Source organism: Parapusillimonas granuli, assembly GCF_013416525.1.
In the GTDB taxonomy this organism is placed as follows: Bacteria; Pseudomonadota; Gammaproteobacteria; order Burkholderiales; family Burkholderiaceae_B; genus Parapusillimonas; species Parapusillimonas granuli.
In genome coordinates this window covers 171,175-228,845 of sequence record NZ_JACCEM010000003.1, presented here as the reverse complement: position 1 = coordinate 228,845, position 57,671 = coordinate 171,175, and the positions used below count along the sequence as shown (strand labels likewise).

The following is a 57,671-nucleotide window of genomic DNA, read 5'->3' as shown; positions in this document are numbered from 1 at the left end:
GACGGCGAAATCCATCCGGGCGAAACCGTCGAGGAAAAAATCTCGCTGTCGGAACGCTTCGGCCTGTGGCTGTCCTTCTATCCCTTCAAGCAGGACGACTACCTGGACATCGTCTATTACTGGCTGGCCGAACACGGCTGCTCGCCCGAAGACATCGAGGCATCCCGCACGGAAGCGCTGCAGTGGGCGCTGGAACGCGGTTCCCGGTCCGGCCGGGTGGCGCGTCAATTCGCCCGGGACTGGGCGGCCCGCCATGTCTGATCCCACGCACGCGCCCGCGCCCGGCGATGCCGCCGGCAAGCCTTTCATCCGCGTCGCGGCGGGCGTCATCCTGAAGCCGGACGGCAGCGTGCTGCTGGGCCGGCGTCCGGCGGACAAGCCCTGGCCGGGCTGGTGGGAGCTCCCCGGCGGCAAGCTGGAGCCGGGCGAGACCGTGCTGGAGGCGCTGGCCCGCGAGCTGAAGGAAGAGCTGGACATCGAGGTCACCGACGCGTCCCCCTGGGTGACCTACACGCACGAATATCCGAAGAACATCGTGCAGCTGGCCTTCTGCCAGGTGCGCGGCTGGGTTGGCGAGCCCAGATGCATGGAGGACCAGCAGCTCGCCTGGGTGGACCCCTCGCGCACGCCCCTGCCGGTCGGCCCGCTGCTGCCCGCCACCGAGCCGCCCTTGCGCTGGCTGCGGCTGCCCGACCGCTACCTGATCACCGCCATCGGCGGCGCCGACGGCCTGGCGGCCTATCTCGCCAGGCTGGAGAAGGCCTTGTCGGCGGGCGTCAGGCTGGTGCAGTTCCGGGAGCCCGCATGGGCGGGCAATGGCGCCGAGGACGCCCACGCGGCCTTCAGGCGGGTCCTGCGGCAATGCCGCCGGCACGGCGCGCGCTGCCTGGTGAACAGCTGCCACCCCGAAAGCTGGTGGGCCGAAGCCGACGGCGTGCACCTGCGGGCCGCCGACGCCCGGCTCCGGGCCGCAGGCGTGCCCGCCTCGGGCGCGGATGCCACCCGCCCGCTGCAATCGGTCGCGCCCGGCCTGCTGGGCGTCTCGGCACACACAGCGGCGGACCTGGATGCCGCGCGCGCCCTCGGCGCCGATTTCGCCGTGCTGGGGCATGTGCTCGACACTCCGTCGCATCCGGGCCAGGCCGGCATGGGCTGGGCTCGCTTCGCCGAACTGGCCCGGGACGCCGGCCTGCCGGTCTTTGCCATCGGCGGCCAGTCCGAGGCCACGCTCGCGGACGCGCGCCGCCATGGCGCGCACGGCATCGCCGGGATCCGGCGGATTTAAAGCGGCGGCGTTTCCGCGCCGGGCTCCTGCACGGGAACCGGCCCCGCCGTCCCGGCCTCGGGGTTCCACCCCCCGCCCAACGCCGCGATCAGCTGCACGCTGGCGGCCAGGCGGCCGGCCACCAGGGCCAGGGCGGAACGTTCGGCGTTCAGGGCCGTGGTCTCGACCTGGACCACGCTGAGATAGTCGATGAGCCCGGCCTGGTACTGGTTCTGCGTGAGCCGCAACGATTCCCTCGCCGCCGCCAGCGCGCGGCCCTGGACCACCTGCTCATGGCCGAGCACCGACAGCTGCACCAGATAGTCCTCCACCTCGCGCAGGGCCGTGAGCGCGGTCTGCCGATAATTCGCGGCCTGGGCGTCATAGGCGGCGCGGGCCTCCCGCAATTGCGCTTCGCGCGCGCCGCCGTCGAAGATGGTCAGCGCCAGCGCCGGGCCCAGCGACCAGAAGCTGGCCGGCGCCGTGAGCCATTGCGCCCACTGGCCGCTGCGGAACCCGCCCTGCGCGGTCAGGGCGAGGTTGGGAAACCAGGCGGCCTGGGCCACGCCGATGCGGGCGTTCGCCTGCGCGGTCCGGCGCTCGGCGGCGATGACGTCCGGCCGCCGCAGCAGCAGTTCCGAAGGCAGTTCGACCGGCACGACCGGCACCCGCGCCGCCACCGTGGTCTCGGGCAGCGAGAATTCCGCCGGTGTCCGGCCGAGCAGGACGGCGATGGCGTTTTCCAGCTGGGCGCGCTGCCGGTCCAGGGCCAGCGCCTGGGCCCGGGCGTTCTCGAGCTGGGCCGTCGAGGTTTCGATGTCGGCCTGGGCCGCGATGCCGGCGTCGTAGCGGTTCCGCGTCAGCGCCAGGGACTGCGTGTAGGCCTGGACGGTCTGTTGCAGCAGGCGGCGTTCGGCATCCGTGACCCGCAGGTCGAAATAAGTCTGCGCCAGGGTGGACTGCATGCTCAGGCGCGTGGCGGCCAGGTCAGCGCCGCCCGCCTGCAGCCCGGCCTCGCCGGCTTCCACCGTGCGGCTTATCCGGCCCCACAGGTCGGGTTCCCAGCTCACGGTGCCGCTCAGGGAATACTGGTTCGAGACACTGGACGAGCCCGACGACGAACCGGCGCTGCCCGTGCCCGAACGGCTGGCGGAACTGGAGGCGCCGACCGTGGGAAAGAAGCCGGCGCGCGCGCCCTGCAACTGCGCCTGCGCCTGCCGGTACTGGGCTTCGGCCTGGGCGATGTTCAGGTTGGCGCTGTTCAGGTCCCGCATCAAGCCCGACAACATCGGGTCGTCGAACAGCAGCCACCAGTCGCCGCGCAGCGGCGCCGATGAGGCCGCCGGAATCCAGCCGGGGTTCACGCCCGCATCGACCACCGCCGCCTGCAGCGCCGAGGACGACTGCTTGTAAGCCTGGCCCAGGTCCATGGCCGGGCGCTGGTAGTCGGGCCCCACGGCGCAGGCCGAAAGCGCCAAGGCCATGCCCGACGCCGCAAGAGCGCGCATGGCACGGAAAGGCGTCGATTTCGGCAGCAATTCTTCTTTCATCATACGTTCCGCAATTCCCCGGGTTCGCCCCCCGCCCGCGCCGCCCGCCGACGCTTGGCCCAGAGGCTTAGCTTGTCCAGGTAAAGGTACACGACCGGCGTCGTATACAGGGTGAGCATCTGGCTGAGTATCAGCCCGCCCACGATGGTCAGGCCGAGAGGCCGGCGCATCTCCACGCCCGCTCCCGAAGCCAGCACCAGGGGCAACGCGCCGAACAGCGCCGATATGGTGGTCATCATGATGGGCCGGAAGCGGACCAGGCAGGCCTGGTAGATGGCTTCCCGCGAGGACATGCCTTCGCGCCTTTCCGCCAGGAGCGCGAAGTCCACCATCATGATGGCGTTCTTCTTGACGATGCCGATCAGGAGAAACACGCCGATCAGGGCGATCAGCGAGAATTCCTCGCCGACCAGCATCAGGGCCAGCAGCGCGCCTATGCCGGCGGACGGCAGCGTGGACAAGATGGTGATCGGATGGATATAGCTTTCATACAGGATGCCCAGCACGATGTACATGGTCAGCAGCGCGGCCAGAATCAGCCAGGGCTGCTGGGCCATGGACTGCTGCAGCGCCTGGGCCGTGCCCTGGAAGCCCGCCTGTATCTGCTGGGTGGGCAGGCCCGTGCGCGCCACGGCGTCTTCCACCGCCCGGGTGGCCTGTTCGAGCGACACCCCAGGCGCCAGGCTGAAGGAAATGGACTCCGACGCGAACAGGCCTTCGTGCCGCACGCTCGTCGGCGCATTGCCGATTTCGAAGCGCGTGAAGGCGGACAGCGGAACGCGGCTGCCGTCCTTGGTCACCACTTCGACCTGCTTGAGCGCTTCGGCGTCCTGGGAATAGCGCGGGTCCACCCCCATCACGACGTGATACTGGTTCAGCGGCCCGTAGATCACCGACACCTGGCGCTGGCTGAAGGAATTGTTGAGCGTCGCGGCGATCATGGACATGTTCACGCCCAGGCGCGTGGCCGCGTCCCGATCTATCACGAGCTCGACCCGCCGGCCCTTGTCTTCGATGTCCGTGTCCACGTCGACGAGCTCCGGCAGGCCCGCCAGCGCCTGCTGCACGCGCGGCAGCCATTCCTTCAGGATCGCCAGCTCGCTGCCCAGCAGGCCGTAATCGTAGGAGCCGCCGGTGTCCTGCCGCCCGCCCATGAAGATGTCCTGCTGCGGCACCAGCGTCAGGCGCGCACCCGGCACGCCCTGCAGGCGGCCGCGCAGGCGGTTCACCACCTGTATGGCGCTGACCTTGCGCTCCTGCAGCGGCTTGAGCTGTATCATCATGAAGCTGGAATTGCTGCCGCCCCGGCCGCTGCCGAAGCCGGTGACGCTCGCGATCGCGGGGTCCTGCAGCAGGATGTTGCGGAAGTGCTCCAGCTTGGGCTTCATGGCCTGGAACGACGTGCCCTGGTCCACCCGGAAGAAACCCAGCAGCTGCCCGGTGTCCTGCTGCGGGAAGAACCCCTTGGGCACGACCGTGTACAAATAGCCGTTCAAGCCTATGGTGGCCACGAGCAGCAGCAGCATGATGCGGCTGTGGCGCAGCGCCCAGCCCAGCGAGGACTTGTATCCGTTCCAGAAGAAATCCCCCATGGACCGCAGCATGCGCCGCAGCAGCCCCTCGCGGCGCTCCCCGGCGCCCCGCCGCAGCAGCCGCGCGCACATCATGGGAGTCACCGTAACGGAGATCAGCAGCGACACCAGAATGGACACCGAAAGCGTGACGGCGAATTCCTTGAACAGGCGGCCGACGAGCCCGCCCATCAGCAGCATGGGAATGAACACCGCCACCAGGGAAAGGCTCATCGCCAGCACGGTGAAGCCGACTTCGCGCGCCCCGCGCATCGCGGCCCGCAAGGGCGGCACGCCTTTTTCCAGGTAGCGCATGATGTTTTCCAGGACCACGATGGCGTCGTCCACCACGAAGCCGGTGGCCACGATGAGCGCCATCAGCGAGATCGTGTTCAGCGTATAGCCGAACAGCAGCATCAGGCTGAAGGTCGTGATCAACGACGCCGGCACGGCGATGGCGGGTATCAGGGCCGCGCGCAGGTCGCCCAGGAACAGCAGGACCACCAGCACGACCAGCACCACGGCGATGATCAGCGTGATCTCGGCCTCGTGCAGCGACGCCCGGATGCTGGGCGTGCGGTCCTGCGCCAGCGTCAGCGACACGTGCGCCGGCAGCATGGACTGGAAGACGGGCAGCTGCGCGCGTATGCTGTCCACCGTCTCGATGATGTTGGCGTCGGCCTGGCGCCGCACCGTCAAGAGCACGGCGGGGCTGTCGTTGAAGAAGCCCGTGTTGAACAGGTTCTCGATCGAGTCCTCGACCGTCGCCACGTCGCGCAGGCGGATGGGCGAGCCGTCGCGCCAGGCGACGATCAGCGGGCGATACTGCTCGGCCCGGGTGAGCTGCCCGCCCGAACTGATCTGCCAATGATGCGTGCCGTCTTCCACCACGCCGTTGGGCCGCATGGTGTTGGCGTTGGACAGCGCCGACCGGACCTCGTCCAGGGCGACGCCCGCGCTCGCCAGCGCCTTGGGGTTCAGGCTCACGCGGATGGCCGGCAAGGAACTGCCGCCCACCTCGACCTCGCCCACGCCGGCCACCTGGGACAGCTTCTGCGCCAGCACGGTGGATGCCAGGTCGTACAGCTCGCCCTGGGTGGCGGTGCGCGAGGTCAGCGCCAGCACCAGGATGGGCGCCGACGAGGGGTTGACCTTGCGATAGGTCGGGTTGTTGCGCAGATTCGACGGCAGCAGGCTGCGCGCGGCGTTGATGGCGGCCTGCACGTCGCGCGCGGCGCTGTTGATGTCGCGCTCCATGTCGAACATCAGGGAAATGCGCGTGGACCCTTCGGTGCTGCGCGAACTCATTTCGGACAGGCCGGCGATGGAGCCCAGCGATTGCTCCAGGGGCGTCGCCACGCTGGACGCCATGGTCTCGGGGCTGGCCCCCGCCATGCTGGCCGTCACCGAGATCATGGGGAAATCCACCTGGGGCAGCGGCGCCACCGGCAGGAAGAAGTAGGCGAGCGCCCCCGACATCACCAGGGCGAGGCAGGACAGCGTCGTCGCCACGGGCCGCATGATGAAGAGGGAGAAGAACCTCATGGCCGCAACCCGCCCGGCGTGCCCGCCTGCAAGCGCCGGCCGCGCCGGGCATGGGCCAGGCGGTCGAACATCAGGTAGATGACCGGCGTGGTGAAGAGCGTGAGCACCTGGCTGCACAGCAGCCCGCCCACCATCACCAGGCCCAGCGGCTGCCGCAGCTCGGCGCCCGAGCCGGTCGCCAGCATCAGCGGGATGGCGCTGAACAGCGCCGCCAGCGTCGTCATCAGGATGGGCCGGAAACGCAGCAGTGCGGCCTCGTGGATGGCGGAGCGCGGGTCCAGCCCGCGCGAGCGTTCCGCGTCGAGGGCGAAGTCGATCATCATGATCGCGTTCTTCTTCACGATCCCGATCAGCAGAATGATGCCGATCACACCGATCATGTCGAGGTCGGAACCGCTGAGCAGCAGCGCCAGCAAGGCCCCGATGGCGGCGGACGGCAGCGTCGACAGGATGGTGACGGGGTGGATGTAGCTTTCATACAGGATGCCCAGCACGATGTACATGGTCGCCACGGCGGCCAGCATCAGCCATAGCGTGCTGGACAGGGACGCCTGGAAGGCGCGGGCCGCGCCCTGGAAGCGCAGGTCGACGGATTCCGGCATGCCCAGCTCCGACTGGGCGCCTCGAATCGCCTCGACCGCGTCCGACAGGGCCGCGCCCGGCGCCAGGTTGAAGGAGATCGTGGTGGCGGGGAACTGGCCCAGGCGGTCTATGGAAAGCAGGGCGCTGTTCTGCTCGATGCGCGCCACGCTGCTGATCGGCACCGGCGCGCCGCTTTCGGTGGGCACGTGGATCTGCGCCAGCGCGGCCGGCGTCTGGCGATATTGCGGCGCGACTTCCAGCACCACCCGGTATTGCGCGGACTGGGTGAATATGGTGGAAATGAGGCGCTGCCCGAAGGCGTCGTACAAAGCCTCGTCTATGGTGGAATTGCTGATGCCCAGGCGCGCGGCGGCGTCGCGGTCGATGACCAGCGTGGTCTCCAGCCCGCCGCCCTGCAAGTCGTCGACCACGTCGCGCAAGGGCGCAAGCCGCCTCAGGGCGTCCACGAAGCGCGGCGTCCAGGCCAGCAGGGTGGCGTGGTCCGGGTGCGACAGCGTCATCTGGTATTGCGTGCGGCTGACCTTGTCGTCCACGGTCAGGTCCTGCACCGGCTGCATGTATACCTGCAGGTCGGGCAGGTCGCGCAACTCGGCGCTCAGGCGCTCGATGATGTCGGCGGCGGTGGCGCCGCGCTGGTCCAGCGGCTTCAGCGCGATTTGCATGCGGCCGGTATTCAGGGTGGCGTTGGTGCCGTCCACGCCGATGAAGGACGTGACCGCCTGCACGTCCGGGTCTTGCAGGATGCGCGCCACCGCCTGCTGCTGCCGCTGCGACATGGACGCGAACGAAACGGTCTGGGGCCCCTGGCTGATGGCCTGGATCAGGCCCGTGTCCTGCTGCGGGAAAAACCCCTTGGGCACGGCGACGTACAGCAAGCCGGTGAACAGCAGCGTGGCCAGGGCGAACCACAAGGTGATGAGCTGGTGCCCCAGCACCCAGCGCAGCCCGCGGTCGTAGCTGCGCGTCAGGCCGTCCATCCATTGCCCCGCCTTGCGCTGGAAGCGGCCGTAGTCCATTTCGGACTCGGGCTTGAGCATGCGCGCGCACATCATGGGCGTCAGGGTCAGAGAGATGACCAGCGACAGCAGGATCGCCACCGCCAGGGTGATGGCGAACTCGCGGAACAGGCGGCCGATGACGTCGCTCATGAACAGCAGCGGAATCAGCACCGCGATCAGCGAGAAGGTCAGCGACACCAGCGTGAAGCCGATCTGCGAGGCGCCCTTGAGCGCGGCCGCCAGGGCGCTCTCGCCCTCTTCGATGTGCCGCGCGATGTTTTCGATCATGACGATGGCGTCGTCCACGACGAAGCCCGTGGCGATCGTGAGGGCCATCAGCGTCAGGTTGTTGATGCTGAAGCCGGCCAGGTACATGATGCCGAAGGTGCCCACCAAAGAAAGCGGCACGACCACGCTGGGGATGAAGGTGGCGCGCCAGCTGCGCAGGAAGACGAAGGTGACGAGCACCACCAGCGCCACGGCCAGCATCAGCTCCACCTGCACGTGATGGATGGATTCGCGTATGGTCTCCGTGCGGTCGGCCGCGACGGAGATGTCCACGCCCGTGGGCAGCGATTGCTGCAGCGAAGGCAGCAGCTGCTTGACCCGGTCCACGACCTCGATCACGTTGGCGCCCGGCTGGCGCTGCACGTTCAGCAAGATGGCCGGCGTCGACCCCAGCCAGGCCGCCTGGCGGATGTTTTCCGCGCCCTGCCGCGCCTCGGCCACGTCGCGCAGCCGCAAGGGCGCGCCGTCCTGGTAGGCGACGATCAGCGACTCATAGTCCTCGATGGACTTCAGCTGGTCGTTGGCGTTGATGGTGGTGGACCTTTCCGGCCCGTCCAGATTGCCCTTGGGCTGGTTCACGTTGGCGCCGACGACGGCCGAGCGCAAGCTGGAAAGCGTCAGGCCGCGCGCCGCCAGCGTGCCCGGATTGGCCTGTATGCGCACGGCCGGGCGCTGGCCGCCGGCAATGCTGACCAGCCCGACGCCCGAGATCTGCGAGAGCTTCTGCGCCACGCGGATGTCGATCAGGTCGCGCACCTGGTGCAGCGGCAGGGTCGGCGACGTCACCGCCAGGCTGATCACCGGCGTATCGGCCGGATTGACCTTGTTGTAGATGGGCGGAGCCGGCAGGTCGTTGGGCAGCAGGCTGGATGCCGCGTTGATGGCCGCCTGCACCTCTTGTTCCGCCACGTCCAGCGGCAGGTCCAGGTCGAACTGCAGGGTGATGACGGACGAGCCGCCCGAGCTCGAGGACATCATCTGCGTCATGCCGGACATGCGGCCGAACTGGCGCTCCAGCGGGGAAGTCACCAGCGCGGTGACGACGTCCGGGCTCGCGCCCGGATACAGGGTGCTGACCTGTATGGTCGGGTAATCGACTTGCGGCAGCGCCGACACCGGCAGCAGGCGGTAGGCCAGCAGGCCGGAGATCAGCAAGGCGACCATGGCCAGGGTGGTGGCCACGGGGCGCAGGATGAATAAACGGGACAGGTTCACGGACGGTTCCTGCCCGCAGGCGGCGCGCTGCCTCGCGCCGGGCCGCCCGCCGGCCTTTCGCCGGCCGCGGGTGCCGGCCTGCCGGCGCCCGGCTCGCTGATTTCGACGGCCGCGCCGTCGCGCAAGCGGTCCGTGCCTTCGGTAACCACCTTCTGGCCGGCCGACAGGCCCGACAGGACCTCGGTGCGCCGGCCGTCGACCCGGCCGACCGAGATCGCCTGGATGCGCGATTTGTTCTGCTCGTCGATCACATAGACGAAAGAGCCGATGGAGCCGTGCTGGACGGCCGCGGTCGGCAATACCAAGGCCTGGCGGGTCTCGACCTTCAGGCGGACGTTGACGAATTGATTGGGGAACAGCGCTTCGTCCTCATTGGCGAAGCGCGCCTTCATCTTGACCGTGCCGGTCGCGACGTCGATTTGATTGTCCAGGGACATGAGTTCGCCGTCGGCGAGCTTGCGGATGTCGTCGCGGTCGTAGAGCTCGACCGCCAGGGTGTTGCCGCCGCGCAGCTGGGCCAGGACGTCCGGCAGCTGCGCCTGCGGCAGCGTGAACAATACGGAAATCGGCTGCGTCTGGGTGATGACGACGATGCCGTCCGTGCTGGATGCATTGACGATATTCCCTTCGTCGACCTTGCGCAGCCCCAGCCGGCCCGATATGGGCGCGACGATGTCGGTGTATTCCAGCTGCAGGCGCGCGTCGTCCACCGCCGCCTGGTCGGACGTCCGGGCGCCGATCAGCTGCTGCACCAGGGCCTCCTGGGCATCGACCTGCTGCCGCGCGATTGAATTCTGCTTGTACAGCAGCTGATAGCGCTGCAGGTCCTTCTGGGCGTTCTTCAGCTGCGCTTCGTTCTGCTTCTGCTGCCCCAGCGCCTGATCGAGCCGGATCTGGTAGTTGCGCGGATCGATGCGGGCCAGGATGTCGCCCTTCTGGACTTTCTGGCCATCCTGGAATTCGAGCTTGAGCAGTTCGCCGTCCACGCGGCTGCGCACCGTGACCGTGTTGAATGCCGTCACCGTTCCGATGGCCTTGAGGATGTAGTCGATCTTGCCTTGTTCGACCACCGCCGCCTTCACGGGGACGGAAGCGCCGGACATGGGCCCGCCGAAACGCCGGAAACCGCTGGTGGATTTGCCCTGATTGGCGCTCCAGAACCAGTACCCCGCCGCCACCAGCGATACCAAGACCAGAACCCAGGGCCAGCGCCGCGGTTTGCGAGTGGGAAGATCGGAAACAGGATCCGACATGCAGTGATCTCCGGAGTCGAACGAAACAGGCGCTATTTTCGCCTATTGGCAGCGCCGCGGACGCCGAAAAGATCAATTTGAAATGGAACGCAACAACTGTGTATGAAGATCAGATATTGCAGCGGGCGAGCTTGAAGGGGACGTCGGAGGTGACCGGCTGGGGCTTGAGCTCGCGGTCCTGGGCGGCGAAGCGCACCCAGATCACATATTTGTTGGCGCTCATTTCGGGAAAGATGTTGAGCGCGGCGTCGACCCAGACGCGCAGCAGCTGGAAAACCTTGCCGCCCAGCATTTCCTGGTAGGCTCCCTGGCGGGCGACGACGTCGACCACGTCGCCGGAATCGCGCAGGAGGCGCAGGATGAGCGCCAACCCGTTGTACAAGGGCATGAAAGGGGTGATCCAGCGCTTCAGATCGACGGACCGCTGTTCCGGCGGCTTGAGCTGCCAGGAAAAATAAGAGGGCATGTCCACCTGGGACGAGCCCCCGGGAACCGCGATGCGGCCGCGCAAGCTGGCCAGCCATTCATTGTCGCGCAGTTCCTGGCCGATGCGGCCCTGGGCCCCGAGTTCGGACGATGCGCCCTGGATCTGGGCCAGCATGGCGTCCAGCGTATCGGGGTCGACGCCCGGGTGCTGCCGCAGCGCGCTGAGCGCCACGCGCTGCCGTTCGAGGTCCTGCAGGACGGAGCCTCTCAAGTCGGTGCGGTCACAGATGTCGAGCAGATCGAACAGGGTGGCGACCGATATCTGGTGGTGATGGACGTCGGCGCCTTTTGCGAAAAAAAACAGCCTGTCGAACAGATGCTCGACTCTTAATAGAGACCTCACGCGTTCGTTGCAAGGATATTCATAAAGAATCACGCGACCAAAAACCTTTTCATTGACTAGTGTGCCGTCTGGTTAATTCGAACACTCAACCCAGGCGCCGTGCTTGCCACGCCGCGTTGCGAATCGCCGCGGAAAGCAAAGAAAAGCGGCCGCTGCGCCTACCTTGGCGGATCAGCTGGCCTGCCGGGCCAGCTTGCACCAGTTCTCGTGCAAGGACCGCGTGCGGGCGACGAGCTGTTCGACGCTGGTATGGGCATCGTTGAGCACTATGTCGTCAGCAACGGCCAGACGCTCGCGGCGTGTGGCCTGTGCTGACATGATACGCGTAATAATTCCCTCCGTCAGCCCGCTGCGGGCGTGTACGCGATGGATCTGGGTGGCCTCGTCGCAGTCGACGACGCATATGCGATCCAGGCGGTTGCGCCACTGGCCGGACTCGACCAGCAGGGGGACCACCACCACCAGATAACACCCTTGCGCTTCTTCCGCGCGCTGCTGAACCACCGACTTTATCATCGGGTGAATAATGGATTCAAGTTGTTGCCGCGCCTGGGGGCTGTCGAAGACCAGCTCGCGCATGGCTTGGCGGTCCAGGGCGCCGGTGGGAGCGACGACGTCGGGGCCGAAATGCTGCCGTATGGGTTCCATGGCGGCGCCGCCCGGCGCGGTGAGTTCGTGGGCGATGACGTCGGTGTCGATGACGGCCGCGCCCCATTCCGCCAGAAGATCGGCGACCCGGCTTTTACCCGACCCGATGCCGCCCGTGAGGCCGATTTTGTACATAAGACGCGCCCATGCTATGAAAACCACGAATGTACCGCAGTCCCTTGCATGAAAACAGCCACCCCGCCCGCGGCCAGGCACGGACCGAAAGGATATGCGCCGCGCGGAAGCAGGCGGCGCTGGCGCAGCATGGCGTAGGCGATGCCCAGGCATGATGCGATCAGCAGCACCCAGGCCAGGTCCTGCCAGCCCGTCCAGGCGCCCAGCGCCGCCAGGAGCTTGACGTCGCCCCCGCCCATGGCGGGCCGGCCGCGCAGCCGGTGGAAGCCGTGGGCCAGCACGGACAGGAAGAGAAAGCCGCACGCGGCGCCGGCCAGGGCGTCGTGCAGGGGCAGGCCCAGCCCCGCCCAGGAAGCGAGCAGCCCGAGCCACATGAGCGGCAGCGTCAGGGCATCGGGCAGCAGGGACGTGCGCATGTCTATGCCCGCCAGCAGCAAAAGCATGGCGGCGGCCGGCGCCAGGGCCCAGAACGCAGGACTGAACCCGGCATGGCAATACAGGCCCGCCCAGGCCGCCGCCATGACCAGGCCGCAGCACAGCATGGCCGGCCCGCCATGCCGGCCGGCTTGGCCGGCAACCCCGAAACCCGCGCGCAGGGCCCGCAGCAGGGTCGGGCCGTCTATGTCGTGGCCGCCGTCGACCAGGCGGGCGTAGGCGGCGACGGCCCTGGCGCAGGCGGCCCCCAGGACGAAGCCGGCGGAGCCGGCCGCGATGGCCGGCAGCGCGCATGGGGCGGTGATCATGTCAGAAGCCCTGCCGGGGCCGGCCGGCATGGAAAGCTTTTCGCGCGGAGCGATTAATGCGTAGAATGCTTGTATTTCGTCTTTCGGACTTCGAAACCGCCATGTCCAGCCCCCTTCGACCACGCACTGTTTACTTGAAACCCCTGGGCGCCATGCTGCTTGCCGTCGGCCTGGCGGGCTGCGCGCAGCAGAGCCGCCCGGGCTATTACGACGTCCCCCGCGAAAGCACGCTTTCCGACGCCCAGAACCAGGCCCAGGGCCGTAGCGGCGCGCGGGCGCCGTCCCAGATACAGCTGGGCTTCGGACGCCAGGAAGCGCAGCAGGCCCAGCCGGAAGCCGCCCAGGAACGCGCCGCGGCGGCCAAAGCCAGGCCGCTGACCGAAGCCAAGACCTTTCTGGGCACCGTGCCCTGCCCGCCCGGCAATACCGGGTGCACGGCGGCGCGCATCACCCTGACGCTCGCCCCCGGCGGCGAATGGCGCGCGCGAACCACCTTGCTGGGCACGCCCGAACAAAAACCCATGGCTCAGCAGGGCTGCTGGGACGTCACCGGCACGGACCCGCTGCGCATCGTGCTGATGCTGAAGAACAACCAGGCCGGCAAGGCCAGCCTGAGCTTCGTCAACGACAACGTATTGCGTATTCTTACGCTGGACGACGTGCAACCGCTGGTGGAACACCGCCTGACTCGCCAGCCCGATATCGACGGCATCGCCGAGTTGCCGGGCGAACCGCTGAACTGCAGCCTGCCGGGCGCCGCGCAGCCTAGCTGAGCCGCCCGTTGGACAATACGCGGTGCGCCAGTTCGACCGCGTTCCTGACTTGCATTTTCTGGAAAATGCGCGCGCGGTGGGCTTCGATGGTGCGTTGTGAAACGCCCAGTTCGGCCGCGATGATCTTGTTGGGTTTGCCGCGCGCCACGTACTGCATGACGTCGCGCTCGCGCGGTGTCAGCACTGAGAACGGTGAAGAATGCTCGGGCTGGTGGGGTGGCACCATGGTGGTCTCCTGATGTAATTATCATTTCGGAGGCCATTCTGGCATAGTTGCAAGGGCAAATCTCCTGTCACTTCTTACAGATTTCCAGGTTGTCGATCAGCCGGGTGCTGCCCAGCTTGGCGGCGGCCAGAACGACCAGCGGCTCGCCCTCTGCGACCTCGTCGGCGGTGGGCGCCAGCAGGTCGCGCTGGCGGCGCAAGGAAATGTAGTCGACGTCCCAGCCGCGGCCCGCCAGGCGGTTCCTGGCCTCGGCTTCGAGCGCGGCGATGTCCGCGTTCCCCGCCAGTATGCCGTCGCGGACGGCCAGCAGGCAGGCGTACAGCTGGGGCGCCTCGGCCCGTTCGGCCGGCTGCAGATACATATTGCGCGACGACAGGGCCAGGCCGTCGGCGTCGCGCACGGTTTCATGCGCCAGGATGCGCACCGGCAGCTGGAACTGGCGGCACATGTTGCGGACCACCATCAGCTGCTGGTAGTCCTTCTTCCCGAAAACGGCCACGCTGGGCTGCACGCAGGAAAACAGCTTCATGACCACGGTGCTGACGCCGTCGAAGAAGCCGGGCCGGAACTCGCCTTCCAGGATGCCGCCAAGGTCGGCGGGCGGCTGGATGCGGAAATTCTGCGGCTCGGGATACATTTCCTTTTCGTTCGGGGCGAACAGCACATAGACGTCGCGCTCGCGTTCGAGCTTTTCGATGTCCGCCGCGAGCGTGCGCGGGTATTTGTCGAAGTCTTCGTTCGGGCCGAATTGCAGGCGATTGACGAATATGCTGGCGACCACCGGGTCGCCGTGCTGGCGCGCCATCTTCATCAGAGAAAGATGCGCCTGATGCAGGTTGCCCATGGTGGGCACGAAGGCGACACGCAACTGCCCGCGCAACTGGTCGCGCAACTCTTCAATGGTGTGAACGACTTTCACGAAAATCTCCGATCTGGATGGCCGGCAACTGTTTCAGGTGTCGGCCCTTGTATAGGATAAGCGTACGTAAATGGGTGCGTAAGGCTCGGCCTGCGTGATTTCGAGCAGGGATTCACGGGCCAGTTCCAGCATGGCCAGGAAATGCACGACCACGACCGGCGCGCCGTCGCCTCGCTGGATGCGTTCGATGAACAGTTCCGTGAACTCCATATAGCGGACGTCGCTCAGGCGGCGCAGGATCTGGCTCATGTGGTCGCGCACCGACAGCTGCTCGCGGGTGATGCGGTGGTGGGCGTTCAGGCGCGCCCGGCGCATGATGTCCAGCCAGGCGCTGCGCAGGTCTTCGGGGCTGACGTCAGGCAGGGCTTGTTCGACGGCGAGATCCATCAGCGCGTGCGAACGCTGGAAATCGCGGCCCAGCTGCGGCAGGGCGTCCAGCTTCTGGGCGGCGAGCTTCATTTGTTCGTATTCGAGCAGGCGCCTGACCAGTTCGGCGCGCGGGTCGTCGGGCTCTTCGCCGGTGTCGGTCTTCTTGACCGGCAGCAGCATGCGCGACTTGATCTCGATGAGCATCGCCGCCATCAGCAGGTATTCGCCCGCCAGCTCCAGGTTGTGCTTGCGGATCTGATCGACGTAGGATAGATACTGCCGGGTGACTTCCGCCATGGGGATGTCCAGCACGTTGAAATTCTGCTTGCGGATGAGGTAGAGCAGCAGGTCCAGCGGCCCTTCGAAGGTCTCCAGGAAGACTTCGAGGGCGTCCGGCGGAATGTAGAGATCCTGCGGTATGGTGAACAGGGGTTCGCCGTACAGGCGCGCCAACGCCACGCTGTCGACGACGTCGGGCGTGCTGTCCACGGGCGGATCGACGAGCGCGTTCAATTCGACGGCGGAGCCCCGCGTGGCGGACATGCGGAAACGTCAGTCCGTTTGATAGACATAGGGCTTTTGCGGGACCCGGGCGGCCCGATAGCCTTCCTGGCATTCCGGGTCGATCTGCTTGTCCCACAGGCGGCTGCGCCCTTCGCGCTGGCGCGCCTCGGTGTCAGGATGTTCCGCCTTGTACTTTTTGATGAACTGAGTGATTTCCGACTCGTAATTCTTTGCCATAATGCGTCTTTGCCACGCGAAAAATTGACCGATAAAAGTGAAGTTTACTTCACTCCCGCGCAATAAAAGCTATTTGATGCCGACCGACACACCCGCAGCACCCGAACCCCCGCTTTCCGGCCACGAAAAACAAGCCGTGCGGATGATTCCGTTCATCGTGGGGTGCGCGCTGTTCATGCAGATGCTGGACTCCACGGTCGTCGCCACCGCCCTTCCCGCCATGGCCGAGGCGCTGGACACCAGCGTGGTGCGCATGAACGTGGCCATCACCAGCTATCTGCTGGCCGTGGCGGTGTTCGTGCCGGTCAGCGGCTGGGCCGCCGACCGCTTCGGGTCCAGGCGGGTGTTCCTGGCGGCCGTCGCCCTGTTCACGCTCAGCTCCGTCACCTGTGCGCTGTCGGCGTCCCTGGCGCAGCTGATCGTCTCGCGGGTGGTGCAGGGGCTGGCCGGCGCCATGATGGTGCCCGTGGGCCGCATCATCCTGCTTCGGAAAATCCCCAAGAAGGATTTGCTCAAGGCCATGTCCTTTCTTTCCATGCCCGCGCTGTTCGGCCCCATCATCGGCCCGCCGCTGGGCGGTTTCCTGGTCACGTATTTTTCGTGGCACTGGATCTTCCTGATCAACGTGCCGGTCGGCATCGCGGGCATTTTCCTGATCCTGCACTACATCCGCGACGATTACCCGGCGCTTCCCCAGAAGCTCGACTGGCCCGGCTTCCTGCTCAGCGCCATCAGCATCGCCGCCCTGGTGTCGGGCTTCGAGGCCGTCGGCCACCAGGCGCTGCCGCCGCTGCAGCTGCTCACGCTGATCGCGGTCGGCATCGCCTGCGCCTTCCTGTACGTGCGCCATGCGCGCCGCAGCGAGCATCCCATCATAGACTTGTCCCTGCTGCGCACGCCGACGTTCGCCATTTCCACCCTGGGCGGCAATCTGTGCCGCTTCGCGGTGGGCGCGACGCCTTTCCTGCTGGCCATCATGCTGCAAGTCGGCTTCGGCCTGACGCCGTTCGCCGCGGGCATGATCACCTTCACCAGCGCCGGCGGCGCGCTATTGATGAAGCTGGCGGCCGCGCCGGTCATCGACCGCATGGGCTTCAAGCGCGTGCTGGTCGTCAATGCCCTGCTGACCGGCCTTTTCGTGGCCTTGTGCGCGCTGTTCCGGGCCGACACGCCCGTCTGGCTCATGGCGCTGGTCCTGGTCATCGGCGGGTTCTTCCGGTCGCTGCAGTTCACCGCCGTCAACACCCTGGCCTACGCCGACCTGGGCGCCGCGCAGATGAGCCGCGCCAGCAGCTTCTCGGCGACGGCCCAGCAACTGGGCATCAGCGTCGGCGTGGCCTGCGCGGCCGTGACCCTCAACCTCAGCATGAGCTGGCGCGGCGGCGCGGAACTCGAGCTGATCGACATCGTGTGGGGCTTCATCGTGATCGGCCTGATCACCGCCGGCTCGGCCTTTTCCTTCATGAAGCTGGAACCCGACGCGGGCGCCAACCTGCGCAAGAATCGCTAACGGGCGGTTTGGCTGGAACGCGGCCGACAGTAAACTGAGGCTCGTCGACGCCGAAATTGAAGGCGCATTCCACGGTTTCCGCCCATGAATCTCACCTTCCGCCAAATCGAATGCTTCAGGCACGTCATGCTGCTGGAATCGACCGTCGCCGCCGCCGACGCCTTGCGCATCTCGCAATCGTCGGTCAGCCGCGCCATCACGAAGCTGGAAGAGGAAGTGGGCTTCAATCTGTTCACTCGCGACGGCAACCGCATGAAACCGACCCACGATGCGGATGTGCTCTACCAGGCGGTGGCGCGCACCATCGACGGGCTCACCGAGATCGGCAGAACCGCCAGGGCCATTCAAAGCCGGCGGCTCGGACGCATACGCATCATTTGCCTGCCCGCCCTGCTGGAAACGACGGTGGCCAAGATCGTGGGCGAGTTCGCCCTGCGGCATCCCGATCTGCGCTTCGAAATCGAAATGGGGGGCATGGCGCGCGTCATGGAAGAAGTCGGCAAAGGCCGCTTTGAACTGGGGATAGGCGCTCCGCCGGGCGACAGCCCGGAAGTGCGCAGCGTGGTCCTGGACAAGCGGCCGGTCTGCGCCGTTGCGCCCAAGGACTTGAAGATCGGCCGGGACGGGGTCGTGAGCTGGCCGGAGCTCGCCCGGCATCGGATGATCGTCCTGCTGCCCGGCAGCCCGTTCCGCGAACGGATCGACAGGCAATTCGAAGCGCTGTCGCTGGCGCCGAACTTCGTCATAGAGGCCTGCACGCAGCAAGCGGCGCTGCAACTCGTGCGCGCCGGCGCGGGCGTGTCCCTGGTCGACGCCAAATGCGTCGCGTCGGAAGAGACCAAGAAGGACGTCCAGACCTTGGAGCTCGATGCGCCCATGTTCTGGGAATCCTGCCTGATTTTTCCCCGCCATGAACTGCCCAGCCACGCCATCTCCACGTTCATCCAGTTTTTACGGCGAAGCACCGAATCGTCTATCCGTTATTGACTAGCTCTATGCACGCTTCCCCGGAAGCGCTGTGATGTAATTGCCTCCAATCCGCAGGTGCAGCAGTTCCATCAAGGCGTTACGGCATGCAAGAGACGATACCCATTTCCCTGCCCAGATACCGCTTGGCATTGACGCCCACGCCCGTCGAGCCCTTGCCGAACCTGTCGTCCACCTTCGGCGTCGACTTGTCCGTCAAGCGCGACGACCTCACCGGGTTGGCTTTCGGCGGCAACAAGATACGCCAGCTGGAATACTACTTCGGCGAAGCGAAGACGCAGGGCGCGACCCTCGTTCTCATAACGGGCGCGGTGCAATCGAACTACGTCAGGGCCACCGCCGCCGTCGCCGCGCGCGCCGGCATGCGCTTCCATGCGCAACTGGAAGAGCGGGTCCAGGGCATGGAGACGGAATCCTACCGGAAATCCGGCAACATCCTGCTGAACCTGCTTTATGACGCGAAGATCAGCCACTATCCGGACGGCGATGACGAAGCCGGCGCCGATGCGGCCTTGAGGGACATTGCCGCGGATTACCGGCGGCAAGGCGAAACCCCCTACATCATTCCCCTGACGCCGGACAGCCCTTCGCTGGGTTCCGTCGGATACCTGCACGCGGCGGAAGAGCTGTTGAGCCAATGCCCGTCCGCGGATCACTTCGTGCTGGCTTCCGGCAGCGGGCAAACCCAGGCGGGCCTGCTTTTCGGCCTGCGCATGCTGGGTTCGGACGCGCGCGTGACCGGAATCTGCGTTCGCCGCGCCGCCAACGAGCAGCGCAAGCGCGTGGCCTCGCATTGCCGGGGACTCGCCGAAATACTGCGGGTGGAGTCCCCGGTTTCCAGCGCGGACATCGTCGTGGACGATATTGCCCTGGGGAGCTATGGGCGGGCCGAAGCGCACGTGCTCAACGCCATCGAGCTGGCGGCACGGTCGGACGGCCTCATCCTGGACCCCGTCTACACCGGAAAGGCGTTCGCCGGCCTGCTTGCCTTGCTGGGCGACGGCACGGTCGCCCGGGGCGACAACGTGGTCTTCATCCACACGGGAGGCACGCCCGCGCTATTCGCCTATGGGCCCGAAATACTGAAACACCTGCAGCACGAACACCAATGACCGACCAGCCCCAAGGCAACATCGACGCAGCCCCACGGAGGCGCGCGAACCCAGGAGGAGATCCATCCATGCCAGCCGACCGCAGAAAATTCCTTTTACGCACAGGCCAGGCGCTTGCCGGCGCCGCCGCCCTTTCCATGCTGCCCGCCGGAATGCCGTTCGCGGCAGGCAAGCGCTTCGCAAACCGGACCATGCGCATCGTCGTGCCGCTGGGGCCGGGCGGCACCGCCGACATACTCGCCCGGCTCATCTCGATTCCCCTGGGACAGGCTCTCGACGCAACCGTGGTCGTGGAAAACAGGGTGGGGGCCGGCGGGGTCATCGGCTCGCTCAGCGTGGCGCGGTCCGCGCCGGACGGCCTGACGCTATGCCTGGCAAATGCGAGCTCCCACGCCATTTCGCCGGCCATACAGAAAGAAGCGAAATACGATCCGGTCAAGGATTTTGCGCCGGTGGGCCTCATTGCCGAGGTGCCCATCGTGCTGGTGGCCTCTCCCACGCTGGGGGTTTCCACCCTGGAGGCGCTGACGGCCTTGATGAAAGAAAAGCCAGGGCAGCTCATGTACGGTTCGCCCGGAGTCGGCTCGCTGGGCCATATGCGCGGCGAGCAATTGCAGCAAATGACCGGGACCCGCATGGTCCACGTGCCCTATAAAAGCACCGCCGAGGTTTCCCGGGCCCTGCTCGCCGATGAAATCTCGGTGGCGTTCGACAACCTTCCCGTTTCGCTGCCCCAGATCCGCGCCAAGCGCATCGTCCTGCTCGCCACCACAGGCAAGAGCCGGAACCCTGAATTCCCCTCCATCCCCACGTTCGGGGAACTGGGCTACGATGCCATCAATTCGCCTTCCTGGTTCGGCCTGGTCGCCCCGGCGGGCACCGACGCCGCCGTCATCTCGGACATACACCAGGCGCTCCAGCAGATTCTTCAAGCGCCGGAACTGGCGCGGCGAATCACGGAAATCGGCGGGGAGTTGTCCCTGGGCAGCCCCGCGGCGTTCGGGACGCAAATCGAGCAGGCCTTCAGCAGCGCCAGCCAGGCGGCCAAGGCGCACGCCATCTCGCTGTAGGCCGGCGCAACAGGACAATGAACATGGCTGTAATTTCCCAAATCGAGGCCGTCCACCCGGAGCTCGTCGATATCCGCCGCCGTATCCACGCAAATCCCGAAACCGCCTTCCAGGAGGTGGAAACATCGCAGCTGGTTGCCGGCGAACTGCGCAAATTCGGCATCGAGGTCCACACCAACGTCGGCAGGACGGGCGTGGTGGGCGTGCTCAGGAACGGCTCTTCGACTCGCCGCATCGCCTTGCGCGCCGACATGGACGCCTTGCCCATGACGGAAATGAACACCTTCGCCCACCACTCGAAGAATGCCGGCCGGATGCACGCCTGCGGCCATGACGGGCATACCACGATGCTGCTGGGCGCGGCGCGGCATCTTGCCGAGCACCGCGGCTTCGACGGCACGGTGGTGTTCATTTTCCAGCCCGCGGAAGAAGGCGGCCATGCCGGGGCCCGCGCAATGCTCCGGGACGGCTTGTTGACGCGCTTCCCATTCGACATCATTTTCGGCATACACAACATGCCGGACATCCCCACCGGCCAGTTTTCCATCGTGCCGGGGCCGATGATGGCGTCCAGCAGCCTGTGGGACATATGGGTGCGGGGCCGCGGCGGCCATGCCGCGCAGCCCCAGCTGGCGGTCGACCCCATCGTCATCGCCGCCGAAATGATCCAGGCCCTGCAAAGCGTCGTGTCCCGCAGGCGCGATCCCCTCTCGCCCGCGGTGCTGTCCATCACCCAGGTGCATGCGGGCGAGGCCTACAATGTCCTGCCCGACACCGTGCAGCTTTGCGGCACCGTAAGAACGTTCGACAAGCGCACGCTCGATCAGATCGAAGCCGACATGCGGCGCATCGCGGAAGGGCTGCCTTCTTTATACGGGGCGAGCGGCGAACTCGATTTTCGGCGGGGCTATCCCGCGGTCGTCAATCATGACAAGGCCGCCGCGTTCGCCGCGCAGGCGGTGCGCGACGCGTTCGGCAACGAGGCGCTCGTTCAAGACCCCGTCCCCACCATGGCCGGTGAGGACTTTTCCTACTATCTGGAAGAGGTTCCCGGCGCGTTCATTTTCCTCGGGAACGGCATGGTGGCGCACAAGGACCGCGGCGACGGCTCCGGGTCGCATCAGCTGCACAATCCTCTTTATGATTTCAACGACGCGCTGCTGCCCATCGGCGCAAGCTTCTGGACGCATCTGGTCCGGGCCTATTTGTCGTAGGGGGATGCCCGGGGCCGCTACCCGTTTTCCAGCAGCATGACCAGCTTGCAATCGGGGCGCGTCGCCAGCCGGAAGGTGATCTGCTGGTAAAGCAGGATGCCGTCGGCGGGGTGATTGAATTCCCGCAGGCCGCCTTCCCTGTCCACCACCGTGTGCCGGATCCACCAGTGCGCGAAGACGGCGCTGGACTGCTGCAGTTCGTCCAGCACGGCGCGGACGTCCGGCTCGTCGGCGTGGGTGCCGGCGTCCGCCCGGAATTCCGCGACGACGCGGCTGGCGCGCTGTTCCCAGTCCACGACCAGGCTGCGGGCGGCCGGGTCCAGGAAAATGTAGCGCAGCAGGTTGGGCGATGGGTCGCGGTCCGGCCAGCCGTCGAAGAGATGCAGCAGCGGCTCGTTGCGCGCCAGCACGTTCCAGCACCGGTCCAGGATGTAGGCGGGCGCGGTGATGCTGCGGACGCAGTCGGCCAGCCTGGGCGGCAAGGGCAGGATCTGGTCCGAGCCATGGTCGGGATCGGCGCATTCGGCCAGGCTGAACAGGTAATGGCGTTCGGCGCGGGCCAGGTTGAGCACGGAGGCCAGCCTGCCCAGCACCGCCGCCGAGACCGAGACGTTGCGCCCCTGCTCGATCCAGGTGTACCAGGTGGCGCTGATGCCGCATAGCTGGGCGACTTCTTCCCGGCGCAGCCCCGGCGTGCGGCGCCGGCTGCCCGCCGGCAGGCCCAGGGATTCAGGCGTGACGCGCGCCCGCGCCTGCCGCAGGAAATCGCCCAGTGCCTTGCGCCGTATCTGCATGCCCGAGCCCGGCGCTCATCGCAGCACGCTGGCCAGCGTCCGGCGCACGTCGTCCTCCGCCCGCCCGCTGCGCCGGACGTAGTCGGCGAGCTGGTCTTCCCCGATATTGCCCACATTGAAATACTGCGACTTGGGGTGGCTGAAATAGAAGCCGGAGACGCTGGAGGCGGGATACATGGCGTAGCTGTCGGTCAGGCGCATGCCGATGTCTTCGCAGTTCATGACCCGGAACATTTCCTTCTTGACCACGTGCTCCGGGCAGGCGGGGTAGCCGGGCGCGGGACGGATGCCCTGGTATTTTTCGGCGATGATGTCCTCGTTGCTCAGGGATTCGTCGGGCACGTAGCCCCACAGGTCGCGGCGCACCCGCGCATGCAGGCATTCGGCGAAGCCTTCGGCCAGGCGGTCGGCGATGGCCTTGAGCATGATGCTGGAGTAATCGTCGCCCTCGTCCAGGAAACGCTGGTCGTGCTTTTCGATGCCCAGCCCGCCGGTCACGGCAAACATGCCGATGTAATCGGCCACGCCGCTTTCCTTGGGCGCGATATAGTCGGCCAGGCATTTGTTGTCCACGCCTTCGCGCTTGGCGGTCTGCTGCCGCAGGTTGCGCCAGGTGAACAGGACGTCGGAGCGCGACTCGTCGGCATAGACTTCGATGTCTTCGTGGTTGACGGTGTTGGCCGGGTAGAAGGCGACCATGCCGTTGGCCGTGAGCCAGCGGCCGTCGATGATTTTCTTGAGCATGGCCTGCCCTTCCACGTGGATCTTGCGGGCCTGCTCGCCGACGACCTTGTCGTCGAGAATGGCCGGGAATTGGCCGAACAGGCTCCAGGTCTGGAAGAAAGGCGTCCAGTCCAGGAACTCGACGATTTCCGAGAGATCGTAATTCTTGAAGCTGCGCCGGCCGATGAACTTGGGCCGCGGCGGGGTGTAGGCGGACCAGTCGATGGCCGGGCGGTCCGCGCGAGCCTCGTCCAGGGAAATGAGCGGCGTGGCCTTGCGATTGGCATGCCGCTTGCGCACCAGTTCGTACTCGGCCGCGACTTCTTCCAGGTAAGTGCCGGCCTGGTCCGACATGAGGTTGGTGGCCACGCCCACCGAGCGGCTGGCGTCGGGCACGTAAATGACGGGCCCTTCGTAGTTGGGCGCGATCTTGACCGCGGTGTGGACGCGGCTGGTGGTGGCGCCGCCCACCAGCAAGGGCAGCTTGCGCTCGCGGAAGTAATCGTCGCGCTGCATTTCGGACGCCACGTAGGCCATTTCTTCGAGGCTGGGCGTGATCAGGCCCGACAAGCCCACGATGTCGCAGCCCTCTTCCTTGGCCTTCGCCAGGATTTCGGAACAGGGCACCATGACGCCCATGTTGACGACCTCGAAGTTGTTGCACTCCAGGACGACGGAAACGATGTTCTTGCCGATGTCGTGCACGTCGCCCTTGACGGTCGCGATCACGATCTTGCCCTTGGAGCGGACGTCGCCGCCCGCCGCCGCGATCTGGCGCTTTTCTTCCTCGATGAAGGGAATGAGATGGGCCACCGCCTGTTTCATGACGCGCGCCGACTTCACCACCTGCGGCAGGAACATCTTGCCGGCGCCGAACAGGTCGCCCACCACGTTCATGCCGTCCATCAGCGGGCCTTCGATGACCTGGATGGGCCGCCCGCCGGCCGCGGCGATCTTCCGGCGGACTTCTTCGGTGTCCTCGACGATGTAGGTCGTGATGCCGTGCACCAGCGCGTGCGACAAGCGGCCCTCCACCGGCTGTTCGCGCCAGCTGAGGTCTTCTTCCTTTTTCGCGCCCGAACCCTTGATCGTTTCCGCCAGCTCCACCAGGCGTTCGGTGGGCGTGCGTTCGTCGTCCGGATCCGTCTTGCCCAGGGGCGGGTCGCGATCCAGCACCACGTCCTCGACCATGTCGAGCACCTTCTTGTCGATGTCCTGGTACACGCCGAGCTGGCCGGCGTTGACGATGCCCATCGTCAGGCCTTCGCGGATGGCGTGATAGAGGAAGACGGCGTGTATGGCTTCACGCATCGTCTCGTTGCCGCGGAAGGAGAAGCTGACGTTGGAGATGCCGCCGGACACGCGCGCATGGGGCAGGTTGCGGGTGATCCAGCCGGTGGCTTCGATGAAGTCGACCGCGTAGTGGTTGTGCTCCTCGATGCCGGTGGCGATGGCGAAGACGTTGGGATCGAAGATGATGTCCTCGGGCGGGAAGCCGACCTCGTCCACCAGCAGGCGATAGGCGCGCTCGCAGATTGCCTTGCGCCGCTCCAGGGAGTCCGCCTGGCCCTGTTCGTCGAAGGCCATGACGACGACGGCCGCCCCGTACTTGCGGCACAGGCGCGCGTGTTCCAGGAACGGCTCGACGCCTTCCTTCATGGAGATCGAATTTACGACCGGCTTGCCCTGCACGCAGCGCAGCCCTTCCTCGATGACTTCCCATTTCGAGCTGTCTATCATGATGGGCACGCGCGCGATGTCGGGCTCCGAGGCGATCATGTTCAGGAAGCGGCGCATGCAGGTTGCCGAGTCGAGCATCGCCTCGTCCATGTTGACGTCGATGATCTGGGCGCCGTTCTCGACCTGCTGGCGCGCCACCGACAAGGCCTCGTCGTATTTTTCTTCGCGGATGAGGCGCAGGAACATCTTGCTGCCCGTGACGTTGGCGCGTTCGCCGACGTTCACGAACAACGTTTCTTCGTCTATGTTCAAGGGCTCCAGCCCCGAAAGCCGCGTCTTGACGGGAATGGCCGGCACGACGCGCGAGGGCAGGCCCGCCACCTTGCCGGCGATCGCGCGGATGTGGTCCGGCGTCGTGCCGCAGCAGCCGCCCGCCATGTTGACCAGCCCGGCGCGCGCGAATTCCTCCAGCAGCGACGAGGTGTCGGCAGGGGTTTCGTCGAAGCCGGTTTCCGCCATGGGATTGGGCAGGCCCGCATTGGGATAGACGCAGACGTAGGTGTCGCAGATTTTGGACAGCTCGGCGATGTAGGGGCGCATGAGGGCGGCCCCCAGCGCGCAGTTCAGGCCGATGGTGATGGGCCGCGCATGGCGCACGGAATTCCAGAACGCCTCGACGGTCTGGCCCGACAGGATGCGGCCGGAAGCATCGGTCACGGTGCCCGAGATCATGACGGGCAGCCGCACGCCGCGTTCCTCGAACACGGTTTCCACCGCGAAAATGGCGGCCTTGGCGTTGAGCGTATCGAAGATGGTTTCGATCAGGACGATGTCGATGCCGCCGTCCAGCAAGCCGTTCATCTGCTCGACATAGGCGTCGCGCAGCTGCTCGAACGTCACGTTGCGGGCGCCGGGGTCGTTCACGTCGGGGGAGATGGACGCCGTCTTGGGCTGGGGCCCCAGCGCGCCGGCCACGAAGCGGGGCCGATCCGGCGTGCCGTAGGCGTCGCAGGCGGCGCGCGCCAGCCGCGCCGACTCCAGGTTCATTTCGTAGGCGAGCCCGGCCAGGTCGTAATCGCCCTGGGCGATCGCGGTGGCGCCGAATGTGTTGGTTTCGATGACGTCGGCGCCGGCTTCCAGGTAGGCACGGTGGATCTCGGCGATGACGTCGGGCCGGACCAGCGACAGCAATTCGTTGTTGCCCTTGACGTCCTTGTGGTGTTCGGCGAACCGCTCGCCGCGAAAATCCGCTTCCCCGAGCTTGTATTGCTGAATCATGGTGCCCATGGCGCCATCGAGGATCAGAATGCGCTCCCCAAGCAGGCGCGCGAATTCGGCGCCATGCGTATAGGAAGCGAGTGGATAAGGTAAATTTGGGTGGGACACGGCGCTACCTGGCGATGAACAGAGGCCTCTATTGTACTAGGGCGATATCAAGCAAACGGTCAACCACGCTCCCAAGGCGGGGCGGGCGAAAGTGCGGACTGGATCCAAGCCATGAATGTGCGGACGGGTAGCGTATTGAATTGCTTGTCAGGGACAAATGCCTTGAACCACATTTCCGCAATTGGATAATCCACTAGGACCTCGACAAGCCGGCCTGCCTGGATCTCGGGCGCGCATACATATGCGGGGAGCATGGCCAACCCGTTTCCCTGAATTGCCGAAGCAGCCAGAACAAGCGAGTCGTTAGACAGCATGACGGGTGCGTGCTCAATCCGGATGGGCCCCTTTGGGCCGCGAAACTCCCAGATAATTGTCGACGGCTTTAGAGCGAGTAGGCGATGTGAGTATAAATCGTTCGGACGCGTTGGTTCGCCCATCCTGTGAAGATAATCTGGCGACCCGCACACGATCCGCCGCAAGCGAAACAGAGGGATATCGTGAACGTCTGAGAACGTACCGGTAGATCCACTGAGCACGACATCGAATCCTGCGTTGAGGGGATTTACCGCGCGATCGAGAAGTGTCAAATCTATGCTTATCTGAGGGTAGCTTTGCGCAAACTCGCCAAGAAGCCGCGAAAAATGCAAAGCGGTAATCGCTGGAGGTGCTCCGATCCTGAGATGCCCTCCCGGCGCCTGTTCGGCGCGCTTCATCCCCTGCAAAACGGTTTCGAACTGCGCTACGGCTTGACGAAGATCAGTGATGTGGCGCAGACCCTCCTCCGTCAATCGTACTGAGCGTGTCGAGCGATGCAGCAATTGCTGCTTGATTGTGTGCTCAAGAAAGTTAACCCGTTTCATCACGACTGAAGGAACCACATTCAAGCGCCGTGCCGCCCCTGAGAACCCACCAGCGTCCACTGTTTCTATAAGAGCCTTGATGCATTCTATGGTGTCCATTGGTATTGTCCATCTATCGCGAAATAGAAAAGATACTAGCTCGATTTAGTCTATTGTTCAACAGAAGTCTCCATCGTAGTATTCGTCAGAGCCTACCTCAGCAGAGACATTTAAAGAGCATTTATGACGGACGAGCTGCACGAAGAAATTCGAAAGCAATTGCGCGATAGCGCGGAGCGTTACTTTGGCGACCAAAACGATGGGAGGCCGCTGCGAAGTAACGATGCTGGCCGCTGGCAAGACTACCTTGACTTTGGTTGGCTGTCCCTGAATCTTCCGGAGCATCTGGGCGGCTCAGGACTGTCGCATACTTATACATCGGAGCTTCTTGAGAGTATGGGGTACTGGCTCGCTCGCGAACCTTATCTCTTCAGCGCTGTTTTCCCCGCATACTTAGCGCGATCACTCGAAATACGCTCCATTGCCGCTTCGCTACTCGGATCGGGACGCAGATTGGTGCCGGCATGGCAAGAAAGTGATGCCGACAACACTGCGGGCTGGAGCACGACACTCGTCAAGCAAGTTGACGGTACTCGGACCATATCGGGGCGAAAGGTTTTCGTTCCCGCCTGGGATATGAATAGCGACTTGATCGTTAATGCGTGCGCAGATGGCATGCACTATTTGGTACGAGTGCCGTCGGACGCAGTTGGCGTCCAAGCCATACCGAAACGCATGGCAGACGGATCGACCACGGCAGACATCACGCTACAAAATGTGCCCGTTTCGGAAGCCTTCATTTTGGCTGCCGGCCCACGTGCGCATCATGCAATCGAAGCGGGCGTCCAACTCGCAACGATAGGCATGTCGGCCCAGCTCCATGGCCTTGCACGTGGAGCATTGGCAACGATCGTCTCGTATGTTAACCAGCGCATTCAGTTTGGACAGGCAATTGGACAGTTTCAAGCTGTTAGGCATCGCATTGCTGATATCGCAATCGCGATTGAGCTGGCAGGCGCATCGTGGCGCCACGCGCTAAAAGCCTATGAAACACACGCTGGTAGCGCAGAACTAAGGATGGCCGTTGGAGCGGCAAAGATCGCTTGCTCCGAAACAGCATTGTTGGCGGCGAAGCAGTGTATCCAGCTACACGGAGCGATCGGCTATACGGAAGAAGCCGATCCAGGCCAGTACCTCAAAGTCGCGTTGACCTGGGCAACGCAATTGGGAGGAAGCCTTTGGCATCTCGAACAAGTCGCATCCTCCGAGATTGAAGTCCAACTGGCGTAATGGAGCAGGCTATGCCGGATCAAAATATCATCAACAACGAATCAGACGAAGAATTTCGCATACGTTTTCGGACTTGGCTGGAACAGTACTACCCAGAACACTGGCGCAATCCGCTTACATTACGTCTGCGAGGACAGGCGGAAAAGGAATGGCTGGCCATGCTCTACGAGCATGGCTGGCGGGCGCCGAGCTGGCCAAGGGAACATGGTGGTTTGGGTATGTCTCTGCGGCGCCAGCTGATCTATTACGAGGAGCTAGCCAGACATGGGACAGCCCGGTTCATCGACTTTGGCGGGACGCTACTCGGTCCGACACTGATACGTTTCGGCACTTCTGAACAGAAAAGCAGCCATCTACCAAGAATCCTTCGAGGTGAAACCTTATGGTGCCAAGGATATTCTGAACCAAACGCTGGTTCAGATCTAGCAAATCTCGGCTTGCACGCCGTTCCGGATAACGACGGTTATGTCTTGAATGGATCTAAGATCTGGACGACGCAGGCCGACAGTGCCGACTATATCTTTCTGCTGGCCCGGACCGCTCAAACAGAGAAGAAGCAGGACGGAATCTCGTTCTTCCTGGCCGATATGCGAACACCAGGCATTTCTGTGCAGCCGATTATCAATCTACAGGGTGAAAACGAATTTTCCCAAGTATTCTTCAACGACGTACACATACCAGCACACAACCTGGTTCATCAACTCCACAAAGGTTGGCAAGTCGCGCGATCTCTGCTCGGTGTCGAGCGCATTGTCAACGGCAATCCCCACCTTTCGAGAAAGGCGCTTGCCGCTCTAGATAGGCTGTTGAACGTCACCAATCAGCGAGAGTCATCTGCGGTCAAATTGACGCGCGCGCGACTTGCTTGCGAGCTACACAACGCTCAAGCGCTCTATGAGGAAATTTGTGAAGCTGCAATTCGCGGAGAGGCAACACCCGAACAGTTTTCTATTATGAAGGTTGTCTCGTCCGAGCTTTTTCAATATATCGCAGATGCATTGATTCAATTCGGCCAAGGGTATGCAGGCCAAAAGGAGGCCTTCAGACACGGCAACGAGGAAATCGATCTGCATCAAATCTACATGCTCTCACGGCCTGCCACGATCTACAGCGGGACCAGCGAAATACAACGCAACATAATCGCGCGAGGCATACTTGGATGAAGCCTCACAACACTCTCGAGCACTTCACGGCACCCCGCTCGATCGCGATAATCGGCGCATCCGAAGATCCGACCCGCATTGGTGGACGTCCGCTACGTTATCTGATCGAAGCAAGCTATCCAGGCGCTATTTTTCCAATCAATCCGAAGCATCAGTTCGTGCAAGGCTTGCGCGCATATTCCAGCGTGAGCGAGGTTCCGACGAAAATCGATTGCGCGCTGATCATCCTTCCCGCATTGTCAGTTGTTGATGCCGTAGTTCAGTGCGCCGCCGTAGGCGTCAAGGCGATCATCATCTTTTCCGCTGGATTCGCCGAAACCGGCCCAGAAGGAGCACAAATGCAGGATGAAATCATGGCAATCGCTCGACATGCCAACATGCGCGTCCTGGGCCCGAATTGCCTCGGTCTATTCTGCAAATCAAGCCAAGCGTACCTAACATTTTCAGGCGTCTTCGATGATGTCGTCGGTACAAACGGTGATCTTGGACTGGTCAGCCAAAGCGGCGGATTCGCCGGCGAAATCGTCAAACTGTCGATTCAGAGGGGCCTGCAATTCGGAACCTGGCTTACCACTGGCAACGAAGCAGATGTTGAACTTGGCGAGGCGCTCATTCATCTCGCGCAGGATCCGAACCTACGTGTGATCTGCATCTATATGGAAGGTGCACGGAAGCGTGAATCATTTCTCGCAGGGTTAGCTCTGGCACGCCGTAACGGCAAACGTGTAGTTGCACTGAAAGCCGGCCGTAGCGAAGTTGGTGCTGCTGCAGTCCAATCACATACAGCAGGCATGGCGGGGTCCGACAGGCTTTACAACACACTCTTTGACCAATACAACGCCTATCGCTCGTCCTCCATTGAGGAGATGCTGGATGTTGTATATGCAGCGCGACAGCCCGTCCGAATGCAGGGCAAGCGCTTGGCGATCCTTTCCACTTCAGGCGGCAATGGCGCTCTAGCGGCTGACTACGCTGCCGACCTCGGTTTCTCTCTTGAGCCTCTTGCAGAGAACTTGCAACAACGTATCCGCGCCTTGTCGCCGCATGCCGCGACTGCCAATCCCATTGACCTCACCGCCAAGGCCGCTAGCGACCCATCAATCATCGCCAAGGCACTCGAAGCTTTGATTTCATCCGGGTCATATGACGGCTTTTATGTCTTTGTTGGATTGATTGCCGGCATCCCTGCATTGATCGAGCCGCTGCTCAATGCGCTTAGCCCAATTCCGGGTCGATACCCAGGCGTACCGATAGCTCTATCAATTACTGCACCTGACGCAGTCGTGCGGCGCTATGAGGCGGCAGGTTTCTTGCTCATCCAGGATCCTCGTCGGGCGATCACCGCTTTGCACAGCCTTACAGTTTTCGATAACTGCCCGGTCGGCCTCGACCCAGTGGCCGCGATGCATCGTCCCTCCCAAAAAACCGGCGATCTAATAGCTGGTCGCCGTTATAACGAAGTCGAAAGTAAAGCGTTACTTCAGCAAATCGGCATCCCATTGCTAAAAGAACGAATAGCTGACAACCCAAAAAGCGCAGAACAAATCGCCACTGCGCTCGGTGGTCGAGTGGCTCTTAAGATTGTTTCGCCAGACATTCTTCACAAAACGGATGTTGGCGGCGTACGGTTGCACGTCTCTTGCTCCGACGTGCTGACAAGCATCTCGGAAATGATGCAAGCGGTAAAGCATGCCAAGCCGGAAGCTCAGATCGACGGAGTGTTGATTTCCCCAATGCTGGATGATGCACTGGAGTTTATTGTGGGCGTGCATGTGGACGCTGTTTTCGGTCCGGTCATTATGGTCGGCGCAGGGGGCATCGCAGTGGAAATCACGGACGACGTAGCATGCCAACTCGCGCCTGTCGATACACAGAACGCCCTTGCAATGGTACGCAGCTTGAAATGCGGACGGCTGCTTGACGGGTTTCGAAACCGCCCACGCGCTGATATCAATGCTCTCGTAAACACGATCGTTACGTTGTCTGAGTTTGCCTACGCCAATGCGCAACTTCTCGGATCGATAGAAATCAATCCGCTCGCGGTACTGCCTGAAGGGGAAGGAGTAGTCGCACTCGATGCTCTGATCGAAACCGCTCCTGCACTTCAAGCTCTTACTGATGGCTCAAAATAACCGACTTAGGAAGAAATCAATCAATGAGCATCCAAACTGACGTTGCTGTGGAGATCGCCGACTACGTTGCGACAGTCACCATGGCCAGAAATCCCGTCAATGCCGCTGACCGCGCTTTCCGAAAAAAGCTCATAGAAGTATTCGATGAGCTAGGAGAACGCAAAGACGTTCGCTGCGTCGTGCTTCAATCGTCCGCGAAAGCTTTCAGTGCCGGCGTCGACCTTAAAGATCGGCCTGACCCAGAGCTGTGGGGAGACATCACAGGAACGCACAGACTGACAAGAGAGACCTTCAACGCAGTACGCGAGTGCGTGAAGCCGGTCATCGGCGTAGTGGACGGTCCCGCAATCGGTTTCGGAATGGTCCTCGCAATCTCATGCGACATCATCGTCGCAGCGGAGAACGCATGGTTTTCAATGCCGGAAATCAATGTGGGACTTGCTGGAGGCGTAGCTGCAGTGCAGTCATTCGTTCCGCGCTCCCTAGCCCGCAGGCTCTTATTTACTGGAGCCAGAATCACTGCCAAAGAACTTGCACAATTCGGCGTACTAGAGGCGGTGCCGCCTGAGCGCCTCGACGCCTTTGCCTCCGCACTTGCCAAAGAGCTTGCATCGAAAAGCCCGCCCGCCCTGCGCTATGCAAAGCGATCCGGGAATTTCGCCGAACTTATGACACCCACCGAGGCATATAAGTTCGAGCAACATTACACCACTATGCTGGCTTCATCCATCGATGGGCTAGAGGCCAGACGTGCCATGCTGGAGAAAAGGCCACCGATATTCACCGAAGACTGAATTCGAAGAATTTGGGATATGAACCTAGTTGTTAATTGATCAAAATAGGAGACATCGCATGAAAATCATTCGTCGCCTCAGGGAAGCTTGCCTATTACTCAGCCTGATGGCCGGAGCCACAGCGAGCATGGCGCCTGCAGCCCATAGTGCTAACCTTGACTACCCCACTAGGCCGATACGGCTCGTGGTTCCATATGCGCCAGGAGGAACAACCGACGTTCTGGCTCGGCTCATCGCGACAGAGTTGGGTAACAAGCTCGGAAAGTCCGTCATCGTAGAAAACAAACCTGGTGCCAGCGCTATCATTGGCACAAAAGCCGTAGCGGAGGCTGCACCTGACGGCTATACGTTGTTGCTTGGAGTCAATACCGCTATTTCCTCAAATCCATTGCTGTTCAAAAAGCTTCCCTATCGGGTCGAACAACTACAACCGGTCGCGCTAATTGCAATGACTCCGATGGTCATTTCAGTGACGACAACCGACCCAGCCAACTCGATTGCCGATTTAGTTGCAGCATCAAAAGATAGAAAGGGCGGGCTATCCTTCGCTACGCTTGGCAAGGGATCGTCAGTGCACCTCGTCGCGGAGCTAATAGCGCTCAGAACCGGCATGCAGATTACACCGATACCATATGGTGGCTCTGGACCTGCGCTGACCGCGATCATCTCTGGGCAGGTGGATCTTTATGGTGACGCAATAACTACGTCAATACCGTTGATCAACGCAGGAAAAATCAAGCCAATTGCAATCAGCTCTAAAGAGCGATCAACTCTCTACCCAAACTTGCCGACCTTCGAGGAGTCGGGCGTCACAGGAGGGACAATTCACGTCTGGTTCGGGGTGATGGCACCACGCGGAACTCCTGATCACATCATTACTACTCTGAATAAGGCCGTTAATGACATTCTCGATACCCCTGCCTTCAGTGAGCGGTTAAAGGCCGATGGTTCAATCGTTCGCCAGCTTAGTCCCAAGGGTTTCCAGGATTTTATTGATGGCGAATCCAAAGTATGGGAAAGCGTGATAACCGCTACAAATTTGCAGCTCGATTAATATCCATGACCTCGTGGGAAGGCGCCCGTCAATTGACATACCATATGACCATATCGTGTGGTGGATCATATTAATGTGCAGGGGCACGCATCAATGAATCGTGACATCGTACACCGAGAATTACACGGATCCGCTGTGGTATTGACGTTGGAGGCGCCTTCAAAGCTGAATGCATTATCGCTAAATATACGCGAACAGCTTAAAGAACAACTGCAGCGCGCGCACGCTGACCCACACGTGCGCTGCATTGTTCTCACCGGTGCGAATGGATCCTTTTCAGCTGGCGGGGACATCACAAAAATGGCGGAACAACCTGAACCGTTAGTCGCACGTCAACGTTTAGGAGTGCTCCATGATATTGTCCGACTAATCATTTCAGGCCCTACACCGGTAGTTGCCGCAGTAGAGGGCGTCGCCTATGGCGCGGGACTATCACTTGCCGTAGCGTGCGATTATGTCGTTGCAGCTGAAGAAAGCCGCTTCAGCGCCTCTTTCGGACGCATTGGTTTGGTCGCCGACTGTGGATTGTTGTGGACGTTGCCGCAGCGCGTGGGGCTTGGACTCGCACGGGATTTATTGATGACAGGCCGCCCATTCGGCGTGGCACAGGCACTCGAATGGGGTGTAGTCGATGAGGCGGCACCAAAGGGTGATGCCCTCTCAATCGCGCTCGCTAAAGCTCGGCACTATGAAGCCATAGCCCCGTTGGCCATTGCTGCTGTCAAATCTGCCTTGTATCGCCGCCCAGCGTCCCTGGAAGAAGCACTACACATCGAATCCGACCTGCAAGACTTTCTCCGAAACACCAGGGATCATGTAGCAGCATGCAAAGCCTTTCTAAAAAAGGGCACGGTGCAGTTTGAGGGCAGGTAGGCCCTCTCTAATCGGCTGACATTTAAGCGCCGCCAAAAAACTCTTTGTCCCGCGAACAACGAGACACGCCATATTCGGTTCGCTTAGATAGTCACCCTAGCGCGGCCTGACCCCTCTCGCTGTGATATATTTCGAGCCGTATGAGGTGCTTTCGGAACGCTTCCGCCATGGCGGTGGGAAGCGCTCTGCGAAAGTTAAACGGGAAACAGACGTCGTCCCAGGCATGCCGGCCGCCACCGCGCGCCGCCTGGACACGACCGGACTGTGCTGCCCCCGCAACGGTGCGCATGCCTGCATGCCAGCCCGATACCGGCCTTGGTCGCCCTTTCAATGTTGTCGAATCCGGCATGCGGGGACGCATGTCTTTCAGGGTCTATCATGCCTCTCATCTTGAACCGGCAAGCGCTTGCCGTCCTCTCCTGTTTCCTTCCCTTGTCCAGCGCCATGGCGCAATCCCAGCAGGCCGTCGGCCGGCTGGATTCCATCGTCGTGACCGCCAGCCGCAGCGCCCAGCCGCAGAAGGACGTGCAGGGCGACGTCACCGTCATCGACAAGCGCGAGCTCCAGCGCGCCGGCCAAAGCAGCGTGGCCGAAGTCCTGGCGCGGCACCATGACGTCCAGTTCTACGCCAACGGCGGCCCGCAAACCGTCACCGGCGTATTCCTGCGCGGCGCCAGCCCGGCGCAGACCCTGGTGCTGGTGGACGGCGTACGCGTGAACAGTTCCGTCAGCGGCGCCACGAACTGGGCGGCGATCGACCCGGCTTCCATAGAACGCATCGAGATCCTGCGCGGCTCCGCCAGCGGCCTGTATGGTTCCGACGCCATGGGCGGCGTCATCAACATCATCACGAACCAGGCCCAGGGCGGCGACCGGGCCCCGAGCGCCTGGGCGAACATGGGCATCGGCAGCTACGGCACCGTCAAGTCCAGCGCGGGCGTCTCGGGGGCGCAGGACGGCTGGGACTATTCGATTGCGGGCAACATAGCGCGCAGCGACGGCTTCAACGCGACCGACAAGGACGCCGGTCCCTACACCTACAACCGCGACGCGGACGGCTATGACCTGCACGGATTCCGCGCGGGCCTGGGATACCGCTGGAAGCCCGGCCACCACCTGGGCGTGACCGCGTACAACAGCTACATACGCTCCGACGTGGACGTCGGCGACTATCCGGAAAAGGCCTACGCCCTGACGCGCCAGCAGGTATACACCGTGACCAGCACCAACCGGCTTGCCGACCGCTGGGACAGCATGCTGCGCTTCGGGCTCAGCAAGGAGACGTCCGAGGACCGCAGCTGGAGCACGCGGTTCTCCACGCTGCAACGGTCCTACACGTGGCAGAACGACTTCAAGCTCGCCCCCGACCAGAACCTCAGCGCGCTGCTGGAGCGGCTGGAAGAGCGGGTCAGCCATACCGGCCGCTACACCAGCAGCCAGCGCAACACCAACGCCGCCGGGCTGATCTACCGCGGCGACTTCGGCGCGCACCACCTGCAAGCCAATCTGCGCAACGACAACATCTCTTCTTATGGAAACCAGGCGACGGGCGGGCTGGCCTATGACTTCGACCTGACGGAAAACTGGAAAGTCGGGGTGTCGGGCGGCACGGGTTTCCGCGCGCCCACATTCTCGGACCTGTATTACCCCTACGACGGCGGCCCGTGGGGAAGCTTCCAGGGGAATCCCGATCTCAAGCCCGAAAAATCCCGCAACCTGGAAGCCCGGCTCAGCTATGAAACGGATACGACGCGCCTGGGCCTGACGGTCTTCCAGAACAAGGTGCGCGACCTGATCAACGGCTACGTCTGCGACGCCAATTTCGACTGCACGGCCATGAACACCGAACGCGCGACGATACGCGGCATCACCCTCACGGGGGAACAGGCCTACGGCAACACCACGCTGCGGGCGAGCGCCGATTTCCTGGACCCGCGCAACGACCGGCCGCGCGCCGGCGAATCGGGCAGCCGGCTGGCGCAGCGGGCCCGGCAGGTATACCGCTTCGGCGCCGAACAGCGCTACGGGGCGCTGACGGTCGGCGCCGAATACCAGTTCACCGGCAAGCGGTACAGCGACGTCCAGAACCGGATATTGCTGGGCGGCTACGGGGTGTTCAACATGACGGCCGCCTATGCCTTGAGCAAGAACGTCGAAGTCCAGGCGCGCTGGAACAACGTCTTCGACAAGGAATACAGCACCACCTACGGCTATCGTAATGCGGGTTCCAATTTCTTCGTCAACCTGTCGCTCCGGATGTAGGGCGGCATAGCGCGAACATGGCGAGCCCATACGCTGCGCGGTGCGCCGGCCTGGCGGCGCTTCTTCTGGCATTGGCGGCCCCTGCGCCGCCGGCCGCCGCGGCGCAAGGCGCGGAGAAGACCCGCGCCGTGACGCTCGCCCCGCACATCACCGAGCTCGTGTTCGCCGCCGGCGCGGGCGACCGCATCGTGGCGACGGTCACCGACAGCGACTATCCGCCGCAGGCGCGCCGGATCCCGCGCCTGGGCACCGGCATCCACGTCGACGTCGAGAAAACCGTCGCCGCCCGGCCTGACGTCGTGATCGCCTGGCTGTCCACCGGCGCCGCGCAGACGCTGGCCCCCATGCTGAAGCGGCTGGACATCCCCCTGATCCATTCCCACCCCCGCAAGCTGGAGGACATCGCCGACGAGATCGAGCGTTACGGCCGGCTGTTCGGCACCTCGGCCGCCGCGCGGGAAACGGCGTCCGAACTGCGCCGGCGGATCGCCGCCATGCGCGAACGCCATTCAGGCGCCGCGCCGGTCGCCGTTTTCATCGAGATCGGCGGCTCGCCGCTTTACACCATAGGCGACGACCCGTTGCTGAACGACGTCCTTTCCGCCTGCGGCGCCCGGAACGTGTACGCCGCCGCCGGCATCGCCGCGCCGCAGGTCGACCCCGAGGGTGTGCTGGTGAAGAATCCCGATGCGGTCGTCGTTCCCGCCCGCCCCGCCGGGAACGTCGGCGACAGCTTGCGGCGCTGGCAGGCCCTGCGCCTGCCGGCCGCCCTGCAAGAACATGTGTTCGGCCTGGATCCGGACGCCCTGTTCCGTCCCGGCCCGCGCCTGGTCGACGCCGCCGAGCGGCTGTGCGAATACGTGGAATTGGTACGCCGCTGATGTCGCAGTACACTTGCACAGACTTGGCAATCCGTCCCCCCTATTCGCACCATGACTCAGAACGACACTTTCACTCTCGCGGGCCGCAGTTATTCGTCCCGCCTACTCGTCGGCACCGGCAAGTACAAGGACTTCGAAGAAACCCGCCAGGCCATCGAAGCCAGCGGCACGGAAATCGTCACGGTGGCCATCCGGCGCAGCAACATCGGCCAGAACCCGGGCGAGCCGAATCTGCTCGACTACGTGGCGCCGTCCAAATACACCATACTGCCCAATACCGCCGGCTGCTACACGGCCGACGAAGCCGTGCGCACGCTGCGCCTGGCGCGCGAACTGCTGGACGGGCACGCGCTGGTCAAGCTAGAGGTGCTGGGCAGCGCGGACAATCTCTTCCCCAACATGCCCGAGACCCTGGAAGCGGCCCGCACCCTGGTCAAGGAAGGCTTCCAGGTCATGGTCTACTGCACCGACGATCCGATCCAGTGCCGCATGCTGGAAGACATCGGCTGCATCGCCGTCATGCCGCTGGCGTCGCTGATCGGCTCCGGCATGGGCATACTCAACCCCTGGAACCTGCGCCTGATCATCGACAGCATCAAGGTCCCCGTGCTGGTGGACGCCGGCGTGGGCACGGCGTCGGACGCCGCCGTGGCCATGGAGCTGGGCTGCGATGCCGTGCTGATGAACACCGCCATCGCCGGCGCCCGCAATCCCATTCTCATGGCCAGCGCCATGAAGAAGGCGGTGCAGGCCGGCCGCGAAGCCTTCCTGGCCGGCCGCGTGCCGCGCAAGTTCTACAGCGCGGATCCCAGTTCGCCCGCCGAAGGCCTCTTGACGCCCCGCAAGCGAGACTGACGCATGATTCCCAACACCCTCACCATCGCCGGCGTGGATCCATCGGGCGGCGCGGGGATTCTTGCCGACATCAAGGCCATGAGCGCCCTGGGCGCCTACGGGACGGCCGTCGTCGCCGCCCTGACGGCCCAGAACACGCAGGCCGTGACCGGCATCTCGCCCGTGCCGCCCGACTTCGTCGCCGCCCAGATCGACACGCTGTTCGCCGACGTGCACATAGACGCCGTCAAGATCGGCATGCTGGGCCAGCAGCTCGTGACCCGCAAGGTGGCCGACCGCATGGCCCACTGGAAGCCCGCGCACCTGGTGCTGGATCCGGTCATGATCGCAAAAAGCGGCGACCACCTGCTGGAGCGCGCCGCCGTCGACGAGCTGCGCGCCAGCCTGCTGCCGCAGGCGACCCTGCTCACCCCCAATCTGCCCGAAGCCGGCGTGCTGCTGGACGCCGCCCCCGTGGACAACCTGCGCGACATGCGCCGGGCGGCCGAAAGGCTGCGCCGCCTGCTGAGCGATTCCGGCGAGCGCTGGGTCTACCTGAAGGGCGGCCACCTGCCCGGCAACGACACCATCGACGTGCTGCACGACGGCGACCGCATGATCGAACTGCCCGGCAAGCGCATCGACACGCCCAACACCCATGGCACCGGCTGCACGCTTTCCGCGGCGCTGGCCGCGCTGCTGCCGCGCGTGGGCGACGTGCCCGAAGCGGCCCGGCAGGCGAAGGCCTATCTGGTGCAGGCCATCGCCCGATCGGGCGACTTGCGGGTCGGGTCGGGCCACGGTCCGGTGCAGCATTTCCATGCCTGGTGGCCTGCGCCAAAATAGCCCAAATACGCTATAGTTAGCACGACGCGGCGGGCTTACCATTGGTAAGCCCGCCGCCACAATGAATACACTTCACCGTTTATTTGTAGACACCATGAACGTTACAGCACTATCAGAAATCGAACGGGCTCGATTCAACATGATCGAGCAACAGGTCCGCCCCTGGGACGTGCTCGATGATCGGGTCCTGCAAGCCTTGTTCGACGTTCCCCGCGAACGCTATGTTCCGGCTCCCATGCAGGGGCTGGCTTTTTCCGACGTCGAACTGCCTCTCGTCATCAATTCGGTCGACACGCGCGAAACCATGCTCACCCCCAAGGTCGAAGCGCGCCTGGCGCAGGAATTGCAGCTGAAGCCCACCGACTGCGTGCTCGAGATCGGCACCGGCTCGGGCTACCAGGCCGCGCTGCTGGCCAAGCTGTGCCAGCAGGTCACCAGCATCGAGGTCGACAGCCGCCTGTCCGCGTTCGCCCTGCAGAACCTGCAGCGCAACCAGGTCGGCAACGTCAAGGTCGAAACCGGCGATGCGCACGCGGGCTGGGGCACCACCGAATACGACGCCATCCTGGTCACCGGCTCCGTTCCCGTGGTGCCCGACGCGCTGAAGTACCAGTTGCGCATCGGCGGCCGCCTGGTCGTGGTGGTGGGCCAGCATCCCGTCATGACCGCCTGTCGCATCACGCGCACCAGCGCGGCCAGCTTCGAAACCACGGCGCTCTTCGATACCGTCATCAAACCGCTGCGCGGCGCAACCATATCGAAATTCAAATTCTGAATCTGAATGCCAACGTCCCTGGGCAAGTACTTCGTTTCGTGCATCGCGCTGCTCTGCGCCGGCGTGCTCCCCGTTCACGGCCAGGACCTCCTGCAGGTCTGGCAGCTCGCCCAGGAACGTGATCCCATCTACGCGGCCAGCCGCGCCGGGCGAAACGCCGACCAGGAATTCGTCAACCAGGCCAAGGCCCGGCTGCTTCCCTTCGTGACAGCGGGCGCCGTCGCCGAGACCGAAGACGTGCGCCGGGCCCGCACGCTCGGTGATCGAAGCAGTTCGCGCCGGGCGGAATGGGCGCTGACGCTGACCCAGCCGCTGGTGGACATCGGCGCGTGGGACCAGCTGAAGCGTTCGGAATACATCGCCGGCGCCGCCGACATCGCACAGGCCAGGGCCTATCAGGATCTCATCCTGCGCGTATCGCAAGCCTATTTCGATGTGCTCGCCGCCCAGGATACGCTGCGCGTCCTGCAGGCGCAGAAGGAAGCCGTGCAGACCCAGCTGGATGCCGCCACCCGCGGCTACGAGCTGGGCGGCACCACCATCGCCGACGCCTACGAGGCCCAGTCCAGGCTGGATCTCCTGAAAGCCAGTGAACTCCAGGCCCAGAACCAGCTGCAACTGAGCCAGGATCAACTGGCGCGCATCATCCACGAGCGGCCGGGAACGCTGGCGGAGCTGGCCAACGACACCCCTTTGCCCGCGCCGGAACCCAACCGGCTGGACGCCTGGGTGCTGCAGTCGTCGGCCTCCAGCCTGGCGGTGGCGCAGGCGGCGCTGCAGGCCAAGATCGTCGAAAAGCAGATCGACATCGCCAAGGGCGAGCATTATCCCAGGCTATATCTCGAAGCCCAGACCGGCACCGCCTCGGACCGCGGCCTGGCCGGCAAGGACAGCGGCCCGCGTTCGCTGGACAGTTCGGTGGGCTTGCGCGTCACGATTCCGATTTTCTCCGGCGGCGAGATCTCTTCGGTGGTGCGCGAACAGACTTCCCGCCTGCAGCAAGCGCGCTATGAGCTCGAAAACGCCAAGCGCGAGGCGGTGCAGTCGACGCAGCGGCATTTTTCGGGGGTGACATCGGGCCTGGCCCAGGTCCAGGCGCTGCGTGCCGCCGAGAAATCCAGCCTGTCGTCGCTGCAGGCCAACCAGACGGGCTACGAGGTCGGCGTCCGGATCAACATCGACGTGCTCAATGCGCAGCAACAGCTGTACGAAACGCAGCGCAGCCTGGCCAGGGCGCGCTACGATACGCTGATGAGCAGTCTGCGCCTGAAGGCCAGCACGGGGATACTCACGGAAAACGACATCATGGCCGTCAACCGGCTGCTGACCACGCCCGCCGGCAAGGCCAAGGCGTCCTGAGCGCTTCCAGCGCGGGGGAAGCCCCCGCTCAGCCGCCCGGTGGCTGATCCCCCCCGCGGATCTTCCGCACCAGCGCCGTCGTCGACCGCTGATGCCGAAACGGAATCGCGACCGCCCTGCCTCCCCAGGCCTTGACACTGGCCGTTTCCGGCAGGCTTTCCATATCGTAGTCGCCGCCCTTCACGATGACATCCGGCCGCAAAGCCTCGATCAGCGCCTGGGGCGTGTCCTCGTCGAACGACGTGACCACCGTCACGCTGGCCAGGGCCGCCAGCAGCGCCGCGCGGTCCTCCTCGGTATTGAGCGGGCGGTCGGCGCCCTTGCCCAGGCGGCGCGCCGACGCGTCGGTGTTGACCGCCACGATCAGGCTGGCGCCCAGCTGCGCGGCCTCGTCCAGATAGCTGGCATGGCCGCGGTGCAGGATGTCGAACACACCGTTGGTGAAGATGATGGGTCGCGGCAGCGCGCCGTTCTTCACGGCGGCGACGCATGCATCGCGGGACAGGATCTTGGCTTCGAAACGGACCGTCATACGGCGCGGCGCTCTCAGGCGGGAACCAGGCCCTTGGCGAGCTGCTTGCGGTAGCGGTTCAGGTCCTGCACCGTATTGAAGGTGCTGTCCATCAACAAGGACATATTGTGCAGGATGCGCGTGCTGACCTTGCCTTCCCATTCGTTGTCGAACTGGATTTGATTGTCGAGCCAGTTTTCGAGCCAGCCGGGCGACGGCAGCTTCGACTGCACCGTGTCTTGCGGGTAGAGGTCCTTGTTGACGTGCAGATTGGTGGGGTGCAGGGCCTGCGGCGTTCTGTGTGCCGACGCCATCAGGACGCCGATCTTGGAGAACGCCAGGCGCGCATTGTGGCCGAATTCCTTGCCGCGATGGACCAGGGCGCGCTTCATGTAGCGCAGGTAGGCGCCGGCGTGCCGGGCTTCGTCTTGCGCAATGATCTTGTAGATGGCCTTGATGACGGGCTCGGTGTGCCAATCGGACGCGCGCCGGTACCAGTGGTTCAGGCGGACTTCGCCGCAGAAGTGCAGCATCAGGGTTTCGAGCGCGGGCGCCGGGTCGAATTCAAAGCGGACTTTGTGCAACTCTTCTTCGGTCGGGACGAGCTCGGGCCGGAAACGGCGCAGGTATTCGATCAGGGCCAGCGAGTGTTTCTGCTCTTCGAAGAACCAGACCGACATGAAGGCGCAGAAATCGCTGTCGTCGCGATTGTCGCGCAGGAACATTTCCGTGGCCGGCAATGCCGCCCATTCGGTGATGGCATTCATCTTGATGGTGTAGGCTTGTTCGTCGCTCAGTTTCGCGGGATCGAAGTCCGACCAGGGGATGTCGGTGCCCATGTTCCAGCGCACGGCTTCCATCGATTTGAACAGTTCAGGGTAAAGCATGTGGGGGTCTCTCATAGCGATGATCGGCCGGCCGGGGCGTCAGCCCCGGCGTGGCCTAGTTTTGGGTCAATGCCCATACAGCCAAACCTAGAGCCGCCATGGCGATGACGGACAGCAGCATCAGCAAGCGATTGCTTTGCTCCTGTGCCTTGCGCAGGCGTGTGAGCTCCAAGTTTAACGCAGGGCCGTAGTCGGGCCGGCTCAGGCGGGCGTGAACCAGCCGGGGTATTTCCGGAAGCAGCTGCGACCACTGGGCGGCTTCCTTGTCGAGCTGCTTGCGCAGGCCGGCTAGGCCCACTCGCTCGTGCATCCATTTCTCCAGGTAGGGCTTGGCGGTCTTCCAGAGATCCAGGTTGGGATCGAGTTCGCGGCCCATGCCTTCGACGTTCAACAGCGTTTTCTGCAGCAGGACCAGCTGCGGCTGGATCTCGACGTTGAAGCGGCGGGAAGTCTGGAACAGGCGCAACAGCACCTGGCCCAGCGATATCTCGGACAAGGGGCGGTCGAAATACGGCTCGCAGACCGCGCGCACGGCGCCTTCCAGTTCTTCTTCGCGCGTGTTGGGAGGCACCCATCCGGACTCGATGTGCAGCTGGGCGACTCGGTGGTAGTCGCGCCGGAAGAACGCCAGGAAGTTCTGCGCCAGGTAGTTCTTGTCGAATTCGGACAGCGAGCCGACGATGCCGAAGTCCAGCGCGATGTAGCGGCCCAGCGTTTCCGGGCGGTCGGAAACGAAGATATTGCCGGGGTGCATGTCGGCATGGAAGAAGCCGTCGGTGAAGACTTGCGTGAAGAAGATCTCCACTCCGGCGCGGCCCAGTTCCTTGGTATCGATATTGGCGGCGCGCAGGCGTTCGATCTGGCTGACCGGTATGCCGCTCATGCGCTCCATCGTGAAGACGGTGGTTGCGCAGTATTCCCAGACGACCTCGGGCACCATCAGCAGGTGCTCGCGCCCGGTCTCGGGTGAAAAATTCCGGCGCAGCTGGCTGCAGTTCGAGGCTTCGCGTATCAGGTCCAGCTCGTCGTGCAGGTAGTTGTCAAACTCGGCGACGACCTGGCGCGGCTTCAGGCGCCGGCCGTCCGCGGCCAGGCGTTCGATCAGGACCGCCAGCACGCGCATGAGCGCGAGGTCTTTTTCGATGATGTCGCGCATGCCGGGGCGCAACACCTTCACGGCGACTTCCCGCCCGTCGTGCAGCACGGCGAAATGCACCTGGGCGATGGAGGCCGAGGCCACGGGGTCGACCTCGAAGTGCTTGAACAGAGTATGGGGCGACGCGCCCAGCGCCGCCTCGATGCCGGCGGCGGCCTGGTCCGAGGGAAACGGCGGGACCCGGTCCTGCAGCAGGGCGAGCTCGATCGCGACGTCCAGCGGGATGAGATCCCGGCGGGTGGAAAGAACCTGCCCGAACTTCACGAAAATAGGCCCCAGGGATTCGAGCGCAAGCCGCAAGCGCACGCCGCGGGGCGTCTTGGGCGGGCGGCCGAAGCGCACGATGCGCAGCAGCGTGTAGGCGATGGGATGCTTGATCCCCGACAGCACGAGTTCGTCCAGCCTGTAGCGCAGGGCGACGACGATGATCTTCAGCAGGCGCAGCAGGGTGAACATCAGCGGCCGCCCGTTCTCAGGCCCGGCCCCGCAAGCGGGGACAGGGCGCCCACCCGGGCGTCCAGGCGGTCGAGCCGCTTGCGCATTTCCTGCAGCCGGACCACCCAGTCCTCGTAGGCGGGCCGGGTCGCCATCAGCCCGCTTTCTTCGGTCAGGAATTCGCCGACGTTGCCGGCCAGCCTGGCCGCCGCGAGCTGCATGCCGCCGGCCAGGCCGCGCCCCAGGCCCATCAGGCGCGCGGCCGCGACGTCGCCCACGACGCGCGACAAATCGTCTTCGGCGTCCCAGCGCAAATCGCGGGCCAGGTCGGACACCACCTGGGCGAGCCCGGCGTCGCCCTGCACGTGCATGATGGCGGCGATCGCGGCGGGATCGCGGGAACGCAAAGCCGCTGGAAGCTCCGCAAAGCGGGCGGCCGGTATGGTGAGCACGACGTCGGGCACCACGGCCGGATCCGTCGCCTGCACGTAGCCTTCGGACTGCAGGGCCAAGTCGGTCTTGAAGGCGCCGACGGCGAAGCGCAGCGTTTTTCCCGCGTGCCGGCTCAGCCGTTCGCGCGCCCAGTCTTCCCGCCGCAACAGCATGTTGAGCATGCGCGCGTGCACGGAGGCCGGGTCGGGAAGCAGGGAAAATGGAAACATGTCGAGGTGCACGATAAAACCGGTATGGTTCAGAACTTTGTCAGAGCCCAAGTTTAACGGTTTTATACGCGGCGGACGGTCCGCCGCACCGTGCCCAAGCTGCAACGGCGCCACAAGCCGGTTTCGCGGCGGCGCCCAGGGCCCGTCGAGGTCGACAGGCCCTGGGCCGCCATGCGCGATGGGAGCCGGCCGGCGCCGGACGAACTCTTGCGCGGGGGGACGACCCGCCCGCGCGCCGGGCGTCAGCTGGCGTATTCGACCGGAATCTGCTGGATGCCGGCCAGCAGCCAGCCCGTGCCTTCGCCCTTGTAAAGATTCCAGACCTCTTCGAAGCGGAAGGCTTCGGCGCCCTTGGCTTCGCGCAGCATGCCCGAGTAGCGCACGCTGGCCAGGTGGCCGCCTGACACGGCTTCGATGCCCAGCAGCTCGGCATTCAGCAGCACGACTTCCGTGACGTTGCCTTCTTCGCGCGCAAGGATTTCGGGCTTGATTTCGGCGACCAGGTCGTCGGTCATGTATTCACGCAGGCGGTCCAGGTCGCCGCTGTCCCAGATGGCCTGGATCTGGATGAACTGCGCCTTGGCGTTGGCCAGGAAGGCGGACGTGTCGAAGTCGCCCGGGATGAACCATTTGTCGTCCACCGGAGCGGCGGGCACCGCCGCTGCGGCGACGGCCGCAGGGGCAGCCGCCGCAGCGCCGGTCGCCGCAGCGCCGGCCCCGGCTTGCTGGGCGGGCGCCTGCCCATGGGCTTGGCCGCCGGCGGCCTGGCGGAACAGGTTCTGCGCTCCGCCGGGATTGCCCGCGCCGCCCGCCTGCTGCATGGCGGGGCGCGCCGCGCCCCCGCGCAACCTGCGCACGATGAAGATGACGCCGAAGACCAGCAAGGCGATCAGCAGCAGGCTGGACATCATTTCCAGGAAGGCGCCCGACAGGCCCATGCTGGACAGCAGCGCGGCGATGCCCAGGCCCGCTGCGATCCCGGCGATGGGCCCCAGCCAGCGCGACATGCCGCTCTTGGCCGCCGCACCGGCGGCTGCGCCCGTGGCGGCCGCGCCGGCCGCAGGCGCCGCGGCGCGATTGGTGGTCGTTGCCGCCGGCGGCGTCACGGCCTGGCGCTGCTGGGTAACGTTGGTCGACTGGCGTCCCAGGCTTTTGCCGCCGCCCGCCCTGCGCGCTTCGGCGTCGAAGGACACCGAGAGCATCGCGCCGGCGGATATCGTCAGCATGGCGATGGCAAGCAGCCGAGAAATACGTTTAGACATCTGGTGATCTCCTTGAAGGGGCAGCGAGCCGGCCGGCCCGCCGCCGCTTATTTCTTTATCTGAACACGATGTGGCGGCCGCATAGCGCATGAACGCCACAATACTTACTGGAAGCTGAACATTAGCATAAAGTAAGACATGTGGTGTTAAAAAACGTTCATGTTCCCGCGAAAAAACCTGAAGAAGACATGAACGGCGCCGGGCAGGCATCAAGCCAGGTTGACGCCCTCGTGCAGCGCGACCAGGCCGGCGCTGAGATTGAAATACCGCACCCGCGACAGGCCGGCGTCGGCCAGCATGCCGGCCAGCGTTTCCTGATCTGGATGCATGCGTATCGATTCCGCCAGGTAGCGGTAGCTGGCCTCGTCGCCCGCCACCTTCTTGCCCAGCCAGGGCAGGACGTTGAAGGAATACCAGTCGTAGGCGGGCGACAGGGGCTTGGCGATGCGCGAGAATTCGAGCACGAGCAGCTTGCCGCCCGGTTTCAGCACGCGCCGCATTTCGGCCAGCGCGCGATCCTTGTGGGTCATGTTGCGCAGCCCGAAAGCCACGCTGACCCGGTCGAAATACCCTGACGGAAAGGGCAGCTTTTCGGCGTCGCACACCGCCATGGGCAGCAGCAGGCCGTCGTCCGTCAGGCGGTCGCGCCCGACGCGCAGCATGGAACCGTTGATGTCGGTCAGCCAGACTTCGCCCTGGGGCCCCGCCCGCTTGGCGAATGCGCGTGCCAGGTCGCCCGTGCCGCCGGCGATGTCCAGCACCTTCATGCCCGGCCGGATGCCGGCACGGCCTATGGTGAACGCCTTCCAGACGCGATGCAGCCCGGCCGACATGAGATCGTTCATGAGGTCGTAGCGGCCGGCGACGGAATGAAAGACCTCGGCGACCTTGCTTGCCTTTTCTTGCTCGCTCACCGTCTTGAAGCCGAAATGCGTGCTGGCGCCTGCCTGGCGGCCGGCGTCGGTGCCGGAAGAATCAGGAGTGGAGGAATGGACGTTTTGCATGATTTCCTAATCGTACATCATTCCCGGGTTAAGATTCCCACGACCGGCGGCTTTCACAAACCTGAAATATTTGCGCCATATTATTCATGGGATCCTTCATCACCCAGAATACAAGCCAGCATGAGCACCACCATACTCGTCGTCGAAGACGAACCCGCCATCCAGGAACTGATCTCCGTGAACCTGTCCTTCGCCGGCCACAAGGTGCTGCGGGCGTTCGACGCCGAACAGGCGCAGACGCTGATACGCGCCGAGCTGCCGGACCTCGTCCTGCTGGACTGGATGCTGCCGGGGGCGTCGGGCATCACCCTGGCCAAGACATTGCGCGCCGATGAACGCACCCGCAACGTGCCCGTGATCATGCTGACCGCCAAGGGCGCGGAGCACGACAAGGTGGACGGACTGGAAGCGGGCGCGGACGACTACATCACCAAGCCGTTTTCGCCCAAGGAACTGATCGCCCGCATCAAGGCCGTGCTGCGCCGCCGCGCGCCGCAACTGACCGACGACCTGATCCGGATCGGCACGCTGACGCTGGACCCGGCCACGCACCGGGTGACCGGCGACGGCCGGGCGCTCACCCTGGGGCCGACCGAGTTCCGCCTGCTACACTTTTTCATGACGCACACCGAACGCGTCTTTTCCCGCACGCAGTTGCTCGACCAGGTATGGGGCGACCACGTCTTCGTGGAAGAGCGCACGGTCGACGTGCACATCCGGCGCCTGCGCAAGGCGCTGGAGCCCAGCAAACACGAAAACCACATCGAAACGGTGCGCGGCGCGGGATACCGCTTCACGGCTCAATTACCCCGGAACGCCTGACGCACCTCGCCGAAACGCCAGCCCTGAAGCCTCATCATGATCAAAACCGTAATCTCAATTGCCCTGTGGGGCGTTCTGGGCTGGGCGCTCGGCGCCTGGCTGGGGGCAAGCACCGGCTGGGCGGCGTTCTCGTTCGGGCTGGTCCTGATGATACTGGTCAGCGGCGTGCAGCTGTCGCGGATTTCCGCCTGGGTCAAGGACATCGAAAGCCCGCCGCCGCCGTCGGTGGGCCCCTGGGACGCGATTCTTGCGCCCATCTACCGCAAGCTGCGCCACAACCGGCAGGAAATCGACGCGCTCAAGGAACATGTGAACGGCATCATGCTCGCCGCCGAGGCCCTGCCCGACGGCGCCATCACGCTGGACCACGCCATGCAGCTGACCTGGTGCAACCAGACCGCGAGCGAGCACATCGGGCTGGACCTGGAGAAAGACCGCCATCACAGCATCTTCAACATTCTGCGCGCACCCGAGTTCGCGCGCTACGCCCGGCAGGCCGATTGGCCGGCGCCGGTCCTGCTCCACCTGAACACCGAAGGCCTGCACCGGGCCTTGCTGGTCCAGCTCACCCGCTATGGGCTGGACCAGTATCTGATCGTCACGCGCGACGTCACCCAGGTGGAAAAGCTGGAAACCACGCGCAAGGATTTCGTGGCCAATGTCTCGCACGAATTGCGCACGCCGCTCACCGTCCTGTCGGGCTTCCTGGAGACCCTGCGCGACTTGCCGGAGGATTCGCTCAGCGAGGAGCAGAAGCAGCGTTATCAGTCGCTGATGCTGGAGCAGGCGCAACGCATGCAGGCCATCGTCGCGGACCTTCTGACGCTGTCGACGCTGGAATCGTCGCCCAATACCGAAGGCGAGCCGGTGCGCGTGGCGCAACTGGTGCGCACGGCGCTGGCGCAGGGGCGCATTCTGTCGAACGACCAGCATGTCTTCGTCGAGAACATCGCGGACGACCTCTGTGTCATCGGCGTCGAGACGGAGCTGGCGTCGGCCGTGTCCAATCTGCTTACCAATGCGATACGCTACACGCCGAAGGACGGGACCATCACGGTCAGCTGGTACATCACCGAAAGCGGGCATGCCTGCTACTCCGTCCAGGATACGGGCATCGGCATCGCCTCGCAGGACATTCCCCGGCTCACCGAGCGCTTCTATCGGGTGGACCGCGGCCGTTCGCGGGCAACCGGCGGCACCGGTCTGGGCCTGGCCATCACCAAGCACGTGGCGATGCGGCATAATGCCGAACTGACCATCCACAGTCGGCTCGGCGCGGGCAGCCTGTTCTCGCTGGTCTTTCCGCCGTCGCGAGTGGCGAGGGCGGATGGTTGACGGGACTCGCGGACGGGTCACCAATCGGCGCGACAAGCTAAAATACCCCTCGCCGACCAAGGCCCAAAACCAACACGGAGCCCACGATGACCCGCGCGCGTACCCTTCCCCCCTTCCATCTCGCCTTCCCCGTCCGTGACCTGGCCGAAGCCCGCGCCTTCTACGGCGACCTCCTCGGCTGTCCCGAAGGCCGGTCCTCCGACCAATGGGTGGACTTCGACTTCTACGGCCACCAGATCGTCGCGCACCTGTCGCCCGACGAATGCGGCCAGGCGCGAACCGGCAGCGTGGACGAACACGACGTGCCCGTGCGGCACTTCGGCGCCGTGCTCGACATGGAGGCATGGGAACGGCTGGCCGAAAAGCTCAAAGACGCCGGCACCCGGTTCGTGATCGAACCCTACATACGGTTCAAAGGCCAGCCCGGCGAACAGGCCACCATGTTCTTCCTGGACCCGTCCGGCAACGCGCTCGAGTTCAAGGCCTTCAAGAACCTGGACTCCCTCTTCGCCAAATAGCCGGATTCCACGCCGATGACTAGCAACGCCCTCGGCCGGGAAACCGCCTGGACCATCGTCCCCCAGGGAGACCGCTGCCTGCTGCTGGTGTTCGGCGACGGCATCGACATCGCGACCGGCCGGCGCTGCGGGACGGCGGCGGCGGCCCTGCGCGCGGCGCGCCTACCGGGCGTGAGCGACATCGTGCCCGCCTTCAATTCCGTGGCTGTCCATTACCAGCCCCGCCTGTTCAAAGACGGCGCCACGCTGGACCGCCTCGTCGCCGGCATCGGCGCAACCCTCGAAACCGCGCTTTCCGGCGACAAGCCCGCCGACGACGCCAGGCAGGTGGATATCCCGGTATGCTACGGCGGCGAATACGGCCCCGACCTGGAAGACGTCGCCCGGCACTGCGGCCTGACGCCGCGGGAAGTCATACGGCTGCACAGCGGCACGCCGGCCTACGTCTTCATGCTGGGCTTCGCGCCCGGGGCGCCGTATATCGGCATACACGACCGCAAGCTCGCCATCGGCCGCCGCGACACCCCCCGGACCGTCGTGCCCGCGGGGTCGGTCGCCATCGCCAATCTGCAGACCATGATTTATCCCAACGCTTCGCCGGGCGGCTGGAACCTGATCGGCAGCACGCCTTCGGTGCTGTTCGACGCGGCCAGGGAACCCGCCACGCTGCTCGCCCCGGGGGACACGGTCAGGTTCGTGCCCATCGGCCCCGACGACTATCTTGCCTTGAAGCGCGCGCCGACATGACCATCACCGTACTCAAGCCCGGCATGCTGTCGTCCTTCCAGGACCTGGGGCGGCACGGCTTCCAGCATCTGGGCGTGCCGGTGGGCGGCGCCATGGACGGGCGCGCCCATCGGCTCGCCAACCTGCTGGCCGGCAACGACGAAGACGAGGCCACGCTGGAGGTCACGCTCACCGGGCCCAGCCTGCGCTTCGAGGCGCCGGGCTGCATCGCCATTTGCGGCGCGCAGCTGCATCCTTCCATCAACGATGCGCCCATCCCCAACAACCGCCCCATCGTCGTGCGGGCGGGCGACGTGCTGGCCTTCGGCGCCCGCGCCTCCGGCTTGCGGGCCTACATCGCCTGGCATGGCGGGGTGGACCTGCAGCCGGTGCTGGGCAGCCGCAGCACCTATCTCCGCGGCGGCCTGGGCGGGCACCAGGGCCGGGCGCTCAAGAAGGGGGACGTCTTCGCAATGCGGGCCGATCTCTCCGACCGCGACCTGGACGACCTGTCCGGACGGCTGTGGGAAATCAAGATATATCTGCCGGCCACCCTGGGGGCGCAGCCGCGCACCGCGATCCGCGCCGTGCGCGGCGCCCATGCGGCGCTGTTCACGCCGGCCGCCGTCCGGGAATTCTTTTCAAGCGATTATCGCGTCAGCCCGCACTCCGAACGCATGGGATACCGGCTCGAAGGCCCGACGCTGGCGCTGGCGCATACCGCCCAGCTGCTGTCCGAAGCCACCAGCTTCGGCAGCATACAGGTTCCTCCGGACGGGTCTCCCATCGTGCTGATGGCCGACCGCCAAACCACGGGCGGCTATGCCAAGATCGCCCATGCCGCGTCGGTGGACCTGCCCATCATTGCCCAGAGCATGCCGGGGGACGTCTTGCGTTTCGTTGAAATCAGCCTGGATCAGGCGCGCCGGCTGGACAGCCAGCGGGAAGAAGCCTTCGACGATCTGCAGCTTGCGCTGGCGCCGCTGCGCAAGCTGTTCGGCCGGCATTGACGCCCGGGCCGGCGAGGCCCGCGCCGCCGGCGCCGCCATTGGCTATGCGGCCGCGAGCCGGGCCACCGCCGTGGCGCGGTCGTCGACCACCGTCAGTATCGCCAGGAAACCGCTGATGTCGAATACTTCGTGCACGTGCGGCTGCAGGCTGCACAGCACCAGTTGCCCGGAGTTCTGCTTCAGGCGCTTGGCCAGCATCAGGATGACCCGCATTCCGGCGCTCGAAATGTAGTCCAGGCCGCTGAGGTCCAGCGCGCACAGGCGCTCGCCCCGTTCCACATAGCCCAGCAGGCCGGTTTCAACTTCCGCCGCATTCGCGCTGTTGATCTGGCCGGACGCCGAAATCACCAGAACCTCGCCGATTTTTTCGCTAGAGAGACTCATGAGGTAACCGTTGTGTTGAAAGTAGCTGATTGTAGCGACTTAAGGGGCGAGCACCAAGAAAAGCCTCCGTGAAAGTCCACCATGGCCTTGAACACCTGATTGAGGCCGCGGTAGTCGCGCGGCCACAGGCGCACCCCTTGCGCTTCGAGGAATTCGAGCGGCCGCGCCACGAAGGCCGCCCGCAGGCTGGGGTGCCGTTCGCACTGATCGAGCGCATCGGACAGCGACACCGGCGCCGGGCCGTTGCGCGCGCCCGGGGCAACCGGCCCCGGCTCCGGCGCCGGCGCGCCGTCTTTGGCGCGGAACGGATCGGTGGAATGCCCGGCCTGGCGCAGCTGCTCCGACATCCTTGCCAGGCATTCCGGCCAGTCGCCGGACACCGTCTGCCGGATCAGGCGCATGCTGCGGTACAGGGCGGTTTCTTCGCTGTCCAGGCCCCAGCGCCAGCTGCAGGGGTTGCTGAGCAAGGTCCAGACCGGAACGCCCAGCGCCCCCGCCACATGAGCGGGCGCGCTGTCTATGGTGATGAGCAGGTCCAGCCCCGCGATGATTTCGGCCAGGTCGGCCACGTCGCGCACGCTGCGCCCGCAACGCTCGATGCCGGACGCCCAGGGCGCCGCGTCCAGGGCCGTCTCGTCGTCCCCCCATTGCACGCTGACCCAACGGACGTCGGGGTGGTCCGCGACCAGGCGCTCCAGCAGGCCCAGCGGAATCGACTTGATGTCCCAGGCCAAGCCTCTGCGGTTCGCCGACCAGTTCAGCCCCACGCGCAGGCCGGCTTGCGGGCGCTCCGCGAGATGCGCGCCCGGGCGGCGCGCGGCGGTCAGATAGGCTGCGCCGCGGCTGGGGTCGGAGCACAGGGCGCCCATGCGCATCAGCGACACCCGCGCCTTGGGCGGGTCGGCCAGCGCCTGGTCCGGCGTGACCGGCTCCATGACCATGCCCGGCGCCTGCAGGCGGATCAGGCGATGCAGTTCGGGATTGCACTGTATCCGCACGCGGCTGAATTGCGCGGCCACGGGCGGCACGTAGCGCAACTGCTGGATGATGTCGCCTATGCCCTGCTCGGCCACGATCAGCAGATCGCGCTCGCGCCCCACGGGCGAGACGGACATGATGGTGCGCGAGCGCGGGTCGCGCCGCACCAGCCCCCACGGGCTGTTGGCGTCCCACAGCATGAATTCGCCTTCGCCCGTTTCGGGGCGCCAGACGTCGACGTCCAGGCACCAGGGCTGCCCATTGGAAGGCGGGCCGGCGCAAACATGGAGATCATTCACCAGCCAGTGGAAATGCAGCGGAAACGGCGTCATGGCTGGGGCACTCCTTGCGCCATTCCGGCATCGTCGATCCGCCCCATCAATTCATCGAGCTCATCTTGGGAAAAATCCATGCCCGTGAAGTCGGACGGCGTATACACGGCCGCGGACGATCCGGCGCAGGCCGCCGACAGGCGCCGCACGGCCTGCCGCACGCGGTCCAGCAAGGCGTCCACCGTGGCCGCCTCGTGCCCGGGCGAATGCCGGCATGACAGCACGATGGCGCCCCCGTCCAGCCAGACGTCGAAAGCCAGCACGTGGCGCCGGGAAGCCTGCGGCGCGCGCTCGCTGCCCGGCGCCAGGCGCAGCAGGTCCAGCCCGCGGCTGCCGAACTGGCCGATCTCCCCGACGAAGTTGAAGGACACCGGCGGCTCGGCCCGCAAGTCCGGGTGGCCGCCGTAGCGCAGCAGCCCGTAGCCCATCCCCCCTTCCGGCGTGGCCCTCAGGCGCTCTTTCAGCGTCACGGTCCACGCCGGGACGTCGTCGGACGCCGCCGGCACCACGAAGGGATAACGGGTGGTGAACCAGCCTATGGTGCGCGACAGATCGATGGCCGGGTCGAAAGGCTGGCGCCCATGCCCTTCCAGGTCCAGCAGGCAGGCGCCGCCCGCCCAGGCGGACACCGCCATGCCCACCGCGGCCAGCACCGCCTCGTGCGGCCGCAAGCCGAAAACGGAGGCCATGCCGCCGAGGAATCCGGCGGACTCGTCGGCCGGCAATGCCAGCCTTCTGTCGGCCGCCTCGCCTTCGGTGTTGGCATGGCCGGGCCGGTCCATGGGCAGCGGAACGCAGTCCCCGGCCAGGCGCAGCATGTCCTGCCAGAATCCCAGGGACGCGCTTGCCGCCTGCGCCCGGCCCGCCAGGGCCCGGGCCCACCACGACCAGGAAGTGGAGGCGGCGCGGATCGAGGCCGGGCCGCCGGCCAGCCCGGCCCGCAGGTCGTCCGCGAGTATGGACCAGGACACCATGTCGGACAGCGCATGGTGCACGACGGCGACGAGCCTGGCCTGCCGCGCCGAAACCTGCAGCGCCCCGAGCGCGAATACACGGCCTTCGGCCAGGTCCAGGGTGTCCATCAGTTCGTCGGCCAGGGCGTCTTCGCGCCGCGCCAGGCCGGGCTCGTCCAGCCCTGCCGCCTCGACCACGCGCACGCCGGGATCGGCGGCATCGGCCAGTTGCTGCGCCATGCCGCCGGCCGTGGGAATCCAGCGCATGCGCAAGGCGTCGTGGGTGGCCTGGAGTGCGCGGGCAACGGCGAGCAGGCCGTCCGCGTCGACCCGGCCCGGATAGCGGAACACCGCCGCCAGGCACCAGCGATTCCGGTCAGGCATCGGTATTTCGGTGAACCATTGCTGTATGGGCGTGAGCGGCACGGCCTCCCGCAGCGGTTCGCGGCCCGCCATGCCGCCCACCGGCACGGCCAGCCGCGCCAGGCCCCTGGGCGTCGGAGCCTGGAACACCTGCGCCGGCGTCAGCGCCCAGCCCAGCCGGCGGGCCCGCCCCACGATCTGGATGGCCATGATGGAATCGCCGCCCAAGGCGAAGAAATCGTCGTCCGGCCCCACGGACTCCGTCTGGAGGACCTCGCGCCATAGGCCGCGGATCTGGTCCAGGACGGAATCTTCCGCGCCGGGCCCGGCGCCGGCGGCGGGATCGCCGGCCGGCGCGCCGGCCAATGAAGCCAGCAAGGCCTGGCGGTCGATCTTGCCATTGACGGTGAGGGGCAAGGCGGGAAGCGAGAGGATGCGCCGCGGCACCATGGCCGCCGGCACGCGTCCGGCGAGCCAGGTCCGCAATGCCTCGCCGTCCACGTCGCCCGCCACCGCCGCCGCCAGCGCGGGCTCGCGGCCGTCGCGCCTGTCGACCAGCACGACGGCGTCGCGCACGCCCGCATGCGCGCGCAGGGCCTCGGCCAGGCCCGCCGGTTCGATCCGGTGGCCGCGTATCTTGACCATGTCGTCGCCGCGCCCAAGAAAAACGATGCGCCCGTCCGGACGCCGGCGGCCGAGGTCGCCGCTGCGATAGCTGCGCGTGCCGTCGTCCGCCCGCCGGAAGCTCTCCTTGCCGGCGGGCTCCGGCTGGGTGTAGCCGGCGGCCACCGCAGGGCCGGAGATGACGATCTCGCCTTCGCCGCCCGCCGCCACCGGGCGGCCATCGGCATCCAGGAGCTCGACGCCATAGCCGTCCAGCGGGTGGCCGATGGGAACGGCGTGGTCGCCGTCCGCGCGCAATTCGGGCAGGGCTTCGGTCATGCAGGCGCCCACCGTGGTCTCGGTGGGGCCGTAGTGGTTGAAGATCCGGCACGCCGCCCCCAGGGCGCGCAGGCGGTCGACGAGGCGCCAGGCCAGGACGTCGCCGCCCAGGATCAGGGCCCCGCGCGGCAGCAGCCCTTCCGCATCGGGCGAATCCAGCAGCGCCGCCAGGTGCGCCGGCACGATCTTGAGCACGTCGAACGGCGTCTGCCGCACCCAGGACGCCAGCGCGGCGGGATCTCTGGCGGTTTCCGCGTCTATGGCGTGCAGCGCGCCGCCGCTCCAGAGCGCGCCGAATACCGAGGTATAGCCCAGGTCGGCGGCAAAGGAGGACACCATGGCGAATGACGGCGGCCCGGCCATGCCGAGGCGTTTCAGCATGGCCGGCACGTAGGCGGCGATGGCGCCATGCGGCACCATGACGCCCTTGGGCCTGCCGGTGGAGCCCGAGGTGTACAGGACGTAGGCGATGTCCCGGGCGGCGACGGGCGCCGGCAGCGGCGCGGGGCCGCCGGCGGCCAGGCCGCGCCGCCATGCCAGCACGGCGACGCCGTCGAAGGCCGCCCGCGCGCCGTCCGCGACCACCAGGGCCTTCGCCCCGCTGTCGCGCAGCACGTAGGCATGGTGTTCATCGGGATGGTCTTCATCCAGCGGCACGAAGGCCGCGCCCAGGCGCAAGGCGGCAAGCATGGCCACGACGGGCCCCAGCCCGCGCGGCAGGCGAAACGCCACCCTGTCGCCGGCTCCGATGCCGGAACGGGCCAGCTCCCCGGCCAAGGCATGGGCCTCGGCATCCAGCGTGGCGTAGTCGACGGCGCCCAGGGCGTCGCGCAGGGCAAGCGCCGACGGCGTTGCCGCCGCGGCGCGCGCGACTTGCCCGGCCAGGCTGGGCACAGCGTCCGTTCCATCCCGTACGAAGGCTTCGAGGATGCCGGCATACTGCCGCAGCCAGGACTCGACCCGTTCGGCATCGAACAGATCGCGGTTGTAGAAGGCGTCGATCAGCAGGCCGTCGGCATCGGCCAGAATGTTCCAGTTCAGGTCCCAGCGCACCGCGCCGTGTGCATTGGCGTCGATGCGCGTGTCCAGGCCGTCGAACCGGGGCAGCGCGTCGATGCGGTCGAGGTTGAAGGACACCGACGCCAGGGGAGGCCGCGATGGGTCTCGGCGCAGCTTCAGCCCCTTGAGCAGGCGCGCGTAGGGGTAGTCGCGCCGCGCCATGCCCTGCGCGACGGCGCGCTGCGCCTGGGCCAGGAGCGCCGCCTGCGGCTGGGACTCGTCCAGATCCAGCCGCAGGGGCAGCACACCCACGCAATAGCCCACCAGCGATGTCGCGGCGAGCTCGGGCTGCCCGGCGGAGAAGACGGCGACCACGAGGTCGCGCCGGCCCGACAAGCGTGCAAGCAGTTTTCCGTAGGCGGCCAGGCAAACGGAAAACAGGCTGCATCCGATCCGGCGCCCCAAGGCTTCGAGCCCGGTCCGCAGCTCGGGCGGCACGCGCAAGGCGGCGCGCGCGCCCGCATAGCTCTGCAAGGCGGGCCGCGGACGGTCCGCCGGCAGGTCCAGCGGCGGCGGAATGGTCCGGTATACCGAATTCCAGTAGTCGGCCGCGCCCGCGTCCTCGGCCCGCCGCCTGGCATGGTCGGCATAGCGGCGATACGGCACGGCCTCGGCCAGTTCGGGCGCGCGTCCCCGCAGCGCCGCGTTGTACAGCTCCGCGAGCTCCAGGGCGATCACCTGCATGGACCAACCGTCGACGACGAGATGCGGCATGATCAGCACCAGCCGGTGATGTTCGGGCGCGAACTCGACCAGCCAGGCCGTCAGCATGGGACCATGCTCGAGATCCATGGGAACCAGCGCCCTGCCGTCCAGCCAGTGCTGGAAGGCGCTTTCGGCGTCCCGCCAGCGCAAGGTGCGGAAATCGGGCGCCAGCTCGGCATGGACGGCTTGCGTTTCGCCGTCTTCGGGAAAGGTCGTGCGCAAGGCTTCGTGGCGCCGGCAGACGGCTTCCAGGGCCGCGCGCAGCACGGCCGGCTCCAGCTTGCCTCGCAGATCGAAGAGCAGCGTCTGGTTGTAGGCG

General features: G+C 65.1%; 48 protein-coding genes (2 of these 48 only partly in view). 25 read left to right on the top strand and 23 right to left on the bottom strand.

Annotated elements, in window-relative coordinates:
• Positions 1-261: the final stretch of a DUF815 domain-containing protein gene (locus H0A72_RS06315; protein WP_180154224.1), read on the top strand. It extends 606 nt beyond the left edge of the window; 261 of the gene's 867 nt are visible here — the last part of the coding sequence; the start codon falls outside the window, past its left edge; its stop codon occupies positions 259-261.
• Positions 254-1,285 carry a Nudix family hydrolase gene (locus H0A72_RS06310; RefSeq protein WP_180154223.1) on the top strand — a complete coding sequence of 344 codons (1,032 nt, stop codon included), beginning with the start codon at positions 254-256 and terminating at the stop codon, positions 1,283-1,285. The genes H0A72_RS06315 and H0A72_RS06310 overlap by 8 nt, the downstream gene beginning before the upstream one ends.
• On the opposite strand, the gene H0A72_RS06305 is transcribed toward H0A72_RS06310, so the two are convergent.
• From H0A72_RS06305 to H0A72_RS06275, 7 genes are all read right to left on the bottom strand, one after another.
• A complete protein-coding gene (locus tag H0A72_RS06305) occupies positions 1,282-2,817 on the bottom strand; it encodes an efflux transporter outer membrane subunit (RefSeq protein ID WP_246436866.1) in 1,536 nt (511 codons plus the stop codon). The genes H0A72_RS06310 and H0A72_RS06305 overlap by 4 nt on opposite strands.
• A complete protein-coding gene (locus tag H0A72_RS06300; protein WP_180154222.1) occupies positions 2,814-5,930 on the bottom strand; it encodes an efflux RND transporter permease subunit in 3,117 nt (1,038 codons plus the stop codon). The genes H0A72_RS06305 and H0A72_RS06300 overlap by 4 nt, the downstream gene beginning before the upstream one ends.
• Positions 5,927-9,034 (bottom strand): MdtB/MuxB family multidrug efflux RND transporter permease subunit, encoded by a 3,108-nt coding sequence (locus tag H0A72_RS06295; RefSeq protein WP_180154221.1) that lies wholly within the window; start codon positions 9,032-9,034, stop codon positions 5,927-5,929. Before H0A72_RS06295 ends, H0A72_RS06300 begins: the two co-directional genes overlap by 4 nt.
• Positions 9,031-10,287, bottom strand: coding sequence for an MdtA/MuxA family multidrug efflux RND transporter periplasmic adaptor subunit (locus tag H0A72_RS06290; RefSeq protein ID WP_180154220.1), 1,257 nt, complete (start codon positions 10,285-10,287; stop codon positions 9,031-9,033). Before H0A72_RS06290 ends, H0A72_RS06295 begins: the two co-directional genes overlap by 4 nt.
• Positions 10,288-10,396: 109 nt before the next feature.
• The gene (zapD, locus tag H0A72_RS06285) at positions 10,397-11,149 is read right to left on the bottom strand and encodes a cell division protein ZapD (protein ID WP_180154219.1); all 753 of its coding nucleotides are present in this window, start codon (positions 11,147-11,149) and stop codon (positions 10,397-10,399) included.
• A gap of 138 nt (positions 11,150-11,287) precedes the next feature.
• On the bottom strand, positions 11,288-11,899 hold the full coding sequence (coaE, locus tag H0A72_RS06280) for a dephospho-CoA kinase (protein WP_180154218.1): 612 nt from the start codon (positions 11,897-11,899) through the stop codon (positions 11,288-11,290).
• Positions 11,900-11,913: 14 nt separating this feature from the next.
• A complete protein-coding gene (locus H0A72_RS06275) occupies positions 11,914-12,642 on the bottom strand; it encodes a prepilin peptidase (RefSeq protein WP_180154217.1) in 729 nt (242 codons plus the stop codon).
• A gap of 101 nt (positions 12,643-12,743) precedes the next feature.
• On the opposite strand from H0A72_RS06275, the gene H0A72_RS06270 reads away from it, so the two are divergent.
• Complete coding sequence (locus H0A72_RS06270) at positions 12,744-13,415, top strand: copper resistance protein NlpE N-terminal domain-containing protein (protein ID WP_180154216.1); 672 nt, start codon at positions 12,744-12,746, stop codon at positions 13,413-13,415.
• Here the strand turns inward: H0A72_RS06270 and H0A72_RS06265 are convergent.
• From H0A72_RS06265 to H0A72_RS06250, 4 genes are all read right to left on the bottom strand, one after another.
• On the bottom strand, positions 13,408-13,641 hold the full coding sequence (locus tag H0A72_RS06265; RefSeq protein ID WP_180154215.1) for a response regulator transcription factor: 234 nt from the start codon (positions 13,639-13,641) through the stop codon (positions 13,408-13,410). The genes H0A72_RS06270 and H0A72_RS06265 overlap by 8 nt on opposite strands.
• Before the next feature lie 67 nt (positions 13,642-13,708).
• Complete coding sequence (gene panC / locus H0A72_RS06260) at positions 13,709-14,560, bottom strand: pantoate--beta-alanine ligase (RefSeq protein ID WP_180154214.1); 852 nt, start codon at positions 14,558-14,560, stop codon at positions 13,709-13,711.
• Between the two features lie 33 nt (positions 14,561-14,593).
• Positions 14,594-15,472: a segregation and condensation protein A gene (locus H0A72_RS06255; protein WP_180154213.1), complete on the bottom strand. Its 879-nt coding sequence runs from the start codon at positions 15,470-15,472 to the stop codon at positions 14,594-14,596.
• A gap of 9 nt (positions 15,473-15,481) precedes the next feature.
• Positions 15,482-15,670 (bottom strand): DUF3460 family protein, encoded by a 189-nt coding sequence (locus tag H0A72_RS06250; protein ID WP_180154212.1) that lies wholly within the window; start codon positions 15,668-15,670, stop codon positions 15,482-15,484.
• Between the two features lie 142 nt (positions 15,671-15,812).
• Between H0A72_RS06250 and H0A72_RS06245 the strand changes: the two genes are divergently transcribed.
• From H0A72_RS06245 to H0A72_RS06225, 5 genes are all read left to right on the top strand, one after another.
• Positions 15,813-17,180: a DHA2 family efflux MFS transporter permease subunit gene (locus H0A72_RS06245; protein WP_180154468.1), complete on the top strand. Its 1,368-nt coding sequence runs from the start codon at positions 15,813-15,815 to the stop codon at positions 17,178-17,180.
• 84 nt (positions 17,181-17,264) lie between these two features.
• A complete protein-coding gene (locus H0A72_RS06240) occupies positions 17,265-18,167 on the top strand; it encodes a LysR family transcriptional regulator (protein WP_180154211.1) in 903 nt (300 codons plus the stop codon).
• An 86-nt stretch (positions 18,168-18,253) separates the two neighbouring features.
• Positions 18,254-19,279 (top strand): D-cysteine desulfhydrase family protein, encoded by a 1,026-nt coding sequence (locus H0A72_RS06235; protein ID WP_180154210.1) that lies wholly within the window; start codon positions 18,254-18,256, stop codon positions 19,277-19,279.
• A 68-nt stretch (positions 19,280-19,347) separates the two neighbouring features.
• Entirely contained in the window at positions 19,348-20,349 is a 1,002-nt protein-coding gene (locus H0A72_RS06230; protein WP_180154209.1) for a Bug family tripartite tricarboxylate transporter substrate binding protein, read from the top strand.
• 23 nt (positions 20,350-20,372) lie between these two features.
• Positions 20,373-21,563, top strand: coding sequence for a M20 aminoacylase family protein (locus tag H0A72_RS06225; protein ID WP_180154208.1), 1,191 nt, complete (start codon positions 20,373-20,375; stop codon positions 21,561-21,563).
• A 17-nt stretch (positions 21,564-21,580) separates the two neighbouring features.
• Here H0A72_RS06225 and H0A72_RS06220 read toward each other — a convergent pair whose 3' ends face one another.
• From H0A72_RS06220 to H0A72_RS06210, 3 genes are read right to left on the bottom strand one after another with little or no spacing between them, the layout of a single operon-like run.
• Positions 21,581-22,357 (bottom strand): helix-turn-helix transcriptional regulator, encoded by a 777-nt coding sequence (locus tag H0A72_RS06220; protein ID WP_180154207.1) that lies wholly within the window; start codon positions 22,355-22,357, stop codon positions 21,581-21,583.
• Between the two features lie 15 nt (positions 22,358-22,372).
• A complete protein-coding gene (gene metH, locus H0A72_RS06215; RefSeq protein ID WP_180154206.1) occupies positions 22,373-26,146 on the bottom strand; it encodes a methionine synthase in 3,774 nt (1,257 codons plus the stop codon).
• 59 nt (positions 26,147-26,205) lie between these two features.
• On the bottom strand, positions 26,206-27,105 hold the full coding sequence (locus tag H0A72_RS06210; protein WP_180154205.1) for a LysR family transcriptional regulator: 900 nt from the start codon (positions 27,103-27,105) through the stop codon (positions 26,206-26,208).
• 123 nt (positions 27,106-27,228) lie between these two features.
• Here H0A72_RS06210 and H0A72_RS06205 point away from each other — a divergent pair, with 123 nt between their 5' ends.
• The 12 genes from H0A72_RS06205 to H0A72_RS06150 all read left to right on the top strand — a co-directional run bounded on the left by H0A72_RS06205 (position 27,229) and on the right by H0A72_RS06150 (position 41,308).
• On the top strand, positions 27,229-28,335 hold the full coding sequence (locus tag H0A72_RS06205; protein WP_180154204.1) for an acyl-CoA dehydrogenase family protein: 1,107 nt from the start codon (positions 27,229-27,231) through the stop codon (positions 28,333-28,335).
• 11 nt (positions 28,336-28,346) lie between these two features.
• A complete protein-coding gene (locus H0A72_RS06200; protein ID WP_180154203.1) occupies positions 28,347-29,498 on the top strand; it encodes an acyl-CoA dehydrogenase family protein in 1,152 nt (383 codons plus the stop codon).
• Positions 29,495-31,630, top strand: a complete 2,136-nt coding sequence (locus tag H0A72_RS06195; RefSeq protein ID WP_180154202.1) for an acetate--CoA ligase family protein — start codon at positions 29,495-29,497, stop codon at positions 31,628-31,630. The genes H0A72_RS06200 and H0A72_RS06195 overlap by 4 nt, the downstream gene beginning before the upstream one ends.
• Before the next feature lie 23 nt (positions 31,631-31,653).
• Positions 31,654-32,424: an enoyl-CoA hydratase/isomerase family protein gene (locus H0A72_RS06190; RefSeq protein ID WP_180154201.1), complete on the top strand. Its 771-nt coding sequence runs from the start codon at positions 31,654-31,656 to the stop codon at positions 32,422-32,424.
• Positions 32,425-32,482: 58 nt separating this feature from the next.
• On the top strand, positions 32,483-33,478 hold the full coding sequence (locus H0A72_RS06185) for a Bug family tripartite tricarboxylate transporter substrate binding protein (RefSeq protein ID WP_180154200.1): 996 nt from the start codon (positions 32,483-32,485) through the stop codon (positions 33,476-33,478).
• Positions 33,479-33,571: 93 nt separating this feature from the next.
• On the top strand, positions 33,572-34,351 hold the full coding sequence (locus H0A72_RS06180) for an enoyl-CoA hydratase/isomerase family protein (RefSeq protein WP_180154199.1): 780 nt from the start codon (positions 33,572-33,574) through the stop codon (positions 34,349-34,351).
• Between the two features lie 378 nt (positions 34,352-34,729).
• Complete coding sequence (locus H0A72_RS06175; RefSeq protein ID WP_180154198.1) at positions 34,730-36,613, top strand: TonB-dependent receptor domain-containing protein; 1,884 nt, start codon at positions 34,730-34,732, stop codon at positions 36,611-36,613.
• Between the two features lie 17 nt (positions 36,614-36,630).
• Positions 36,631-37,494 (top strand): cobalamin-binding protein, encoded by an 864-nt coding sequence (locus H0A72_RS06170; RefSeq protein ID WP_180154197.1) that lies wholly within the window; start codon positions 36,631-36,633, stop codon positions 37,492-37,494.
• 51 nt (positions 37,495-37,545) lie between these two features.
• Positions 37,546-38,349 (top strand): thiazole synthase, encoded by an 804-nt coding sequence (locus H0A72_RS06165; RefSeq protein WP_180154196.1) that lies wholly within the window; start codon positions 37,546-37,548, stop codon positions 38,347-38,349.
• Between the two features lie 3 nt (positions 38,350-38,352).
• Positions 38,353-39,174: a bifunctional hydroxymethylpyrimidine kinase/phosphomethylpyrimidine kinase gene (gene thiD, locus H0A72_RS06160; RefSeq protein ID WP_180154195.1), complete on the top strand. Its 822-nt coding sequence runs from the start codon at positions 38,353-38,355 to the stop codon at positions 39,172-39,174.
• Between the two features lie 94 nt (positions 39,175-39,268).
• Positions 39,269-39,949 (top strand): protein-L-isoaspartate O-methyltransferase family protein, encoded by a 681-nt coding sequence (locus H0A72_RS06155; RefSeq protein WP_180154194.1) that lies wholly within the window; start codon positions 39,269-39,271, stop codon positions 39,947-39,949.
• Positions 39,950-39,955: 6 nt separating this feature from the next.
• Positions 39,956-41,308: a TolC family outer membrane protein gene (locus H0A72_RS06150; protein ID WP_180154193.1), complete on the top strand. Its 1,353-nt coding sequence runs from the start codon at positions 39,956-39,958 to the stop codon at positions 41,306-41,308.
• Positions 41,309-41,336: 28 nt separating this feature from the next.
• Here the strand turns inward: H0A72_RS06150 and rfaE2 are convergent, their stop codons facing one another.
• The 6 genes from rfaE2 to ubiE all read right to left on the bottom strand — a co-directional run bounded on the left by rfaE2 (position 41,337) and on the right by ubiE (position 47,225).
• The gene (gene rfaE2 / locus H0A72_RS06145; RefSeq protein ID WP_180154192.1) at positions 41,337-41,840 is read right to left on the bottom strand and encodes a D-glycero-beta-D-manno-heptose 1-phosphate adenylyltransferase; all 504 of its coding nucleotides are present in this window, start codon (positions 41,838-41,840) and stop codon (positions 41,337-41,339) included.
• A gap of 14 nt (positions 41,841-41,854) precedes the next feature.
• The gene (locus tag H0A72_RS06140) at positions 41,855-42,706 is read right to left on the bottom strand and encodes a ferritin family protein (protein WP_180154191.1); all 852 of its coding nucleotides are present in this window, start codon (positions 42,704-42,706) and stop codon (positions 41,855-41,857) included.
• Between the two features lie 55 nt (positions 42,707-42,761).
• Complete coding sequence (gene ubiB, locus H0A72_RS06135) at positions 42,762-44,318, bottom strand: ubiquinone biosynthesis regulatory protein kinase UbiB (protein WP_180154190.1); 1,557 nt, start codon at positions 44,316-44,318, stop codon at positions 42,762-42,764.
• Entirely contained in the window at positions 44,318-44,959 is a 642-nt protein-coding gene (locus H0A72_RS06130; protein WP_180154189.1) for a ubiquinone biosynthesis accessory factor UbiJ, read from the bottom strand. The genes ubiB and H0A72_RS06130 overlap by 1 nt, the downstream gene beginning before the upstream one ends.
• Positions 44,960-45,201: 242 nt before the next feature.
• Positions 45,202-46,221: a Tim44 domain-containing protein gene (locus tag H0A72_RS06125; RefSeq protein ID WP_180154188.1), complete on the bottom strand. Its 1,020-nt coding sequence runs from the start codon at positions 46,219-46,221 to the stop codon at positions 45,202-45,204.
• 209 nt (positions 46,222-46,430) lie between these two features.
• Positions 46,431-47,225: a bifunctional demethylmenaquinone methyltransferase/2-methoxy-6-polyprenyl-1,4-benzoquinol methylase UbiE gene (gene ubiE, locus H0A72_RS06120; RefSeq protein WP_180154187.1), complete on the bottom strand. Its 795-nt coding sequence runs from the start codon at positions 47,223-47,225 to the stop codon at positions 46,431-46,433.
• A gap of 120 nt (positions 47,226-47,345) precedes the next feature.
• On the opposite strand from ubiE, the gene phoB reads away from it, so the two are divergent.
• From phoB to H0A72_RS06095, 5 genes are all read left to right on the top strand, one after another.
• Positions 47,346-48,047: a phosphate regulon transcriptional regulator PhoB gene (phoB, locus tag H0A72_RS06115; RefSeq protein WP_180154186.1), complete on the top strand. Its 702-nt coding sequence runs from the start codon at positions 47,346-47,348 to the stop codon at positions 48,045-48,047.
• Between the two features lie 36 nt (positions 48,048-48,083).
• Entirely contained in the window at positions 48,084-49,382 is a 1,299-nt protein-coding gene (phoR, locus tag H0A72_RS06110) for a phosphate regulon sensor histidine kinase PhoR (protein WP_180154185.1), read from the top strand.
• A gap of 86 nt (positions 49,383-49,468) precedes the next feature.
• Positions 49,469-49,900 (top strand): VOC family protein, encoded by a 432-nt coding sequence (locus tag H0A72_RS06105; protein ID WP_180154184.1) that lies wholly within the window; start codon positions 49,469-49,471, stop codon positions 49,898-49,900.
• Between the two features lie 15 nt (positions 49,901-49,915).
• Complete coding sequence (gene pxpB / locus H0A72_RS06100) at positions 49,916-50,647, top strand: 5-oxoprolinase subunit PxpB (RefSeq protein ID WP_180154183.1); 732 nt, start codon at positions 49,916-49,918, stop codon at positions 50,645-50,647.
• Complete coding sequence (locus H0A72_RS06095) at positions 50,644-51,636, top strand: 5-oxoprolinase subunit C family protein (protein WP_180154182.1); 993 nt, start codon at positions 50,644-50,646, stop codon at positions 51,634-51,636. The genes pxpB and H0A72_RS06095 overlap by 4 nt, the downstream gene beginning before the upstream one ends.
• Positions 51,637-51,678: 42 nt before the next feature.
• On the opposite strand, the gene H0A72_RS06090 is transcribed toward H0A72_RS06095, so the two are convergent.
• The 3 genes in view from H0A72_RS06090 to H0A72_RS06080 are tightly spaced (each overlapping or abutting the next) and all read right to left on the bottom strand, a layout consistent with a single transcriptional unit that may run on beyond the window.
• Positions 51,679-52,020, bottom strand: a complete 342-nt coding sequence (locus H0A72_RS06090) for an STAS domain-containing protein (protein ID WP_180154181.1) — start codon at positions 52,018-52,020, stop codon at positions 51,679-51,681.
• Positions 52,017-53,330, bottom strand: a complete 1,314-nt coding sequence (locus H0A72_RS06085) for a glycosyltransferase family 9 protein (protein WP_180154180.1) — start codon at positions 53,328-53,330, stop codon at positions 52,017-52,019. Before H0A72_RS06085 ends, H0A72_RS06090 begins: the two co-directional genes overlap by 4 nt.
• Positions 53,327-57,671: the 3' portion of an amino acid adenylation domain-containing protein gene (locus tag H0A72_RS06080; RefSeq protein ID WP_180154179.1), read on the bottom strand. The gene runs 4,751 nt beyond the window's last position; the window shows 4,345 of its 9,096 coding nt (coding positions 4,752-9,096); the start codon falls outside the window, past its right edge; it ends in the stop codon at positions 53,327-53,329. Before H0A72_RS06080 ends, H0A72_RS06085 begins: the two co-directional genes overlap by 4 nt.

What these genes read in the sequence shown, in the direction of transcription:
- H0A72_RS06310 (WP_180154223.1), top strand. Translation starts at nt 254, where the DNA reads ATGTCTGATCCCACGCACGCGCCCGCGCCCGGCGATGCCGCCGGCAAG.
- H0A72_RS06305 (WP_246436866.1), bottom strand. Translation starts at nt 2,817, where the DNA reads ATGATGAAAGAAGAATTGCTGCCGAAATCGACGCCTTTCCGTGCCATG.
- H0A72_RS06300 (WP_180154222.1), bottom strand. Translation starts at nt 5,930, where the DNA reads ATGAGGTTCTTCTCCCTCTTCATCATGCGGCCCGTGGCGACGACGCTG.
- H0A72_RS06290 (WP_180154220.1), bottom strand. Translation starts at nt 10,287, where the DNA reads ATGTCGGATCCTGTTTCCGATCTTCCCACTCGCAAACCGCGGCGCTGG.
- coaE (WP_180154218.1), bottom strand. Translation starts at nt 11,899, where the DNA reads ATGTACAAAATCGGCCTCACGGGCGGCATCGGGTCGGGTAAAAGCCGG.
- H0A72_RS06275 (WP_180154217.1), bottom strand. Translation starts at nt 12,642, where the DNA reads ATGATCACCGCCCCATGCGCGCTGCCGGCCATCGCGGCCGGCTCCGCC.
- H0A72_RS06270 (WP_180154216.1), top strand. Translation starts at nt 12,744, where the DNA reads ATGTCCAGCCCCCTTCGACCACGCACTGTTTACTTGAAACCCCTGGGC.
- H0A72_RS06265 (WP_180154215.1), bottom strand. Translation starts at nt 13,641, where the DNA reads ATGGTGCCACCCCACCAGCCCGAGCATTCTTCACCGTTCTCAGTGCTG.
- H0A72_RS06255 (WP_180154213.1), bottom strand. Translation starts at nt 15,472, where the DNA reads ATGTCCGCCACGCGGGGCTCCGCCGTCGAATTGAACGCGCTCGTCGAT.
- H0A72_RS06250 (WP_180154212.1), bottom strand. Translation starts at nt 15,670, where the DNA reads ATGGCAAAGAATTACGAGTCGGAAATCACTCAGTTCATCAAAAAGTAC.
- H0A72_RS06245 (WP_180154468.1), top strand. Translation starts at nt 15,813, where the DNA reads ATGATTCCGTTCATCGTGGGGTGCGCGCTGTTCATGCAGATGCTGGAC.
- H0A72_RS06240 (WP_180154211.1), top strand. Translation starts at nt 17,265, where the DNA reads ATGAATCTCACCTTCCGCCAAATCGAATGCTTCAGGCACGTCATGCTG.
- H0A72_RS06235 (WP_180154210.1), top strand. Translation starts at nt 18,254, where the DNA reads ATGCAAGAGACGATACCCATTTCCCTGCCCAGATACCGCTTGGCATTG.
- H0A72_RS06230 (WP_180154209.1), top strand. Translation starts at nt 19,348, where the DNA reads ATGCCAGCCGACCGCAGAAAATTCCTTTTACGCACAGGCCAGGCGCTT.
- H0A72_RS06225 (WP_180154208.1), top strand. Translation starts at nt 20,373, where the DNA reads ATGGCTGTAATTTCCCAAATCGAGGCCGTCCACCCGGAGCTCGTCGAT.
- H0A72_RS06220 (WP_180154207.1), bottom strand. Translation starts at nt 22,357, where the DNA reads ATGCAGATACGGCGCAAGGCACTGGGCGATTTCCTGCGGCAGGCGCGG.
- H0A72_RS06210 (WP_180154205.1), bottom strand. Translation starts at nt 27,105, where the DNA reads ATGGACACCATAGAATGCATCAAGGCTCTTATAGAAACAGTGGACGCT.
- H0A72_RS06205 (WP_180154204.1), top strand. Translation starts at nt 27,229, where the DNA reads ATGACGGACGAGCTGCACGAAGAAATTCGAAAGCAATTGCGCGATAGC.
- H0A72_RS06200 (WP_180154203.1), top strand. Translation starts at nt 28,347, where the DNA reads ATGCCGGATCAAAATATCATCAACAACGAATCAGACGAAGAATTTCGC.
- H0A72_RS06195 (WP_180154202.1), top strand. Translation starts at nt 29,495, where the DNA reads ATGAAGCCTCACAACACTCTCGAGCACTTCACGGCACCCCGCTCGATC.
- H0A72_RS06190 (WP_180154201.1), top strand. Translation starts at nt 31,654, where the DNA reads ATGAGCATCCAAACTGACGTTGCTGTGGAGATCGCCGACTACGTTGCG.
- H0A72_RS06185 (WP_180154200.1), top strand. Translation starts at nt 32,483, where the DNA reads ATGAAAATCATTCGTCGCCTCAGGGAAGCTTGCCTATTACTCAGCCTG.
- H0A72_RS06180 (WP_180154199.1), top strand. Translation starts at nt 33,572, where the DNA reads ATGAATCGTGACATCGTACACCGAGAATTACACGGATCCGCTGTGGTA.
- H0A72_RS06175 (WP_180154198.1), top strand. Translation starts at nt 34,730, where the DNA reads ATGCCTCTCATCTTGAACCGGCAAGCGCTTGCCGTCCTCTCCTGTTTC.
- H0A72_RS06170 (WP_180154197.1), top strand. Translation starts at nt 36,631, where the DNA reads ATGGCGAGCCCATACGCTGCGCGGTGCGCCGGCCTGGCGGCGCTTCTT.
- H0A72_RS06165 (WP_180154196.1), top strand. Translation starts at nt 37,546, where the DNA reads ATGACTCAGAACGACACTTTCACTCTCGCGGGCCGCAGTTATTCGTCC.
- thiD (WP_180154195.1), top strand. Translation starts at nt 38,353, where the DNA reads ATGATTCCCAACACCCTCACCATCGCCGGCGTGGATCCATCGGGCGGC.
- H0A72_RS06155 (WP_180154194.1), top strand. Translation starts at nt 39,269, where the DNA reads ATGAACGTTACAGCACTATCAGAAATCGAACGGGCTCGATTCAACATG.
- H0A72_RS06150 (WP_180154193.1), top strand. Translation starts at nt 39,956, where the DNA reads ATGCCAACGTCCCTGGGCAAGTACTTCGTTTCGTGCATCGCGCTGCTC.
- rfaE2 (WP_180154192.1), bottom strand. Translation starts at nt 41,840, where the DNA reads ATGACGGTCCGTTTCGAAGCCAAGATCCTGTCCCGCGATGCATGCGTC.
- H0A72_RS06140 (WP_180154191.1), bottom strand. Translation starts at nt 42,706, where the DNA reads ATGCTTTACCCTGAACTGTTCAAATCGATGGAAGCCGTGCGCTGGAAC.
- ubiB (WP_180154190.1), bottom strand. Translation starts at nt 44,318, where the DNA reads ATGTTCACCCTGCTGCGCCTGCTGAAGATCATCGTCGTCGCCCTGCGC.
- H0A72_RS06130 (WP_180154189.1), bottom strand. Translation starts at nt 44,959, where the DNA reads ATGTTTCCATTTTCCCTGCTTCCCGACCCGGCCTCCGTGCACGCGCGC.
- H0A72_RS06125 (WP_180154188.1), bottom strand. Translation starts at nt 46,221, where the DNA reads ATGTCTAAACGTATTTCTCGGCTGCTTGCCATCGCCATGCTGACGATA.
- ubiE (WP_180154187.1), bottom strand. Translation starts at nt 47,225, where the DNA reads ATGCAAAACGTCCATTCCTCCACTCCTGATTCTTCCGGCACCGACGCC.
- phoB (WP_180154186.1), top strand. Translation starts at nt 47,346, where the DNA reads ATGAGCACCACCATACTCGTCGTCGAAGACGAACCCGCCATCCAGGAA.
- phoR (WP_180154185.1), top strand. Translation starts at nt 48,084, where the DNA reads ATGATCAAAACCGTAATCTCAATTGCCCTGTGGGGCGTTCTGGGCTGG.
- H0A72_RS06105 (WP_180154184.1), top strand. Translation starts at nt 49,469, where the DNA reads ATGACCCGCGCGCGTACCCTTCCCCCCTTCCATCTCGCCTTCCCCGTC.
- pxpB (WP_180154183.1), top strand. Translation starts at nt 49,916, where the DNA reads ATGACTAGCAACGCCCTCGGCCGGGAAACCGCCTGGACCATCGTCCCC.
- H0A72_RS06095 (WP_180154182.1), top strand. Translation starts at nt 50,644, where the DNA reads ATGACCATCACCGTACTCAAGCCCGGCATGCTGTCGTCCTTCCAGGAC.
- H0A72_RS06090 (WP_180154181.1), bottom strand. Translation starts at nt 52,020, where the DNA reads ATGAGTCTCTCTAGCGAAAAAATCGGCGAGGTTCTGGTGATTTCGGCG.
- H0A72_RS06085 (WP_180154180.1), bottom strand. Translation starts at nt 53,330, where the DNA reads ATGACGCCGTTTCCGCTGCATTTCCACTGGCTGGTGAATGATCTCCAT.